The organism is Fictibacillus sp. BK138 (assembly GCF_004216955.1).
Taxonomy (GTDB): domain Bacteria; phylum Bacillota; class Bacilli; order Bacillales; family Fictibacillaceae; genus Fictibacillus.
This window is the reverse complement of the sequence record NZ_SGXL01000001.1, coordinates 1,635,084-1,692,305: the sequence shown is the minus strand read 5'-3', so window position 1 is coordinate 1,692,305 and position 57,222 is coordinate 1,635,084. Positions and strand designations below refer to the sequence as shown.

General features: G+C 39.3%; 64 protein-coding genes and 1 other RNA gene (1 of these 65 cut by a window edge). 9 read left to right on the top strand and 56 right to left on the bottom strand.

Annotated elements, in window-relative coordinates:
* Positions 1–71: 71 nt before the first annotated feature.
* From EV282_RS08430 to EV282_RS08400, 7 genes are all read right to left on the bottom strand, one after another.
* The gene (locus tag EV282_RS08430; protein WP_130295354.1) at positions 72–251 is read right to left on the bottom strand and encodes a hypothetical protein; all 180 of its coding nucleotides are present in this window, start codon (positions 249–251) and stop codon (positions 72–74) included.
* A gap of 469 nt (positions 252–720) precedes the next feature.
* Complete coding sequence (locus EV282_RS08425) at positions 721–1,866, bottom strand: THUMP domain-containing class I SAM-dependent RNA methyltransferase (protein WP_130295352.1); 1,146 nt, start codon at positions 1,864–1,866, stop codon at positions 721–723.
* A 125-nt stretch (positions 1,867–1,991) separates the two neighbouring features.
* Positions 1,992–2,398: RNase P RNA component class B (gene rnpB, locus EV282_RS08420), an RNA gene on the bottom strand.
* Between the two features lie 76 nt (positions 2,399–2,474).
* Positions 2,475–2,786 (bottom strand): cell division regulator GpsB, encoded by a 312-nt coding sequence (gene gpsB / locus EV282_RS08415; RefSeq protein ID WP_130295350.1) that lies wholly within the window; start codon positions 2,784–2,786, stop codon positions 2,475–2,477.
* 80 nt (positions 2,787–2,866) lie between these two features.
* On the bottom strand, positions 2,867–3,427 hold the full coding sequence (locus tag EV282_RS08410; RefSeq protein WP_130295348.1) for a DUF1273 domain-containing protein: 561 nt from the start codon (positions 3,425–3,427) through the stop codon (positions 2,867–2,869).
* A 409-nt stretch (positions 3,428–3,836) separates the two neighbouring features.
* Positions 3,837–5,105 carry a ribonuclease H-like domain-containing protein gene (locus tag EV282_RS08405; RefSeq protein WP_130295346.1) on the bottom strand — a complete coding sequence of 423 codons (1,269 nt, stop codon included), beginning with the start codon at positions 5,103–5,105 and terminating at the stop codon, positions 3,837–3,839.
* Positions 5,089–7,371, bottom strand: coding sequence for a DEAD/DEAH box helicase (locus EV282_RS08400; RefSeq protein WP_130295344.1), 2,283 nt, complete (start codon positions 7,369–7,371; stop codon positions 5,089–5,091). The genes EV282_RS08405 and EV282_RS08400 overlap by 17 nt, the downstream gene beginning before the upstream one ends.
* Positions 7,372–7,564: 193 nt before the next feature.
* Between EV282_RS08400 and EV282_RS08395 the strand changes: the two genes are divergently transcribed.
* Entirely contained in the window at positions 7,565–7,990 is a 426-nt protein-coding gene (locus EV282_RS08395; protein ID WP_130295342.1) for a VOC family protein, read from the top strand.
* 52 nt (positions 7,991–8,042) lie between these two features.
* On the opposite strand, the gene EV282_RS08390 is transcribed toward EV282_RS08395, so the two are convergent.
* The 4 genes from EV282_RS08390 to kynA form a co-directional block, all read right to left on the bottom strand.
* Positions 8,043–8,831 (bottom strand): ABC transporter permease, encoded by a 789-nt coding sequence (locus EV282_RS08390; protein WP_130295340.1) that lies wholly within the window; start codon positions 8,829–8,831, stop codon positions 8,043–8,045.
* A complete protein-coding gene (locus tag EV282_RS08385) occupies positions 8,815–9,468 on the bottom strand; it encodes an ABC transporter ATP-binding protein (protein WP_207224285.1) in 654 nt (217 codons plus the stop codon). The genes EV282_RS08390 and EV282_RS08385 overlap by 17 nt, the downstream gene beginning before the upstream one ends.
* A gap of 67 nt (positions 9,469–9,535) precedes the next feature.
* On the bottom strand, positions 9,536–10,339 hold the full coding sequence (gene mutM, locus EV282_RS08380) for a DNA-formamidopyrimidine glycosylase (protein WP_130295336.1): 804 nt from the start codon (positions 10,337–10,339) through the stop codon (positions 9,536–9,538).
* A gap of 97 nt (positions 10,340–10,436) precedes the next feature.
* A complete protein-coding gene (gene kynA / locus EV282_RS08375) occupies positions 10,437–11,285 on the bottom strand; it encodes a tryptophan 2,3-dioxygenase (RefSeq protein ID WP_077364127.1) in 849 nt (282 codons plus the stop codon).
* Between the two features lie 185 nt (positions 11,286–11,470).
* Between kynA and EV282_RS08370 the strand changes: the two genes are divergently transcribed.
* Positions 11,471–12,751, top strand: a complete 1,281-nt coding sequence (locus tag EV282_RS08370; protein ID WP_130295334.1) for an aminotransferase class I/II-fold pyridoxal phosphate-dependent enzyme — start codon at positions 11,471–11,473, stop codon at positions 12,749–12,751.
* A 25-nt stretch (positions 12,752–12,776) separates the two neighbouring features.
* On the opposite strand, the gene EV282_RS08365 is transcribed toward EV282_RS08370, so the two are convergent.
* The 6 genes from EV282_RS08365 to EV282_RS08340 all read right to left on the bottom strand — a co-directional run bounded on the left by EV282_RS08365 (position 12,777) and on the right by EV282_RS08340 (position 16,590).
* Positions 12,777–13,220, bottom strand: a complete 444-nt coding sequence (locus tag EV282_RS08365) for an SRPBCC family protein (protein WP_130295332.1) — start codon at positions 13,218–13,220, stop codon at positions 12,777–12,779.
* A gap of 9 nt (positions 13,221–13,229) precedes the next feature.
* A complete protein-coding gene (locus EV282_RS08360; protein WP_130295330.1) occupies positions 13,230–14,012 on the bottom strand; it encodes a metalloregulator ArsR/SmtB family transcription factor in 783 nt (260 codons plus the stop codon).
* A 156-nt stretch (positions 14,013–14,168) separates the two neighbouring features.
* The gene (locus EV282_RS08355; protein WP_066290324.1) at positions 14,169–14,357 is read right to left on the bottom strand and encodes an alpha/beta-type small acid-soluble spore protein; all 189 of its coding nucleotides are present in this window, start codon (positions 14,355–14,357) and stop codon (positions 14,169–14,171) included.
* Between the two features lie 131 nt (positions 14,358–14,488).
* Positions 14,489–14,677, bottom strand: a complete 189-nt coding sequence (locus EV282_RS08350; protein WP_130295328.1) for a hypothetical protein — start codon at positions 14,675–14,677, stop codon at positions 14,489–14,491.
* A 63-nt stretch (positions 14,678–14,740) separates the two neighbouring features.
* Positions 14,741–15,373, bottom strand: coding sequence for a phosphatase PAP2 family protein (locus EV282_RS08345; protein ID WP_165389402.1), 633 nt, complete (start codon positions 15,371–15,373; stop codon positions 14,741–14,743).
* A gap of 287 nt (positions 15,374–15,660) precedes the next feature.
* Positions 15,661–16,590: a rhodanese-related sulfurtransferase gene (locus EV282_RS08340; RefSeq protein WP_130295324.1), complete on the bottom strand. Its 930-nt coding sequence runs from the start codon at positions 16,588–16,590 to the stop codon at positions 15,661–15,663.
* Between the two features lie 208 nt (positions 16,591–16,798).
* Between EV282_RS08340 and EV282_RS08335 the strand changes: the two genes are divergently transcribed.
* On the top strand, positions 16,799–17,569 hold the full coding sequence (locus EV282_RS08335; RefSeq protein WP_130295322.1) for a CAP domain-containing protein: 771 nt from the start codon (positions 16,799–16,801) through the stop codon (positions 17,567–17,569).
* A gap of 54 nt (positions 17,570–17,623) precedes the next feature.
* On the opposite strand, the gene EV282_RS08330 is transcribed toward EV282_RS08335, so the two are convergent.
* The 5 genes from EV282_RS08330 to EV282_RS08310 form a co-directional block, all read right to left on the bottom strand.
* Positions 17,624–17,920 (bottom strand): YciI family protein, encoded by a 297-nt coding sequence (locus EV282_RS08330; RefSeq protein ID WP_130295320.1) that lies wholly within the window; start codon positions 17,918–17,920, stop codon positions 17,624–17,626.
* 77 nt (positions 17,921–17,997) lie between these two features.
* Positions 17,998–19,206, bottom strand: a complete 1,209-nt coding sequence (locus EV282_RS08325) for a DEAD/DEAH box helicase (RefSeq protein WP_413466115.1) — start codon at positions 19,204–19,206, stop codon at positions 17,998–18,000.
* 5 nt (positions 19,207–19,211) lie between these two features.
* Positions 19,212–19,883: a hypothetical protein gene (locus EV282_RS08320; protein WP_130295317.1), complete on the bottom strand. Its 672-nt coding sequence runs from the start codon at positions 19,881–19,883 to the stop codon at positions 19,212–19,214.
* Positions 19,884–20,033: 150 nt separating this feature from the next.
* Positions 20,034–20,399, bottom strand: coding sequence for a DUF1798 family protein (locus EV282_RS08315; protein WP_165389401.1), 366 nt, complete (start codon positions 20,397–20,399; stop codon positions 20,034–20,036).
* A 65-nt stretch (positions 20,400–20,464) separates the two neighbouring features.
* Entirely contained in the window at positions 20,465–20,974 is a 510-nt protein-coding gene (locus EV282_RS08310) for a MerR family transcriptional regulator (protein ID WP_130295313.1), read from the bottom strand.
* 215 nt (positions 20,975–21,189) lie between these two features.
* Between EV282_RS08310 and EV282_RS20565 the strand changes: the two genes are divergently transcribed.
* On the top strand, positions 21,190–21,324 hold the full coding sequence (locus EV282_RS20565) for a hypothetical protein (RefSeq protein WP_264191104.1): 135 nt from the start codon (positions 21,190–21,192) through the stop codon (positions 21,322–21,324).
* 38 nt (positions 21,325–21,362) lie between these two features.
* On the opposite strand, the gene EV282_RS08305 is transcribed toward EV282_RS20565, so the two are convergent.
* On the bottom strand, positions 21,363–22,319 hold the full coding sequence (locus EV282_RS08305) for a DUF2515 family protein (RefSeq protein WP_242611843.1): 957 nt from the start codon (positions 22,317–22,319) through the stop codon (positions 21,363–21,365).
* Positions 22,320–22,448: 129 nt separating this feature from the next.
* Between EV282_RS08305 and EV282_RS08300 the strand changes: the two genes are divergently transcribed.
* The 3 genes from EV282_RS08300 (at position 22,449) to EV282_RS08290 (ending at position 26,056) form a co-directional block, all read left to right on the top strand.
* On the top strand, positions 22,449–22,694 hold the full coding sequence (locus EV282_RS08300; RefSeq protein WP_130295311.1) for a glutaredoxin family protein: 246 nt from the start codon (positions 22,449–22,451) through the stop codon (positions 22,692–22,694).
* Between the two features lie 73 nt (positions 22,695–22,767).
* Entirely contained in the window at positions 22,768–23,391 is a 624-nt protein-coding gene (recU, locus tag EV282_RS08295; RefSeq protein WP_130295309.1) for a Holliday junction resolvase RecU, read from the top strand.
* 76 nt (positions 23,392–23,467) lie between these two features.
* Positions 23,468–26,056 (top strand): transglycosylase domain-containing protein, encoded by a 2,589-nt coding sequence (locus EV282_RS08290; RefSeq protein ID WP_130295307.1) that lies wholly within the window; start codon positions 23,468–23,470, stop codon positions 26,054–26,056.
* A 50-nt stretch (positions 26,057–26,106) separates the two neighbouring features.
* Here EV282_RS08290 and EV282_RS08285 read toward each other — a convergent pair whose 3' ends face one another.
* The 8 genes from EV282_RS08285 to EV282_RS08250 all read right to left on the bottom strand — a co-directional run bounded on the left by EV282_RS08285 (position 26,107) and on the right by EV282_RS08250 (position 32,771).
* Positions 26,107–27,369, bottom strand: a complete 1,263-nt coding sequence (locus tag EV282_RS08285; RefSeq protein ID WP_130295305.1) for a glycosyl hydrolase family 18 protein — start codon at positions 27,367–27,369, stop codon at positions 26,107–26,109.
* Positions 27,370–27,424: 55 nt separating this feature from the next.
* Positions 27,425–27,781, bottom strand: coding sequence for a YpoC family protein (locus EV282_RS08280; RefSeq protein WP_130295303.1), 357 nt, complete (start codon positions 27,779–27,781; stop codon positions 27,425–27,427).
* 212 nt (positions 27,782–27,993) lie between these two features.
* The gene (nth, locus tag EV282_RS08275) at positions 27,994–28,653 is read right to left on the bottom strand and encodes an endonuclease III (protein WP_130295301.1); all 660 of its coding nucleotides are present in this window, start codon (positions 28,651–28,653) and stop codon (positions 27,994–27,996) included.
* 63 nt (positions 28,654–28,716) lie between these two features.
* Positions 28,717–29,490: a DnaD domain-containing protein gene (locus EV282_RS08270; RefSeq protein ID WP_319005287.1), complete on the bottom strand. Its 774-nt coding sequence runs from the start codon at positions 29,488–29,490 to the stop codon at positions 28,717–28,719.
* Between the two features lie 40 nt (positions 29,491–29,530).
* Complete coding sequence (gene asnS, locus EV282_RS08265) at positions 29,531–30,823, bottom strand: asparagine--tRNA ligase (protein WP_130295299.1); 1,293 nt, start codon at positions 30,821–30,823, stop codon at positions 29,531–29,533.
* A gap of 68 nt (positions 30,824–30,891) precedes the next feature.
* On the bottom strand, positions 30,892–32,082 hold the full coding sequence (locus tag EV282_RS08260) for a pyridoxal phosphate-dependent aminotransferase (protein WP_130295297.1): 1,191 nt from the start codon (positions 32,080–32,082) through the stop codon (positions 30,892–30,894).
* Between the two features lie 20 nt (positions 32,083–32,102).
* Positions 32,103–32,588: a DUF5590 domain-containing protein gene (locus EV282_RS08255; RefSeq protein WP_130295295.1), complete on the bottom strand. Its 486-nt coding sequence runs from the start codon at positions 32,586–32,588 to the stop codon at positions 32,103–32,105.
* A 12-nt stretch (positions 32,589–32,600) separates the two neighbouring features.
* Positions 32,601–32,771: a YpmA family protein gene (locus tag EV282_RS08250; RefSeq protein ID WP_077364085.1), complete on the bottom strand. Its 171-nt coding sequence runs from the start codon at positions 32,769–32,771 to the stop codon at positions 32,601–32,603.
* 252 nt (positions 32,772–33,023) lie between these two features.
* Between EV282_RS08250 and EV282_RS20190 the strand changes: the two genes are divergently transcribed.
* A complete protein-coding gene (locus tag EV282_RS20190; protein ID WP_165389400.1) occupies positions 33,024–33,182 on the top strand; it encodes a hypothetical protein in 159 nt (52 codons plus the stop codon).
* Between the two features lie 92 nt (positions 33,183–33,274).
* Here EV282_RS20190 and dinG read toward each other — a convergent pair whose 3' ends face one another.
* The 11 genes from dinG to EV282_RS08195 form a co-directional block, all read right to left on the bottom strand.
* Complete coding sequence (dinG, locus tag EV282_RS08245) at positions 33,275–36,085, bottom strand: ATP-dependent DNA helicase DinG (protein ID WP_130295293.1); 2,811 nt, start codon at positions 36,083–36,085, stop codon at positions 33,275–33,277.
* 49 nt (positions 36,086–36,134) lie between these two features.
* Complete coding sequence (panD, locus tag EV282_RS08240) at positions 36,135–36,518, bottom strand: aspartate 1-decarboxylase (protein ID WP_130295292.1); 384 nt, start codon at positions 36,516–36,518, stop codon at positions 36,135–36,137.
* Positions 36,503–37,387, bottom strand: coding sequence for a pantoate--beta-alanine ligase (panC, locus tag EV282_RS08235; protein WP_130295291.1), 885 nt, complete (start codon positions 37,385–37,387; stop codon positions 36,503–36,505). The genes panD and panC overlap by 16 nt, the downstream gene beginning before the upstream one ends.
* Positions 37,384–38,223, bottom strand: a complete 840-nt coding sequence (gene panB / locus EV282_RS08230) for a 3-methyl-2-oxobutanoate hydroxymethyltransferase (RefSeq protein WP_130295290.1) — start codon at positions 38,221–38,223, stop codon at positions 37,384–37,386. Before panB ends, panC begins: the two co-directional genes overlap by 4 nt.
* Before the next feature lie 229 nt (positions 38,224–38,452).
* Complete coding sequence (locus EV282_RS08225; protein WP_425590191.1) at positions 38,453–39,427, bottom strand: biotin--[acetyl-CoA-carboxylase] ligase; 975 nt, start codon at positions 39,425–39,427, stop codon at positions 38,453–38,455.
* Positions 39,424–40,608 (bottom strand): CCA tRNA nucleotidyltransferase, encoded by a 1,185-nt coding sequence (locus EV282_RS08220; protein WP_130295288.1) that lies wholly within the window; start codon positions 40,606–40,608, stop codon positions 39,424–39,426. The genes EV282_RS08225 and EV282_RS08220 overlap by 4 nt, the downstream gene beginning before the upstream one ends.
* A 7-nt stretch (positions 40,609–40,615) precedes the next feature.
* Positions 40,616–41,746, bottom strand: coding sequence for an N-acetyl-alpha-D-glucosaminyl L-malate synthase BshA (bshA, locus tag EV282_RS08215; RefSeq protein ID WP_130295287.1), 1,131 nt, complete (start codon positions 41,744–41,746; stop codon positions 40,616–40,618).
* A 10-nt stretch (positions 41,747–41,756) separates the two neighbouring features.
* Positions 41,757–42,449, bottom strand: a complete 693-nt coding sequence (gene bshB1, locus EV282_RS08210) for a bacillithiol biosynthesis deacetylase BshB1 (RefSeq protein WP_130295286.1) — start codon at positions 42,447–42,449, stop codon at positions 41,757–41,759.
* Positions 42,446–42,862 carry a methylglyoxal synthase gene (mgsA, locus tag EV282_RS08205; RefSeq protein WP_130295285.1) on the bottom strand — a complete coding sequence of 139 codons (417 nt, stop codon included), beginning with the start codon at positions 42,860–42,862 and terminating at the stop codon, positions 42,446–42,448. Before mgsA ends, bshB1 begins: the two co-directional genes overlap by 4 nt.
* Positions 42,863–42,873: 11 nt before the next feature.
* Entirely contained in the window at positions 42,874–43,677 is an 804-nt protein-coding gene (gene dapB, locus EV282_RS08200) for a 4-hydroxy-tetrahydrodipicolinate reductase (RefSeq protein WP_130295284.1), read from the bottom strand.
* Entirely contained in the window at positions 43,670–44,017 is a 348-nt protein-coding gene (locus EV282_RS08195; RefSeq protein WP_130295283.1) for a nucleotide pyrophosphohydrolase, read from the bottom strand. Before EV282_RS08195 ends, dapB begins: the two co-directional genes overlap by 8 nt.
* 380 nt (positions 44,018–44,397) lie before the next feature.
* Here EV282_RS08195 and EV282_RS08185 point away from each other — a divergent pair, with 380 nt between their 5' ends.
* A complete protein-coding gene (locus EV282_RS08185) occupies positions 44,398–45,270 on the top strand; it encodes a YitT family protein (protein WP_130295281.1) in 873 nt (290 codons plus the stop codon).
* 33 nt (positions 45,271–45,303) lie between these two features.
* On the opposite strand, the gene EV282_RS08180 is transcribed toward EV282_RS08185, so the two are convergent.
* The 14 genes from EV282_RS08180 to EV282_RS08115 all read right to left on the bottom strand — a co-directional run.
* Positions 45,304–45,984 (bottom strand): zinc metallopeptidase, encoded by a 681-nt coding sequence (locus EV282_RS08180; protein WP_130295279.1) that lies wholly within the window; start codon positions 45,982–45,984, stop codon positions 45,304–45,306.
* An 86-nt stretch (positions 45,985–46,070) separates the two neighbouring features.
* Complete coding sequence (locus tag EV282_RS08175; RefSeq protein ID WP_130295277.1) at positions 46,071–46,865, bottom strand: sporulation protein YpjB; 795 nt, start codon at positions 46,863–46,865, stop codon at positions 46,071–46,073.
* Positions 46,866–46,944: 79 nt separating this feature from the next.
* Positions 46,945–47,511, bottom strand: a complete 567-nt coding sequence (locus EV282_RS08170) for a DUF1405 domain-containing protein (protein WP_130295276.1) — start codon at positions 47,509–47,511, stop codon at positions 46,945–46,947.
* Positions 47,512–47,569: 58 nt separating this feature from the next.
* Entirely contained in the window at positions 47,570–48,337 is a 768-nt protein-coding gene (locus tag EV282_RS08165; RefSeq protein WP_130295274.1) for a menaquinol-cytochrome c reductase cytochrome b/c subunit, read from the bottom strand.
* Between the two features lie 48 nt (positions 48,338–48,385).
* Positions 48,386–49,057 carry a menaquinol-cytochrome c reductase cytochrome b subunit gene (qcrB, locus tag EV282_RS08160; RefSeq protein WP_066241815.1) on the bottom strand — a complete coding sequence of 224 codons (672 nt, stop codon included), beginning with the start codon at positions 49,055–49,057 and terminating at the stop codon, positions 48,386–48,388.
* A gap of 3 nt (positions 49,058–49,060) precedes the next feature.
* Positions 49,061–49,564 (bottom strand): ubiquinol-cytochrome c reductase iron-sulfur subunit, encoded by a 504-nt coding sequence (locus EV282_RS08155; protein WP_066290429.1) that lies wholly within the window; start codon positions 49,562–49,564, stop codon positions 49,061–49,063.
* Positions 49,565–49,684: 120 nt separating this feature from the next.
* Positions 49,685–50,149, bottom strand: coding sequence for a YpiF family protein (locus tag EV282_RS08150; RefSeq protein ID WP_130295273.1), 465 nt, complete (start codon positions 50,147–50,149; stop codon positions 49,685–49,687).
* 325 nt (positions 50,150–50,474) lie between these two features.
* The gene (locus tag EV282_RS08145) at positions 50,475–51,026 is read right to left on the bottom strand and encodes a ReoY family proteolytic degradation factor (protein WP_066290437.1); all 552 of its coding nucleotides are present in this window, start codon (positions 51,024–51,026) and stop codon (positions 50,475–50,477) included.
* Positions 51,027–51,116: 90 nt separating this feature from the next.
* Positions 51,117–52,370 (bottom strand): tetratricopeptide repeat protein, encoded by a 1,254-nt coding sequence (locus EV282_RS08140; protein WP_130295272.1) that lies wholly within the window; start codon positions 52,368–52,370, stop codon positions 51,117–51,119.
* A gap of 38 nt (positions 52,371–52,408) precedes the next feature.
* A complete protein-coding gene (locus EV282_RS08135) occupies positions 52,409–53,281 on the bottom strand; it encodes a hypothetical protein (RefSeq protein WP_130295270.1) in 873 nt (290 codons plus the stop codon).
* Between the two features lie 755 nt (positions 53,282–54,036).
* Positions 54,037–55,140 (bottom strand): histidinol-phosphate transaminase, encoded by a 1,104-nt coding sequence (hisC, locus tag EV282_RS08130; RefSeq protein WP_130295269.1) that lies wholly within the window; start codon positions 55,138–55,140, stop codon positions 54,037–54,039.
* Positions 55,141–55,154: 14 nt separating this feature from the next.
* A complete protein-coding gene (trpA, locus tag EV282_RS08125; protein ID WP_130295267.1) occupies positions 55,155–55,961 on the bottom strand; it encodes a tryptophan synthase subunit alpha in 807 nt (268 codons plus the stop codon).
* Complete coding sequence (gene trpB / locus EV282_RS08120; protein WP_130295266.1) at positions 55,954–57,162, bottom strand: tryptophan synthase subunit beta; 1,209 nt, start codon at positions 57,160–57,162, stop codon at positions 55,954–55,956. Before trpB ends, trpA begins: the two co-directional genes overlap by 8 nt.
* Positions 57,140–57,222, bottom strand: partial view of a phosphoribosylanthranilate isomerase gene (locus EV282_RS08115; RefSeq protein WP_165389399.1) — the end only. The gene runs 562 nt beyond the window's last position; the window shows 83 of its 645 coding nt (coding positions 563–645); its start codon lies beyond the right edge, outside the window — the gene reads right to left on this strand; the stop codon is at positions 57,140–57,142. Before EV282_RS08115 ends, trpB begins: the two co-directional genes overlap by 23 nt.

Here is a 57,222-nt window from a genome sequence, read left to right as displayed (position 1 = left end):
TTATAAAAAACATACCGCTATAGGAATTCGTGACGCAATAAAAAAGTCCTGCTGGTCAGTTTTATTTTTTATTAAAAATCTTCTTTAAACATTTCTGCATATGGAGCAAAAGCAGGATCAATATTATTCACGTGGCCGATCGATTGATGAAGCAGCTGGTGGATCTCTTCTTTATGATTATTACCTAGATGGGGATATAGGTTTTGATAAGCCTTCTTGATACTTGATAAATGGCTGAATTGATCGTACATACTTAAAACCTGCCTTAATTGTATTTTAAGCATAGTATGTACAGAGGCGAAATGAATTTAAACCACTTATATAGCATTTATGTTTAAATTGTGAGAGTACATCTCGTAAAGAAATCAGCATATTCGATTATCATTTATGAAAACCACCCATTAGAATCTCACATCGACCGAAAAATGCATAGTAAGATGTGATTTTTTGTGTAATTCAATAAAAAATTTAAAAAACATGTACGGTACGTGAAATTATATTCAATCATATTAAGAAACTCCTTAGTATCCAAAAAAAAGGCTAGCTTATGCTAAGCTAGCCTTACGTGATTAATCTTTTTACAAAGGAATCGAAAAGTTTGCAGGATGAATCCAAAAATTTCAGGCTTCAATCCACGAGTTTTGATCCTTAATCCACGAATTATAGTCGATTATCCACGAGATTTCATTTCCCGACAGGATTCGACTCCACCACACCGTATTAAGATGGCTGTCTCGGCGGTCTTTTCCCGAAGAACTGATAATAATCCGTCTTCAGATCGCCGTTATATAGTTTACGTTTCTTAGTCGCACTTCTGCCGTAATACTCTTCAAACTTTTCATTAGAAGTGATAACATACACACTCCACGTATCGTAAGGTCTCATAGCACACCCTAGATCCCGGTACATCTGTGCCACTTCTTCTCTCTCACCTAAACGTTCACCGTACGGAGGGTTGGTAACGAGACAACCGTAATCTTTTCTTGTCGTAAAGTCGCGTACCTGCATCTGCTTAAACGTGATAAACCCTTCAAACCCAGCCTCATTCGCATTGTTCTTCGACAGTTCAATCATCTTATGATCAATGTCTGAGCCTTGGATATCGAGCGGCAGATCATACTTTGCTACATCCTGAGCTTCTCCGACTGCTTCGTACCATACTTTTTTATCGATCCAATCCCATTTTTCAGAAGCAAATTCACGATTCAGGCCAGGAGCAATATTTTGTCCGATCATAGCTGCTTCAATTGGTAGCGTACCTGAACCACAGAACGGATCTGCAAATGGTTTATCAGGTGTCCAGTTTGTTAGCATGATAAGAGCAGCGGCCATAGTTTCTTTAATCGGAGCACCTGAGTGCAATTCGCGATAGCCGCGCTTATGAAGACCTGTTCCGCTCGTATCAATCGTCAGTGTTGCAATATCTTTATGAATGGCTACCTCGATACGATACAAAGCTCCGTCTTCGGGGAACCACGTTTTACGGTTGTATTCCGTTTTCAAATTATCAACTACTGCTTTTTTCACAATGGCCTGGCAGTCAGAAACTGAAAAGAGCTTTGATTTTACCGATCGGCCGATAACAGGAAATTCTCCATCTTCCGGAATATAATCCGACCATGGAAGAGCTTTTGTTTTTTCAAATAGTTCATCAAACGTTTCTGCTTTGAATTCTCCAACCACTAGCTTTACGCGGTCAGCCGTTCTTAACCATAGATTAGCTTTTACAAGTGCTTTTTCGTCGCCATCAAAATAGACTTTTCCGTTTTCTACTTGTACATTTTCAAAACCTAGTGCCCGTACTTCATTCGCTACGAGGGCTTCAAGTCCCATTGCAGCCGTTGCAATCAGTCTTAATCTAGTCATATTTGTAACTCCCTTATCCTTGCGTTTAATTGTCTATTATAAGTATACCCTGTTCTTTTTTATGTAAATAGAAAAAGCCCCGTAAGCGGGGCCCTCATTCAGCTTTAATTTAGGTACCAATAACGTTCTGTAAGCCATGTTCTGTTCCTTAGTACTGCAAGCGGCTATTCGCCTCGTACACCGGTGGTAATCATCTATCTACAAAAAGCCTTAGCTTCTTGTTCTCCCATTCGTTCAATTCCGAAATGGGAAACTCCCCTACCATAATTTGGGTTTCTCGCTCGTGGGGTTTACCGCGTTCCACTCCCGCAGTTTCCATTGGGACTACGTCACTGTGGCACTTTCAAGGTATTAACACCATATCCAAAGGACTTAGGTGCGTTCCCTGCCGTTAACCCAGTATGCTCATAGAGCAAACCAAGCTACCCTGGCTTATTTTTTGGCCAGGCACGATCATTACGGTCATCTCAGATCCGTGCGAGCATGGACTTTCCTCTAAACCAGAAATCTGGTCCAGCGATTACCCGAACGTTATTGATTTAGTTTTTTAAAAGCAAGATTCATTATAGCATGCTGAATTGATAAAAACAAATGGATAAAAACTGGAATCAATCGTATAATTTGCTGCCAAAAACATGTTTTTCCAAGTTAGACAAACGCTGAAGAATATCTGAGTTTGTTGTACTTGAAGATACTGCAGGCATTCTGCGAGTCGGCTGATCAGAAGAATTTTGAGCTTCGCGACGCAATCGGTTGTTTTCTTGAACGACTGCATCGTACTCTTTTTGAAAGTTCTCGTAGTCTTTAATGATTAGATCTAAGAACTTATCCACTTCATCCTGATCGTAGCCACGAAAGCCTTGTTTAAAGTCTTTTTCTAATATTTCTTTTGCTGTTAAATGAAAACGCTGTTCACTCATGTGAATCACCTCACACAAAGATTCTAAAATTATTTTTTCACTACATGACGTAAATGTCAATTTCTTTCTCTTTTAACTCTTTACTCGTTACGATTCCATTGTTCTTCCTGGACAAGCACATCCAAATCATAAGGTGTAATATAAAATATTTCGTATGAATTGTCCATTTCCTGCTTTTGCTTGGCGGCATCCAAATAATACTTCGGTGAGCCATCCTTTTCTTCGTCGTAAAGAAGTAAAATTGCATCGCTTTTTTGGACGAGAAACTGATTTTTCACCCTCAATTGTTGCGGACTCTCATAAGGTTTACGACTGACAGAATCCACAAAATCTGCATTCAATAAAATTTCTTGATATTTTTCTTGCACATTTTCTTTCCAGCGAGTCTCCTGTTCTAAAAAAGGAGTAAGGACTGCTAATTTTAGATCAGGGTATTCCAGCTGCAGATCAAAAACAACTTCGGCGGCCCACATCTCTACACCAGGCTGACCGCTGATTATTACCCATTCCAGCCCCTCATCGATTAAGGATGTCATTCTTTGCTGCAGTGCTTTCTTTATGTAGTATACCCCTTCGTGATTGTCACTAAAAATTCCAAGCTCATGGGCTTTATAACCACTGACCAGCAGCGTTTGAAGCATCTGAAAACCCCCTGTAATGAAAACACCCGGCTGTTTCTATAGCCGGGCTTTCCCATTAAAAGTTTTGTGTAGTGTGACTGATTTGATTGCCAATCATGACTGTTAACCCGACGATTACAAAAAATAGAACAACAATCCACTGCTTCACGTACCATCTCTCCATGCCTAAAATATATCATTTCCCTCTTCTATTTCCGGTTATTTTGCGAAAACAATCGAAACGTACAGATTATTGACGAAAAACATGATGAAATTTCAGGTATTGTGGCGTTTTTTGCGCTTACCCGGGGAATAAAAAAGAGGGGAAATTTATTTTTCCAAAAACATTTTCATGTCCTCTCTTATTCTACAAAAAACATACGGAGTTGAGAAGAGATATTTTGAATAAATTCATAAATTTGACGAATTTTTACGAATATTGGTTGATACGTTGCTCTAATCGTTCGATTCTTTTTGCAAACGCCAGTCTTTCCTGTTCTTCTTTTCTTTTAACAAGCCTTTTTTTACCCTTCCAGATCGTAAAACCCTGAACAGCAAAATCTAATGCTTTTTCATAATCTTTTTGTGCATGTTCATAATACTTAGAAAGTTCAATAGCGGGTTCTTCATCAAGATGATTTTCTTGTATCAATTCCTGCCAATACCGAACAGAAACATCTATTTTATTTTGTTTTTTATATAAAGAAGCAAGTGATTTCTTTGATTGGTGTTGAAGTGATGTGCCAGTAGCCAGCACTTCATTATAAAAAGCAATCGCTCGATCATGCTCGTTCAAAGCCTCGAACCACCTTGCAGCTTCGAATGTTTCTCTTTCCGTTGCAATTCCCTTTCCTTGAACGAGGGTGGACATATGAGTATAAAGCGTGATTAAAGATAGAACATCCCACTCATTATGCTGAAAGACTCCTTCCAGCAAAGATGGATCTCCCTCATTGCAATATTGAAAATATAGCATAGGAGCCAAGTATCCTGGGGTATCATGAATTCTGTTGACACCAAGGATTTCTTTTTCCACAACAGATAACTTCACAGCAGGCAATGATTCTTTCCATAGTCTTCTTGCTCCGTGCAAAAGATCAAAATGGCCAAACTCCGGTAAAGAAGGAACATAATCACGAATTAATGTATGCCTCGTTTTCACTTGTGGCCAATCAAACGATTTTCCGTTATATGTCACTAAGTTACGAAGCTCTTTAACATGATTTAAAAAGTAATGATAAAGTGCCACTTCAGAACCTGGACCAGGGAGAAAAAATTGATTGACAAGCACATGATCCTCTTTTATCTGACTCATGCCGAGCATAAAGATTGTATTACCTGCTCCACCGCTCAAGCCCGTAGTTTCCGTATCAAAGAAAAGAAGCTGAGATGCATCCAAGTCTTTAGCGTTCAGCGGATGAGCGGCCATGGTATCCTGCCACCTTCTCACAGCTTCCTTTACATCAGAGAAACGGTATCTTCTTCCCCACATATGATCAAGTGGGTATTCTACTTTTCGTATGATGCAATAATCATCCTCAAAAAAGTATGGCGTTGCACCAAACTTATCCCAATATTCAGAATGATCAATTATTTTGTCGTTTCCCTTTTCAATTGCAGACTGATGAGAAAGGACCTCTGTCGAAACAGGACCAGCCATATGCTTTTTTAGCCGCTTCAATTTATTTTGAATCGACATGATGAGGCACTCCTTTGATTTGAGCGATTAATTTTACAGCTAACGCTTTACTGTTACTGCCTTCTTCCAGTGTTCCAGTACATGATGGACATCCCTTTTCACACGGACATTTTTCAATCATAGACAGAGCTTGATCTAAAACGTTATCCCAAGATCCATACACTTTTTCACTTAAACCAATCCCGCCCGGATAACGATCATAAATAAAAATAGTGGGCTGCTGGTTATGGACGGCTTTAACCTGAGGAACAACATGCAAGTCATTTGCATCACACATAACGAAAAGAGGTGCAACGTGACGCAGCACATGTGCGATACCCAAAAGACCGGCTTCTAATTTTTCCTCAGAAAGATTTTCATTATGAAAAGTAAGCCATGTTGCTGATGTATGAAGTTCTTCTTCAGGCAGATGAATCGGACCTGAACCGATGTTATCGTGTGTTTCAAATTTGATTTTTTTGAAAATCGTCGCTTTTGCAACAACCATGACATCTCCGTACGCTTTTGCGTTTTGCTCATTTTTTGTTTCTTTATCGACCTCTAAAACATTCAGCGTAACAGCCAGGTTTGCATCAGTAAAATAATCGACATCAACCTCGCGAACATAAGCTTTCTTTTCTTCATAATCGAGCTTTTCAACTTGATATTGAGTACCTTGATGAAGATAAATGGCTTCTTCATGTAAAAGTGTCATAGAACTAAAACGGTCCATCTCACCAATTACTTTTACATCAGCCACATTTGATTGATCAATAATAATAACGTTTTCTTGTGATGCTGAACGCAAGCTGATGTTGTGTGCGGGAAATGAATCGTTCATCCAGTAAAAATGCTTTCCTCTTTTATGAAGCACTTGCTCATCAACCAAAAACTCAAGTACATCTTCTATCTCTTGATCACCGAACTTTTCGTTTTCTTGAAAAGGCAGTTCATATGCTGCGCATTTCAAGTGATCCACCAAAATGATTAAATTATCTGGATTCATACGTGCAGATTCAGGTGAACGCTCGAAAAAATAATCAGGATTCTGTATGACATATTGATCAAGCGGCGAGGAAGATGCAACCAGGATGACAACACTTTCATCCTGCCTTCTGCCAGCTCGTCCCGCCTGCTGCCAAGCGCTTGCGATAGAGCCTGGATAGCCTGTTAGAATACAGGCATGAAGCTGTCCGATATCTACACCAAGTTCAAGAGCATTTGTTGAAACAACTCCCATTACATCTCCGTTTCGAAGACCTTTTTCAATAGCACGTCGCTGTTTAGGGAGATAGCCACCACGATACCCTTGAATGGATTTAGTTCCAAATTCTTTTTTTACCAATTCCTGCAGATAAGTAAGCAATATTTCAACTCTTACCCGGCTTCTCGCAAATACGATTGTCTGAATGTGATTCTCTAAAAAGAGCTTTGCCAGATTACGGGCTTCAAGTGTAGCACTTCTCCTCACATTAAGCGGTTTGTTAACAACTGGCGGATTGTAGAATAAAAAATGTTTTCTCCCTGCTGGCGCACCATTATTGTTAATTAAGGTCATAGGATTTCCGGTAAGCTGTTCAGCCAGCTCTTTTGGATTAGCGATTGTCGCTGACGTACAAATAAAAATAGGGTCACTTCCGTAAAAATTACAGATCCGTTTTAAACGTCGGATAACATTCGCTACATGACTTCCAAAAACGCCACGGTATGTATGAAGTTCATCAATTACCACATACTTTAAGTTCTCAAATAAGGCTACCCATTTTGTATGATGAGGCAGAACAGCAGCATGAAGCATATCTGGATTCGTCATAACAATGTTCCCTGCTTTCCTTACGACCTGACGGATATTAGCAGGAGTATCTCCGTCATAAGTATAGCTTTTAATTTCTAATCCCATCTCATCAATCAGTTCATTGATCTCTGACTTCTGATCTTGAGCAAGTGCTTTTGTCGGAAAAAGATATAAGGCTCTTGCTTCTGGATTGTTTGCGACCTCTTGTAAGACAGGAAGGTTATAGCAAAGCGTTTTACCAGAAGCTGTCGGAGTAACTGCAACAAAGCTTTCTTGACGGAGCGCTATCTCATATGCTGACAGCTGGTGTATATACAATGAAGAAATCCCTCTTTTTTTAAGAGCTGATTGAATATTTGAATGCAAACTTTCCGGAATAGGAACAGATACCGCTTCACGTGGTTCTATCGTCTTCCAATGCACGATTTGTTTCGACATGTCAGGTTCACGCAAAACATCCATAACTTGTTGAATGGATTTTTTTTGAAACATGGCTCTCACCTCACTACCTATTTTAACGAATATTTGTTCGTAATGAAACAGAGACTTACTATGGAATGTTCATTTCCTGCCATGGACTTCCCTTTGTATAATTGCATTACAATCGACTTATAGAAATTTGGTTCTTTTCAATGATAAAATATAATGGATCAACCGTAAAAAAATGTAAATGGGAGTGAAAGAAATGTCAGTTGATGTTTACCTTAATTTCAATGGGAATTGCCGTGATGCTGTAGAATTTTACGCAGAAGTATTTAAGACAGAAAGACCGCAGATTATGACGTTTGGAGAGGCACCTCCAAACCCAAATTACGAACTACCAGAAGAGGCTAAAAATTTGGTAATGCATACCCGTTTAAATATTGATGGCAGCAATGTCATGTTTTCAGACACATTTCCAGGCATGCCTTTTGTAGAAGGAAACAATGTAACACTTGCCATTGTAAATAAAGACATTGACCAAATAAAATCAATGTATGAAGGATTAAAAGAAGGCGGAGAAGTTGTGATGGAACTGCAAGAAACGTTCTGGAGCAAACTTTATGGACAGGTTACAGATAAGTTCGGCATTCATTGGCAGTTAAATTATAATAATGGAGAAAGTTTCTAAACAAACAGACGTAATGGAATAAATGAGGAGCCCTTGAACGTGAGGGCTCCTTTTACTCGTGTTCATTTATCAATTGGCTTCTTTCGTTAAAAAACTGTTTATACCCTAAATGTAAAAATAGGATTACAGAGAGTGAAACGCTTCCTACGATTCCTAATATGACGGCTATTTGATATTCTATTGCAACAACAGGTGAAGTTCCTGATAATATTTGACCCGTCATCAAGCCTGGCAAGAAAACAATTCCCATACCAACCATCGAATTTATTGTAGGAATCATAGCTGCATCAAACGCTTGATTGGTAACCTTTTTTGAAGCCGCTTTTGGAGTTGCTCCGAGCATTAATGCCCCTTCTACCTCCTCCCGATGTGATTTCATACCAGTAATCAGGTTATTCACACCTAATGTGATACCTGTCATCGAATTCCCGATGATCATACCAGCGATTGGTATAAAATACCGAGGTTCATACCATGGAGATACATTTATTACGATAAAAATAAAATAGAAGAGACTGAAAAATATACCTAGCGTCATAGACAGCGCAATTATTTTTTTCATTTGAAAATTAATCCTAGTGTTCGATCGCTTATAAACATTGTAGATAGCAAACACTTGCATAATACAAATAGAAAAAAGAGTTAATATCGGATGTGTATTTTCAAAAAGATATACTAATATATAACCCGCTAAAATAAGCTGAAACGTCATCCTGACAGTAGCTAATAATATTTCTCTTTCTCTTGGAATTCTTTTGACCTTAACAATCAATATTAAGATCAAAACAAATATGTACGCGGCAAGGAGCTGCCAAAATGAAAGATCAATGATTTCTTTCATGAGTTGTCATCTCCTTTTTTAAACTATATTTCATAAGGTCTATCGTATGATCTGCCACTTGAGCTGCTAATTCCTTATTATGTGTAACAAAAATGAGTGAAAGGCCTTTATTTTCTACGTACTCCAAGATTTTATGTACCACTACCTCAGCTGTTTCCTCATCCAAAGCAGAAGTAGGTTCATCGAGCATCAGCACCTCTGGATTCATTAGAAGCGCTCTCGCTATCGCTAACCGCTGTTTTTCTCCTCCAGAGAGATTGGATGCATTGTCATTAAGCTTCTTATTTAATTGAAACTCCTCCAAGATACCAGTGAGTTGCTCTATACTTGGCGGCTCTTCCTCTGAGAATTTAGAACCTATCGCTAAATTTTCTTTAATCGTACCGTCAAATATTACCGGGGTTTGAGGAACCATAACGGATTTTCTTCTTAAATGAATAGGATCTAAATCAGATATGGGTTGTTTTTTGTAGGTTACCTGTCCTTCATCTGGTGTGATCATGTTATTTAATAATTTCATCAAGGTTGATTTCCCGCTGCCGCTGGGACCTAGAATACAAGTTACAGACTGTTCGGGAATAGTAAGATTGTCGATCTTCATCAGTTCGTTTATTTTAATATTTGTTAAGGTGTACAAACGAAACTCTCCTGTCATCTATAAAGAATCAATCTTTTACTTTCTCTCTTACAAGCAATCCCTAACATTATCTTTGGCATTTTGGACAAAAGAATGATTTAATTGCCGAGCTTTCTACCCTTTCAATCTTCGTTCCGCAGCGAAAGCAATTTTGTCCTTCCCTTTCGTAAACAAGACGATTATCATTGTATCCTCCTGTTTTCTTATCACCTTCGTACATCGGGTTGTCCATATAGCCTCCCAGTTCAATTGCACTCTTTAAAACAGGGGTGAACGCACCGTAGAGTGATTTGATTTGTTCCTCTGTAAGATCTTTCGCTTTGTGAAAGGGATTAAGTTTTGCTTTATAACAAATTTCATCTGAATAACAGTTACCTATTCCTGCGATAAATTTTTGATCAACTAGTATTGGCTTTAATCGTCCTTTTTTCTTGCTTATCCTCTTATCAAAATCTTCACCACTCAGTTCAAAGGGTTCAGGTCCGAGATCAGCGAGCTTCTCTTCTAATTCCACGTTTGATAAAAGATGAAGATACCCTAGCCTCAATCCGATGAAATAAAGCTTAAGATCACCAAAAGATAAAATTACTTGTTTCGTCCTATCAGGAGCATTTCTGTCATTCCCTATGAACATCCATCCTCCAAGCATTAAATGCAATAAAAGGTTCTGTCCTGAGCTCAACTCAAAAATAAGATGCTTTGCTCTTCTTTTTACTCTGGTTATTGTTTTCCCTCGAACATGTGAAATGAAATCTTTAACGTCTTTATTAATTGATTTTTCTCTATTGATCTCCACATCTGTTATGGATTTATTGAGGATATTGTGACTTAACAGAATTCGATATGTTTCCATCTCTGGCAGTTCTGGCATTTTTTTAGCTCCTTAAAGTTCCTTTCATTATTATTGGGCAGGGTATTCATTTTATGTACATAAAAAGGACGGCCGATTCAGCCATCCTTCCATAATCTTATATGCTTGTTCTTAAATCCCAAAGCTCAGGGAAAAAACGCTGATCTAATACTTTTTTCAAGTAATTTACACCAGATGATCCGCCAGTTCCTACTTTAAACCCAATAATTCGTTCAACTGTTTTCATATGACGGAATCGCCACTGTTGAAGCCAGTCTTCAATGTCTACCAGCTTTTCTGCAAGTTCATATAGGTCCCAATACTTTTCAACATTTTTATAGACCTCAAGCCATGCTGCCTCGACAGAACGATTGTACTCATAACGTTTTGTTACATCACGGTTTAACACTTCTTCATCTATATGAAGCCCTGCCTTTGCAAGCGCCTGAATGGATACATCATATAGACTAGGTGTATGAAGGGCAGCTGTTAGTTGTTCATGCAGGTCCGCATCTTTCTTATAGATTTCTAAAATATGAGGCGTTTTATATCCTAACGCAAATTCAATCATGCGGTATTGGTAAGATTGAAAACCAGATGCTTGTCCAAGTTTGTCACGGAATTCCATATATTCTGCTGGAGTTAGTGTTGATAGAACATCCCACGATTCAATGATCTGAGACTGAATCTTTGATACGCGTGCAAGCATTTTAAATGCTGAATGAAGATTACCGTTTTCTATTGATGAAATAGCTGACCTTGTTTCATGTAAGATTAATTTCATCCAAAGTTCACTCACTTGGTGAATAATAATAAACAGCATTTCGTCATGGTGGCCAGAAAGTCTTTTTTGGCTCGATAAGATTTGATCTAGCTGCAGATATTCTCCATAAGTCATCTGATTAATAAAGTCCGTGTAAATCCCTTTTTCCGTTTCTTTGCTGTCCAATTTTTTCTGTTCTGTCATTTGATCCACTCCCCATAGGACATAAAAACTTTGTTAACGCTTTCATTATACATCAAAAAAGGGATTTCTTTTAGCCTTTCTTAAAAAGGATAAACCTTAAAAATTTTTATATCGAAAATTGAAGGTAATTGTAAAATTTTACCGAAATAGACAATCATTCGAATATTACCAACAGGAGGTTTCATATGACACAAATTCAAACGAAGCACATTGATATCTTTGATAAATGTAAAACGAATGAAGGATACTTCGGGGACTTCAGGGTTTCAGATGATCAGTATTTTGTATCCCCAATTTTAGATTCTGTTCCTGGAACAGTGATGTCATTTAATGGACAAAACAAAATCATGTGGGCTACTAACAACTATCTTGGATTGGCAGAAAACGAAGATATAAAGAAAATCGCAGTGGAAACAGCCGAAGAATGGGGTGTGAGCGGTCCGATGGGCTGCCGCATGGTCAGCGGAAACACGCAGGAGCATGTTCTGCTTGAAGAGGAACTCGCTTCTTTCGCTGAAAAAGAGTCTTCTATTCTTTTTAACTTTGGTTATTTAGGCATTATTGGTACGATTGCTTCGCTTGTGGGCAAAGATGATATCGTAATCATGGATAAACTATGTCATGCTTCCATCATAGATGCAGCAAAACTTGCGGTCAGCGACCCGAGGAACCTTCGTGTTTTCCGGCATAACGATATGAACAGTCTTGAAAAATTATTAAGGTCGGTTAATAAGAACCGTAAAGGCGGTGTACTGATTCTAACTGAAGGTGTATATGGAATGACTGGTGACATCGCAAAGCTAGATGAGATTTGTGATCTGAAAGATAAATATGATGCACGCCTTTTTGTCGATGATGCACATGGGTTCGGAGTAATGGGACCTAACGGAAAAGGTGTTGGTGAGCATTTTGGAGTTCAAGACCGCGTTGATATATACTTATCTACTTTTGCAAAAGCCTTTACTGCTATCGGCGGCGTTTCAGCTGCAAGCAAGGAAGTTGTGGATTGGATCCACTACAATGCAAGAACACAAATATTCGCAAAAAGTTTACCGATGGTTTATGTGAAAAGTCTTCGTAAAACATTAGAACTTGTTGCGTCAGGTCATGACCGCCGACATAGACTTTTTCAAGTATCACAAAAGCTCTCAAACGGTTTAAGAGATATAGGTTATTTTGTAGCGGATACTCCTTCCCCTATTATTTCTGTTTATGTTCCTGGAGGCGATCTTCAAATGGGACTTCATTGGGTTAGATACTTACGGGATAACGGATTGTTTCTTCAAGCGGTTATGTATCCGGTGATCCCAAAAGGGTTGTTCATGTTCCGCATTATTCCTACCGCAAGCCATACAGAAGAACAAATAGAAACTACTCTTCAAATTTTTAAGAGATTACGCGATGAACAAGGTTTACAGCTAAATGTAAATTTAAGTGCAGTGGACAGAATATATGCTAACAATTAAACAGAAAAAAGCTTGAGTGCAGTTCTCAAGCTTTTTGTTTTTCCAGGATTTCTTTTATTTTAATTAAATCTTTTTTATTCGCTCTTTTCATCATTAAAGACATAAATGGAACAAACATCTTCGAAAAACCTGTTGGAACTCCTTTATTCTGTAAAGTCATTCGTGTTTGCTTCCCATTAATAGATGTCCACGTATAGGTCGTTTCCATCGGAAACGGTCCATCTACCGTTTTCATTACAAGTCTTTGCCCTGGAATAAAATCTGTAATTTCATATACATACTCTAATCTTCTTCCTAAAAACTCTGCTATAAATGCGATCTTAGAACCTGTTTGTAATGCTTTTTCAGTTTGCCATTCTGCAGATTTGATGTTCACATACCAATCTGGGGCATGATCGGGATTTGCAGCATATTGTGCTACTTTTCCCTTAGTTTCATTAATGATTATTTCTGTTAGGACATCTACCATATCTATACCTTATTTCTCTTCTATAAAATTCTTTAAATGAACAGCAAGAAGTTCATTCCAGCCATGCCTGTGAGCTTCTTCCCACTGCGGTTCGAGAATTCCTGCAGCATGATGTGTTAATTGAAGAACAGTCTTATTATCTTCCTCAAATAACTTATACGAATAAAAGCTGTTAACAGCACCATTCATACCTAACAATCCATTTAATCGAATTTCCTCATTTTCTTTATAATAAGTTACCGTTCCCCATAGGGCTCCTTCACCATTACCCCAGTCTTCGTAAAAGCGGCCTGTTAAGTGTGGCTCAAGGATTAATGTTGCGTTTTCATCACCTAGTCTAAACTTCCACCAGCTGTTTATATCTTCTGTCAATGCCTTGAATACAGTTTCTTTATTTGCTTGAATAACAATGTCCTGTTCAATCTGAAATGAGTCTATTTTTCTTTCTTTTGTTTGTTCCATTTTATCCTCTTCCCTTTCTTCCACTAAGTTTTTTAGGTGTATCAATCCCCTGGCATGTGGTGCTTCATATTTGCTTACCCACCTGTTATAAAGCTCTTGCAACGGGATCACATTTAAATAGTTGAGACGTACCCTTCCTTTACGTCTAATAAGTACGAGATTAGCATCTACAAGTACACTTAAATGTTTCATGATCGCATATCTCGAAACATCATACTTTTCACTTATCTCTCCTGTAGAAAGCGGCTGCTTCTTTAATTCGTCCAAAATAGCAATACGAATTGGATGTGACAATGCCTTAAAAACATCAACGAGATCTTGGTTAACCATCTCTGTTTATACCACCCTCTTTCCATATAAAAACATGTGCCAATTTGGTAACATAAATTATGTGACTAAATGGTAACATTATATAGATGAGTTGTCTACAAAAAAATAAAAACCCGGGACGAATCCCGAGTTTTTTCTTACAAGGAGGTTGCTGGATTAACGAAGTCCGCCTAACGCTTGTGCTACAAGACGCTTAGTGATTTCGCCACCAACAGATCCGTTTGCACGAGAAGTTGTGTCTGGTCCAAGATGTACTCCGAACTCAGCAGCGATCTCTTGCTTCATTGCATCAAGAGCTCCTTGTGCTCCAGGAACTACGATTTGGTTGCTTTGGTTACGTGCCATGCGATTTCCCTCCTTTGGGAGATAATATGTACGGAAAAGCTGAGATGTTTTTCCGTTAAAGGTAGTATGGGTTAATTTTGAAAACCTATTCATAGAAATATAATTTTTTTCAAAAAAAAAACAAGAACTTGTTAGAAGTCCTTGTTTTGCTGCTCTTTACTTAGTAAATCTTCTTCTAGTAACTGAGCTCTTTTTAATTCTTTTGCAGAATGTTTTTTAAAAAACACAACTGTTCGCCAAGCGAAAATTGTAAAGATGGCTAGTGTTATAAAAGCTGGGATATATTCAAGTTTGTTTTCCGGAAACACAATCGGCAGCATATCTTTGCACCCTCTCGTAAACATTACGCTTTATTATATCAAATTAAGAGAGCAATTGAAAATCTATAAATAGGTATGTTTATTGTTTTGCATCTCTGCAGAATTAGAATCTAATGTTTTGTATATTACTGCTAAACAAACACAAAAAGCCAATCCGATACTAAATCCTGCAAGTATATCAGATGGATAGTGCACTCCAACATAAACGCGGCTTATGCCCAAGAAGAATGGAAGAATTGTACCGATCCAAAGAATCCATGGCTTTTGATATCTTTGATAGAGCAAGAAAGCTGAAAATAAATAGAAGGATGTTCCGACCATCGCGTTTCCGCTTGGGAAACTAAACCCATCTTCTTCTAGTAAACGATTTCCTAATGGACGTTCCCTTTCAAATGCATTCTTTAATACAAGATTCAAACCATAGGATAATCCTATACTTGCGAGCAGAAGAATACCACTCAGCCATTTTCTAACAAGAAATAAGCCTATAACGCTAATTATGCAGAGTACGCCTAATACTTTTGCATCTCCAACATATGTAAAGGCGATAACTAGTTCATTAAATGATTCCTCTCTAAAACTTAGAATGATGTCTCTTGCTGCATCATCGAATGCACGTACGATTCGAGTGTCATAAAATACAAGTAATATAAAACTCACCGAACAGACACTTAGCAAAATGTTGTACTTTTTCATATCCTTCATTCCCCCCTAAAACTTATTTTACGTTAAATAACAAAAAATAGGAGAAAAAAAGCGCTCCTAGTTGGAAGGAACTGAAAAAGTCTTAAATAAATTGATGATGCGTGGATCTCCGCTCCAGGGTACATGCTTTCCGCGGGGCGGGCGGTGAGCCCCTGCCGCTACGCACCTTTAGGGGTCTCACCTGTCCCACTCGTCACGCCGGAGTCAGTACCCTTCCGCTACAATCCTTACATGTTTGTATGCAAAAAAAGAAAAACCGGTGTAATTCAACCAGTTTTTCAGTAGCCCTCCTTGTTTGGAGAGCTTTCTTTTTCCTGTTCTTTAATATATCGATTAAAAGGATGCTCAAGACATTCCTTGCTGCATGAACGTTTGTGTTCCTTCTCGCAGTCCTCACACATTAATAAGTGTGCATTGCATTCGGGGTTTCCACATTTCACATAGCGTTCTTCAGGATTTCCGCAATGATAGCATCTGCCGACAACCGTTTCTTCACCGCTTCGATTTATTGGAACTGAGATGCGTTCATCAAAGACATAGCATTTCCCGTCCCAATGTTTCCCTTTTGCCTCTTGGTGGTAACCATAACTGATTATACCTCCTTCTAGCTGAGAAACATCCTTGAATCCCTCTTTTAATAGAAAACCAGAGAACTTCTCGCAGCGGATTCCACCTGTACAATAGGTTAGTACTTTCTTATCTTTAAACTGACTAAAGTTTTCCCTAACCCATTGTGGAAGTTCTCTAAATGTTTCCACATCAGGTCTTATCGCGTTTTTGAAATGTCCAAGATCGTATTCATACGTATTGCGTGCATCCAAAATCACCACGTCTTCTTGCTCCATAGCTGCCAGCCATTCTTTTGGCGAAAGATGCTTACCAGTAGTTTCATTTGGATTCACATCATCCTCAAGACTTAGATGCACCAGCTCAGGTCTCACTCTGACTTTCATCTTTTTAAATGCATGAGATTCTGAAGATTCTATTTTGAAAACCGTATCCGTAAATCGAAGATCATTCTTCATATCTTCCATATATTTTTTTGTCTGTTCGATCGTTCCGGATACCGTTCCATTTATTCCTTCACGAGCAACCAGGATCCGTCCTTTTAAACCAAGTCCCTTACAATAGGCAAGATGCTCTTCTTTAAAAGATTCGGGATCATCTATAGTTACATATTTGTAATACAACAAAACTTGATATTGCATAATTCCACCTACTTCTGCTTCTTAAAAACTCCTTTCTTATAATAACAAATTATTTAAAAAAGAAAAATACACGCTACTACATCTGTCTGCAGCAACCATACAATTATTTACAGATATTCTCTCCCATTCCCAGTTGTTTCAGCGCTTTCATTGTGTGAATATTTAATTAGTGGGATTCGTTGGAGGAACTGGGATATCGGGGGATATTATGCGTTTAAAAATTGCTTCTTTAAGTATTTCAGCTTTTCTTTTGATGGGGTCTGCAACATATGCAGCAACACCTTATACTGTTCAGCAAAACGATACTCTTTGGACAATTACTCAAGATAAAAATGTTAGTTTGAGTAAGGTAATCGGAATGAACCGATTAAACAGTTCAACGATTTATGCTGGGCAAACTCTTTATGTTCCAACGTCTTCAAAACAATATACAGTAAAATCTGGAGACACATTATATAAAATCGCTTCGGCGTCAAATGTTAGTCTATGGGCAATTCAACAGGCAAACCCGCAAGTACGACAAATCAACTGGGTTTATCCTGGACAAGTGCTAGATCTGCCAGCTAATGCTGCAAAACAACCTGCTGCACCTGCTCCAGCACAATCTTCTGTTGGTGCATACGCAACTCAAGTTTCACAATTGGTGAATCAAGAGCGCCAAAAAGCAGGCCTTGCCCCATTAACACTTGATGCTGAATTAAGCAATGTTGCTATGGCAAAAGCCAAAGACATGATTGCTAATCATTATTTCGATCACAATTCACCAACTTACGGTTCACCTTTTGACATGATGCGCAGCTTTGGCATCCATTACACAGCAGCAGGCGAAAACATTGCCAAAGGTCAGACTTCACCACAAGCTGTTATGAACGATTGGATGAATAGTCCAGGGCACAGACAAAACATTTTAAGCACAAATTATGATTCTATCGGAGTTGCTTATTATCAAGGAGCTTGGGTACAGCTTTTCAAAAAATAAAGATCTTCCAAACGAAATCCACGAAAAAAGCATGCGGCTTGAAGCTGCATGCTTTTATTTTTTCAGAAGGGATATTCGAAACGGAAATAGTTTTCCTGTCATAATTTCATCAACGATAGCAGGATCATTATTCATGATATGAGTAGCTTCTTCATTATCTACATCCTGTAAAATCACTATCCCAAATGATGCATCAAGACAAGGTCCTGCCAGTACAAGTTTACCCTCTTGCAAGAGATTTTGCAGGTAGAAAAAATGAGACTCCAAGGTGTTTTTTTCTTCTGCAGACTGATTTTCCATGAAGTCTGGTCGCAACGGTTTAATCTGATATAAAAATTCTCTAGTTTCCAAAACAATCTCCCCTTTATAGGGAAAGATTCTCTCTTTAAACACTAAACCCTTTTTAGATGGTCAAAACTAGAGGTATTTTAATCTCTTTTCTTTTTTCCTGTAGCAGGCTTTTTATTGGCTGGTTTCCCGCTTTTTTGTGGAGTTTGTTTCTTAGAAGTATATTTTTGAATATCTTCTATAACTACATTGCCTCTTTCGAGTAGCTGCTTTTGCAGTGGAACATTTATATTTGTTGTCCATTTCTTAACGGAAGACAATTCTGCTTTTGTTACGAGTGATACAACGATTCCTTCTTTCCCCATTCTTCCGGTTCTTCCTGAGCGGTGAACATATTGCTTAACATCTTCAGGAAGCTCCAGATGTACAACGTGTGTCACATCTGGTATGTCCAGACCGCGTGTCGCAACATCCGTAGTTAAAAGTACAGGGATTTTACCTCGTTTAAAATCATTTATTACGTTTTGTCTATCTTGTTTTGTAGAGTTACCAGCAAGAACACCAAGTTTAATCTTTTTGTATTCAAGTTTTGATGCGAATTCATCCATTTTCATAGAACTGTTTATAAAAACAATCGCTTTGATTCCAGGTGTATGGCGGATTAACTTACGAAGGTTATCCACCTTATCACGGTACTCAGATACCATGAACGTGTGTGTCACTTGGTTTGCAGTTTCTTGTTTATCGACTTTGATTATTGAAGGTTCGACTGCTAATTTACTTGACCAATCTTCTGTCTTTTTATTAATGGTTGCCGAAACAAAGACGAGCTGGCGGTCTTTTAAGGTTGCACTTATTACATGTTCGACATCTCCGTTAAAACCAGCTTCAATAATATGATCCGCTTCATCAATGACAATCGTTTTAACTTCATGCACCTTCAGTTTTTTGTTCTGTATTAATTCTTTTACTCGGCCTGGTGTCCCGACGATATATTGAGGTTTTTTCTTTAACTTATCAAGCTGTCTCTGCATGTTTGCTCCACCAATGAGAGAAGCTCCGCTGAGCCCGCTGTTTTCGGTGAACTTTTGGCAAACTTCATAGATCTGCATAGCAAGTTCTCTAGTTGGTGCAAGAAATATAACTTGTGCATTTTTCACTTCTGGATCTAACTTTGCAAGTGCAGGCAAGGCATATGCAAGAGTTTTTCCAGTTCCGGTCGGTGATTCAATAACGATGTCTTTATTCTCTAACAAGCTTGGAATGGCGCGCTCCTGAATATCAGTTAGTGATGTAAAGCCGCTTTTATTCCACGCGTTTTGGATAAATTCCGGAAAACTATGTATCAGTTGTGTCATTTTTTATACCCCTTAAAATATTCATTCATTTCTTTCATTGATGCGATTACTTGTTCAAGTACCAGTGAAAAACGTTCAGGTTCTTCTTCAGAAAACGGCTTTTGTAAATGGATGGAGATCGTATTGCTGAATACACTTCTTGAATCTCCATATATATAGGTAAGTTTTTGCTGAATATCTCCTTTTAAATCATCTTCTGACCATTTTTTCAAGATGGATTGAAGCTGTTTGCAATCTGTTTCAATTTCATAGACCGGTGTTTCTATATATATGGAAACCTTGCTGCCAGCTCCTTCAGGATTATCTTTTAGTTTTTCAGTTGCATAATTTTCAAGATTTGTATTTAGAGTAAGATTTCCTTTAAAAGACTGACTGATTCCTGAGACGAAAAAATCAATTGAGTAACTTCTGCCGATAACGGCAAGATCCACTAAATCTTTTCGATCTACAATTTCTATCGCGCCAGCAAAATCTAAATCATATACGGCACCTTCAAGCACAACCTTTAGATTATCATAAACCGATGGATGATACATCTTGCTCGCTCCTTTATTTAAAAATAAAATTGTTTTCGTAATCTTTGTTGCTCTTTGATAGTTGTTGATTTCCGCTTCAGGTTGCTCGCTTTCCATGGGGTGTGCGGTGAGCCTTCTGCCGCTCTGCGCCATTAGGAGTCTCCACCTGACCGCTCGTCCCATAGGAGTCTCGCACCTTACGCTTCAATCAACTTGCATAAGAAGAAAAAAAGAAAATACCCAAAATGCATCAATGATTTCGAGAAAGGTCAAAAATTAATTGATCATACGGTACGTGAAATTTTATTCTTCTTGTGAGCTCAATTGTTCTTTCATCTGGTTTAAAACATACAATACCGATTTCACCATTTCAGTGATACGTTTATCTTTCATATTCTTTTGAAAGACATAAATACCCAGGTAACCAATGTTTTCAGCTGCGGTCTTGATCTGAATTGGATATAAGTATTTAGGTTTATTCATGATTACCCATTCCCGTGCGAGCGGCTCCCACTCTTGTACCCTAAAATGGATGCGGTCTGCAAACGGCTTAACTTCACTATAAAAATCTGCTTCCGTCTCTCTTGCCTTCGTTTCTGTTTTATAAATATGAAACGCTTCATTAATATCAGCGATTAATTCTGTCGTTTTGTTGTACAAATTGCTCATAAAAAAAGTCCCTCCATTCTTTATATCGTACCAAAGAATGAAGAGACTTACACTTTTCATTTCATTTATAATGTAAACAGACTCACAAACCAGTTCTTTTTTGGTTTTTCTTTTACATAAAGCTTTTCTTCTGGATAGTTGTTTTTCAATAAAGCTACCTCAAGGTCCTGAAGACGCGCCTCCATGTTTTCCATCTTTTTTATAAGTTCTTCAAGTTCGGAAGCATGCTGCAACATTTGATAGGAAACAACAGCATCCGCTTTCTCTTCAACCTTTTTTTCTAATGCTTTAATGGCACGATTAAGGCGGTCAAACTTCTCATCAAAATGGGTTGGCAGTTCTACGGGTTTCTCAGATGTTTGAAAGGACTGGATCTGAATATCACTCATCAATAATCCATTATCGAGCTGAGCTTTAATCTCCCTTAATTGCTCGATGTCTTCTTGCTTAAACAAATAATGGCCATGTTCGTTCTTATCACATTGAATGTTAAAATGTCTGACCCAGCGCTGAACCGTTGTCGGATTCACCCCGAGTTCCTCAGAGACAGTTTTGGTCTTCAACACCATTTCCATTATGAATCCCTCCCCGTTTTCTTGTAGGAACTAATTTCGTCCTGCATCCTCTTATCCCCTTCACACGTGACAAAACTAGTTTTTATTCGGCAAAGAAAGTGTAAATATCCTTTTTCAACTTTAATTCGACAGCTATTTGTTGATTGTTTGTATATTCAGTCGCTTCAACCGTAAAACTAATATGAGTTCACGTTTTATTAAAGGAGGTGCAAAAAATGAATCAAGACAGCAAACAGCAAAGAAAACAAGATCAGTATTCACAACAGGAAGGTACTGAAAAAACAGAACAAAAGCAAAACACAGGTTATGGTGATAAAAAACTGAATGGCCCTGATATACCGAGCACGTAACATAAGAAAGACGGCGTTTCCTCTGCCGTCTTTTTTATTTATCGATTTTGTATCCATTCTTTTAATAGGATACCTATTTTAATCTGCCTCTGTTTTTGTTTATACCAACTTGTTAGACATGGTTGCTGTATACTCTTTGCGGGGTGATAGAAGACCTCCATATCCATCCCCTTTCTATACCAGTCTTTCATTGGTTTTCTATGATGGGGGACAATTGGATAGACCATCCTGAGCAGCGGTGTCTCCCTCATTTTTTTCGGATATACATACTTTTCAAAATCATGCCGCGAACCAGTATGAATAACTGCATTAGAAAAACGGATAATGTCTTCACTCCATCTCGATTCAAATAAAATGGAGTAAAGCATCTTCCCCGTTTCTATTCTGTTTTTTACAGATTTAAATCCATGAACTGAAATCCCGTATACATCCCCAGAAAGAACGGGAAATAGTACTGTACTGAAATGCATATAGTCTTGAAGCAGAAATGGCATACCTGAAAATATCCTTTTCTTATAAAATGACTGCTTAATCACAGGCTTACCAATCACATGCTGTTCATTGATGATTAATGATGTACATATTCTCTTTAAATCTCTTTCGATCCAAAAACGGCGCCATTCTTCTTTCATGAATGCTGAAACATAAAAATTATCAAGAAGATCAAATAATGGGATTCCATTCTCTTTGGAATATTCATAAAGCAGCAGCTGTGGATAAGCATCCTGGAAAATCAGCCAGTTTGCCCGTTCATATGTATGAAATAAATGTTTTCTGGTATCTTCAGATAAGAATCTTGGTAGCCATTCTCCTTTTAGATCACACATGCTGTATCCAGCGTTCCGTGACACAAGACTTGCTAGCATCGCCCATCTTATCTCAGGATTTCTTTTAAAAAAAGAGGCATAGCTTACGGTACGTGAAATATTATCACGATTTTGTGAATTCGTCTTATTCAAGATTGTCATTGTTATATCCTGATACCGCTCTTCCACGCTGTGCCTCCTAAGTTTTGTCCTACGTTTATCGTTCACATCAGCACTATAAAATATTTGTATCGTATAAGAAAAAGGAGTAAACTAAACTTTATGAAAGATGCAAAATGGAAAAAGGAGGCATAAAAATTGGAGAAAAAAGTAATCATCTATACACAGGAAACGTGCCCTCCATGTTTCGCAGAAAAAGAGTGGCTGAAAGCAAACAATATTGAATTTGAAGAACGCGACATACGAAAAAACCAAAGCTATATGAAGGAAGTCTTGGATCTGGGTGCTTCTGCTACTCCTGTAACCGTGATCGAGTCAGAAGAGAGCAAAAAGGTTGTAATGGGCTTTAAAGAAGATGAACTTTCTGTACTATTAGAAAAGTAAACTATACGAGGCTATGTGTATCTATTTTCGTAATAATGCGCATAGCCATCTTTCATTAAAAAGGAGATGAATCATGGGAACCTTTCATTATCCAAATGGTAAGAAAGTGACTTCTGTAATCAAAACACGATCGTCTTCCCCATCTTCTGTTAAAAAAGAAGTGTCTTACAGCAACAGAGGAATGTCGCTCGAAGACGATATCAATCAAAGCAATCAATTCTATCTCTTAACGAATAAAGCGATCATTCACAAAAAACCGACTCCTGTACAAATCGTGAATGTTGAGTACCCGAAACGATCTGCAGCCGTCATTCGTGAAGCATACTTCAAACTCGCTTCAACTACCGATTATAACGGTGTGTATAAAGGAAGGTATATAGACTTTGAAGCAAAAGAAACAAAGAACAAGACGAGTTTTCCGCTCAAGAATTTTCATGAGCATCAGATCACACATATGCAGCAGATTTTAGATCATGGAGGAATCTCTTTTATCATTCTTCGATTCTCCTCTACCGATGACAGCTATCTGCTCGACAGCTCTTATCTTGTTCACTATTGGAAGGAACAAAACATGGGGAGAAAATCAATTCCGAAGGGTGAAATCGAAGAAAAAGGACATTCTATAACTAATGGGTATCAACCTAGGCTGAATTACTTAGAAACTGTAGATCGTGTCTATTTCTCTCGTTCTCTTTGATTGTTCATAAACTAAGAATTTGCCACGAATATTGATAATGTTAGTTTTTTTATGAAGTTGAAAGGTTGGTAAAACTATGTCAAAAGATTACCGAAGCCGGGTAGAAAGAAGACAATCGTCTAATGGTTCCACACCGGCGAAGAAAACGAAAAAGCCAAGACGCAATTGGAAGAAGACTCTCCTATTGCTTGCAGTTATTTTAGGATTATTAGGACTTTTAACAGTAGGTGTAATCGCCGCTACTTCTCCAAAGCTTGATCCGAAGAAACTAGAAACACCTGTATCTTCTAAAATCATGGATATGAATGATAAAGAAGTTTCCCTTGTTTCTGGACAAGAAAAAAGGATCAGAGTAAAGATAAATGAAATTCCTGAACCTGTTCAAAATGCGTTTATCGCAACGGAAGATGTGCGTTTCCGTAAACATAGCGGTGTTGACGTACGACGGTTATTCGGTGCTGCATTCGCAAACGTAACCGAAGGATTTGGTGCTGAAGGTGCAAGTACGATCTCTCAGCAGGTTATAAAAAACACGATTTTAACAAATGAAAAATCACTTACAAGAAAGATCCGTGAAGCCTATCTATCTGTTCAGTTAGAGCAAAAGTATTCGAAGGATCAGATTCTAGAAATGTATTTAAATAAGATTTATTTTGGTAAAGGTGCATATGGGATTGCAACAGCTGCAAAAGTGTACTTTAACAAAGATGTAAATGAGCTCGAACTGCATGAAGCAGCCCTATTAGCCGGATTGCCTAAAGCTCCGAGCTATTACGATCCGACTGTCAACCCAAAGGAAGCTGAGCATAGACGAAACGTAGTCCTTAATCTAATGGCTCAGCATAAATTTGTTTCTAAGGAAGATGCAGAAAAAGCGAAAAGTATTTCTGTAAAAGATAGTCTTGTAGAAGGTAAAGTCAAGACTGAAACACGCCCATACGATGCGTATATCAAACAAGTAATGGATGATGTAAAAGATATCGAAGGGCTTGAAGAAACTGATATATTCTCTTCCGGACTCAAGATTTACACGAACCTTGATACAAAAGCTCAACAAGTTACAGAAGATGTATTAAAAGCTAAGTTAGAACCAGAGCATGAGCTGTTACAGTCAGGTGTAGCAATCGTTGATACGAAAACGGGTGCGATACGTGCGGTCGGCAGCGGACGAGGAAACGAATTGAGTAACCAATTCTCAACGCGAATCACGCGCCAGCCAGGATCAACAATCAAACCGATCCTAGATTATGGTCCGGCCATTGAAAACAAAAAATGGAGCACTGCTCACATGCTTAACGATGAACCTGTAAAAATCGGTGATGTAACAATAAATAACTTCAATAAGAAAAATGTTGGAGAGATCACGATGCGCCAGGCTCTCGTTGAATCGAAAAATACTACGGCTGTTAAGACTTTCCAAGAAGTAGGTCCTGAAGAAGCTACCGACTTTGCTAATAAGCTTGGATTTGACTTAGATCCAGATACCACTTACCCGTCTTATGCAATCGGAGGCTTTGAACAGGGAGTATCGCCGCTTACAATGGCAGGTGCATATCAAGCATTCGGAAATGGCGGTGTTTATACGAAGCCGACAACGATCCGTAAAATTGAATTCCCTGATGGCAGAGTGATTGAAGTCGAGCCGGAACCGAAAGCAGCTATGAAAGATTATACGGCTTACATGATCACAGATATGTTAAAAGATGTTATGAAACGTGGTACAGGTACTCAAGCCAATGTGAGCGGATTAAAATTAGCTGGGAAAACAGGTACGACAAATTTTCCTAAAGACCTTCGGGATAAGTACGGCATGCCAAGTAATGCAACAAAAGATGCGTGGATGGCTGGATACACAACAACCTACACCGCAGCAGTCTGGACTGGGTATGATCAATACCAAGATAAAAATGGTGATGCACTATACCTTGACAATGCTAAAGATGACTATTCCAAACAGATCTTTAAAGACATCATGAGTCAGCTCAAGCACAAGAACACTGACTTTAAGAAACCGAAATCGGTGACAGAAGTTCCGATGGAAAAAGGAACTGGAAAACGTGCAAGTGAGTTTACGCCAGATTCAGAAAAAATTATCGAACTGTTCGTTAAAGGATCTAAGCTTCCAGATGTAAGCGACAAGTTTGAGAAACCAACTGGCATTGAAGGACTTGAAGCGAAGTTCGATGAAAAGAAAAATGAGATCGAAGTTAAATGGAAGTACGAGAAAAAAGAAGGTGTTACCTTTAAGGTCCTTGCAAGCTACAACGATGGACCGATGCAGGAACGAGCGACGATCAATGATACGAAATTTGTTGTTCCATCCCCTGCTCCTGGTAAATACACGTTCCAAGTAATAGCAGTCGACAGTGAAAACAACACTGAAAGCGAACCTGCTGAAACATCAATCACGATTGAAGGACCAGAGGGAGAACAACCGCCGCAGCCGCCTGGTGAAGGTGAACCAGGCACTCCTCCTGGTCAAGGCGAACCAGGTACCCCTCCTGGTCAAGGTGAACCGGGAACACCACCGCCTCCTTCTGGAGGAGAACCTGGTACAGAACCACCTCCTGGTCAAGAACCTGGAACTCCTCCTCCTGGTCAAGGCGGAGGAAATGAAGAAGAGGAAGGCGGCGGGGGCTTGCAGTTCCCTCCTTTCAATCAATAACAAACACAAAAATCCGCCAGATGATCATTGTGATCCATCTGGCGGATTTTTTATTTAATGTCATAACGGTCTACTAAGTAGTTCCAAAACACAGGATAGCCAAAAGATAAATTCCAGAAACTTACGCCAGCGAAACCGTATTGATCGACAACATCGAATTTCGCTTTCATGCTTCTTAAATCCTCAAACCATACGATATGTTCTTTTTTATTTTTATCCCAGTATCTGAAATATGGAGCTTCATCTTTTCTGCTGTACTTAATAGCTGCCTGTCTTTTTCCGGCTAGCTGAGTTGCCTGAACTGGGTTCAATGCTTTAGCAAATTCTCCTCCTGGTTTGTATGGCAGCGTCCAGTCATAGCCGTATAGATTTATTCCCATTAATATTTTATTAGGATCTATCTCGCTAACAGCATAATCCAAAACCTTTTTTACCGAAGCGATCGGACTAACAGCCATCGGTGGTCCACCGCTATAACCCCATTCATATGTCATCAAAATAACGTAATCTACGATCTGACCATGAGCTTTATAATCATGTGATTCGTACCATTCGCCAATCTGTGTTGCACTGATCTTCGGTGCTACTGCAGTCATCACGATATAGTTCTGCTGATGCATCTTTCCAGTCAGTGTCCTTAAAAACTGATTATAGGCTTCTTTATTTTTCTTTCCTAAAAACTCAAAATCAACAGATATACCTTGGTATCCTTTTTGCTTCATCATAGCTAAAGAATTATCAATTACTTTGTTCGTGATCTCTTTGTTTGTCAGTATCGCTGTACCTACCTCTTCACTGAACTCCCCATCTTTAATATTTGTAATAGACATGAGCGGTTTTACATTTTTATTCTTGACGTCTTTCAAAAATTCAGTATCATCAAGTGGCTTCAGTTCACCTTTTTCATTTACTTCATAACTGAACATTGTAAGATACGATAATCCCTTTGCTGCTGCATCAAAGTTTTCTTTTGCTTTTGGAACGGGTTCAGCAAATGCATTTGTCGTAATATCCTTTTTCGTTCGTTCTGGAACATTTAACTGCTTACCGGCCACTAAATTCACATCCGTAACACCCGGATTAGCCTGCTGCAGCTGTGCAACAGAAACGCCGATCAGATCCCCGATCTCTTTTAGAGTATCTCCTGGCCGGACTGTATAAGTAAAAGGTGTAGGGATAAATAGTGTCTGGCCAACAGAAAGTATATCTTTTGCTGTCAGCCTGTTTACCGCAGCGAGTTCTTGCCATGGGAGTCTATAGTACTGTGAAAGCTTCCATAAGGAATCTCCTTTTTTCACCACATGAATCTGCATGATACCCCTCCTTGATACATCTCATGCTTTCATCATATGTCCAAGTGCCTTGTCCTTATGTTTTCCGCTTAAAAAGTATGACACTTTTCTTTTCCCATTCCGAAAATAATTCACTTAACTGAATAAAAGATTGATAATGATCCGGCTGTTCTTCAATAAATGAAAGGCGCTCTATAGCATTAACTGGCAGTCCATTTAGTTTCTTTACGTTCTCTTTCCATTTTAGAAACACCTGTTCATCGACCATTTTTCTGTTACCGAAAAATAACGCCTTCAAAAACTGGTGAAAAAAATAGATCATCGGTTCTTTTGCTTTATTTCGATCACGTTTTTTAAAACACTCCGCTATAAACGGACTTTTTTCTTTCCATTCTTTAAATATCTCTGTCAATTGTTCTATATATTGTTCCAAAATGAACTCCCTCCTTTTATTAAAAGGTAAAAATCAGTCATGATCACATAAAAACATGATCTCATCACATAGAATATGCAAGCAATCACATAAAAATCGCTCTACATCACATATTTTAACAAATTGTACCAAAATCAAATAAAATGAATTAAAAAACTGACTCTAGAGGTAGAATTCGCTCATTTGAGTCAGTCTATGGTTATTTTTGCTAGTCATTTCTTCTTCTCTTTTTGATTCATCCGCTTTTTGCCTTCACGACATATAGATAGCAAAGGACACTCAGGACAATTAGGATTTTGGGCCTTACAATGATACCTTCCAAAAAAAATAAGACGGTGGTGTGTAGCACCCCATAGTTCTTTAGGAATCTTTTTCATTAGTGTTTCTTCCACTTGCAAGACAGAATCTTTCCATCGGCAGATTCCTAGTCTTTTTGAAACGCGTTCAACATGTGTATCAACTGCGATAGCAGGGACATCATAAGCAACGGAAACAACTACGTTCGCTGTTTTTCTACCTACACCTGGAAGCTTTGTCAGCTCATCACGGTCTTTTGGAATTTCTCCACCGTATTCGTTAAGGACGAGCTCACTTAATTTTTGAATGTTTTTCGCCTTGTTGCGATAAAGCCCTATCGATCTGATGTCATCTTGAAGTTCTTCAAGAGAAACCTCCAAGTAATCTTGAGGGTTTTTATATTTTTCAAAAAGCTTTGGTGTTACTTTATTAACAAGTGCATCCGTACATTGTGCAGATAACAGGACAGCTATCGTCAACTCGAACGGATTTGAGTGATGCAGCTCACAATGAGCATCTGGAAACATATCCTCGATCTGTTCCAGGCAAAATTGAATCTGAGCTTTGTTTAACACGTTTACATTCCTCCTGTAATGAAAAAGAAGACCCAGTTTTATATGGGTCTGTTTGTTTTGCATTTATGATTCTAGCCAATTATAAACGGGCCTCTTTAGTTCACTGTCTTTTCTTGGTTTATCGGATTGGCCAGATTTCTGCAGCTGTCTGACACGGAATTTCTCTCCATACTGCTTTGCAGATTCTGGAGTCATTATTCCGTTTTTCTTCCATTCAAAAAGAATGCGATCGATATATCTGAAGTTGAGTTTGCCCGACAAAACGGATTCCTTTAATGCCGTTAGTATGAGTTCTGGAGATTGTCGGTCTTCATCCATCCATATTTTTAATGTTTCAAGTTCCATCGGAGAAAGCGGCCGGCCGAATTCTTTTTCGAATAATACAAATACATTCTTCTCAAGCTGTTCTCTATTTGTCTCTTTCTGTATTTGTTCTTCTTCTTTTAAACTATCCATCAGCCTGTTCCATAACGGCTGCAAGGTATACGCTTCAAAATAAACGCCTTTTTCTTTATCCTCGTATTGGTCCATCCCAAGGAGCCCTCTTCCAACTAATGAACGAAGCATGGAAGACATCTCATGGGATGAAGCCGTCATCCGTTCAGCCAGTTCTATCGGAGTAGGAAAATAGTTTCCAGATTCAATAAAGACATGAAGCTGTATGAACAGCATACATTCGGTATCTGAAAGTCCGATTTTTTTATAAGATTTCAAAAGCATATTTGGTATGCTGACCGATCCTTCTGTCATCCATTTTTCAAATAACATTCCGTTCACTTGCAACACCTCTTGTACCATTATAGCATAAGAACTAGCTCTATCTTTTGATAAAGCCAAGAAAAAAACCTCCCTGCACCAGGGAGATTTTTCATATTTATTAAGGATATAAACGGTTTAATAGACGAGGGAACGGGATCGTTTCACGAACGTGTTCAGCTCCAGAAATCCAAGCAACTGTACGTTCTAAGCCAAGACCAAATCCAGAATGAGGAACGCTTCCGTATTTTCTGAGCTCTAGATACCACTTATAAGCATCATCTGTTAATCCGTGTTCTTCATAACGCTGCTCCATTAGAGCAAGGTCGTCGATACGCTGGCTTCCTCCGATAATCTCTCCATACCCTTCAGGAGCGATCAAGTCTGCACATAATACAACATCTTCGCGGTCTGGATCCGGCTTCATATAGAACGCTTTTATGTCTTTAGGGTAGTTTGTGATAAATACCGGTTTATCAAAGCTCTCAGCAATCGCCGTTTCGTGAGGAGCACCAAAGTCATCACCCCACTCAATATCATCAAATCCTTTTTCTTTTAACATTTTAATCGCATCATCATAAGAAACACGCGGGAAAGGAGCTTTAACGTTCTCTAATTTCGAAATATCACGACCAAGTGTCTTCAGCTCGTTTTCACAGCGCTTGATCACAGATTGAACGATATGTGAGATGAACTGCTCCTGAATTTCAAGTGATTCTTCGTGTTCAACGAATGCCATCTCAGGCTCGATCATCCAAAACTCAATCAAGTGACGGCGGGTCTTAGACTTCTCAGCTCGGAAAGTCGGTCCGAAAGAATATACTTTTCCAAGTGCCATCGCTGCAGCTTCCATATAAAGCTGTCCGCTTTGAGAAAGATAAGCATCTTCTTCAAAGTATTTTGTATGAAACAAAGATGTTGTTCCTTCAGCAGAGCTTCCAGTAAGAATTGGAGGGTCTACTTTTATAAAATCATTGTTATAGAAGAACTCGTTTACAGCATGAATGATTTCGTTTCTGATCTTTAAAATGCTGTGCTGGCGCTTTGAGCGGATCCAAAGGTGACGGTGATCCATCAAAAATTCTGTTCCATGCTCTTTCGGTGTTATCGGGTAATCTACAGCTTGATGCAGTACTTCAACCTCAGTTACTTCAAGTTCCACACCAAGTGCCGAACGCTCGTCCTCTTTTACAGTACCTGTTACGTATAGACTGGATTCTTGAGTTAATCCTTTAGCTTTTGCAAAAATTTCTTCTCCAACTTCGCTTTTTACAACGACACCCTGAACAAATCCTGTTCCATCACGCAATTGCAAGAAAGCAATTTTACCTGAAGAGCGTTTATTTGAGAGCCATGCACCAATCGTTACAGACTCACCAACATGTTCGCGTAGCTTTTTAATAGTAGTTTTCACAAAATGTACCTCCACTGTTTCTAAAATCTGTCTCTATCAAAAAATTATGAATGACCGCTCACTAAAAATCAATCTTTCTTTGAATGGCGGACGATAAAACGTTCAATTCGATCAAGTGCTTCCATGATTGTGTCCAATGAAGTTGCATATGAAAGGCGAACGTTATCAGGAGCACCAAATCCTGAACCTGGAACAAGCGCAACTTTCTCTTCTTCTAAAATCGCTTCAACCCATTCGTCCACTGTATTAAAGCCTGTAATCTCAACAGCCTCTTTTGCATTCGGGAAAAGATAGAACGCACCATTGGGTTTAACACAACTGATGCCAGGCAATGTGATAAGACGCTCATAGACTTTGTTCATTCGCTCTTCAAAAGCTTGACGCATCTCTTCAACAGGCTCTTGTGTGCCATTGTAAGCAGCTAAAGCACCATGCTGAGAAATAGTAGTTGGATTGGATGTACTGTGGCTATCCAAATTTGTCATAGCCTTAATAATCTTAGCGTTTCCGGCTGCAAATCCGATTCTCCACCCTGTCATCGCATGTGACTTCGAAAGTCCATTAATGATGATCGTCTGCTCTTTCAGCTCTGGGGAAAGTTCAGCGATCGATGTGTGCCTAGCCCCGCCATAGATTAATTTTTCATAGATTTCATCAGAAACGATCAGCACATCTTCTTCAAGACAGACTTCACCGATCGCTTTCAGCTCGTCAGCTGTATAAAGTGAACCAGTCGGATTGCTAGGGGAATTTAAAACTAGCGCTTTCGTCTGTTTTGTGATCGATGTTTTCAAATCTTCTGCTGTAATCTTGAATTGATTCTCTTCTTTTCCTTCTACATAAACTGGGACTCCCCCTGCAAGTTTAACTTGTTCAGGATAACTTACCCAGTAAGGAATAGGGATGATTACTTCGTCACCTTCATCAATTATTGCTTGGAACAAGGAATAAAGTGAGTGCTTCGCTCCTGTACTCACGATGATCTGAGAAGTTTCATATGTTAGCCCTTGATCTTGTTTTAATTTGTTTGTGATCGCTTTTTTAAGCGAAAGTAGACCGCCCGAAGCTGTATACTTTGTATGTCCTTCTTTCATAGACTGATAAGCAGCTTCAATAATATGTATAGGAGTATTAAAATCCGGCTCTCCTGCACCAAGACCGATTACATTGTGCCCTTCTGCTTTAAGTGCGTTTGCCTTTGCTGTAATTGCCAATGTTGTCGAAGGTGTCAATGCCTCCACACGTTTTGCAAGCTTCATTATAATATCCCTCCACTTTTTTATTGTTCAGATTTTTTAAGACGGTAGATCTCATACCGTTTTCCTGTTTCAAAGTATCCATAATAATACGTATAGCGATCTTGATCATCGATATAGACTACCTCCCATAATGGGATCTCATCTTCCATGCCTATACGGCTGTCAATAATTTGTTCAGCATTATGGTTCTTTTTCACATAATCAATCATCTGTTTTTCTGATAAGCCTTTTTTAGCAATCTCTGAAAAAATCTTTTTATCTTTTCCTACCCAGACGATCATATCAGTCCCATGCTCGTTCTTACCTTCTACTACATAATAGGTTTCATTCTTGAAAAAGTGCTCTACATTTGTAACAGATGTAAGATTTTTTTCTTTTTTTGCAAGTTCAACAGCTTCAGCTTCTTTTTTCTGTGGTTTAGCTTGCACTCCGCTATAAAGGTAATATGCCTGCCAGCTTGCTAAAACCAAAATGCCCACAATAATAAGTATCCACTTTTTTCCCATATTTCAGCCTCTCTATGTGCGATAGATCGTAAAAATCATCTTTTCTTTATTCTCGTCATCTAACGCAAGCCCAAACATTAGATCCTGATGCTTCAATGTTTTGTTCAACTCTGAAACCACTTTGTACAAATCACTAGACTTGTCTACCTTAACCGTAGAAAGAACCTCGATTTTACTTTCCATTGTTCTTCCTCCTATACTTTGAAACTTATCCCTGTTTACTATAGCAGAAATTCTTTTAAAGTGGTACTTTAGAATGCCTAAAATCAGGGGATTATTCAACGTTAATAAAACATTTCACGGTACGTGATCTTTTATTTAGGGTCTTTTCTAAAAGAGTCTTGCTTACAATCCATTTTTTCACTTCATAGATAAGTTGAATGGAGTGCAAGGTGCGAGGTTCCTGCGGGACGAGCGGTCAGGTGGAGGCTCCTAATGGCACAGAGCGGCAGGAGGCTCACCGCACGCCCCGCGGAAAGCGAGCTACCTGGAACGGAATTCAACTACTTTCAAAAACAACAAAGTTTTGCGAAAACAGCATTTATTTATTACACTTTCAAGCTAAAATTTAAGAGTTCGCGCAATTTCGCTTAATCACGGCGAAACGCAGTAATCCATAACAAGCCTTTCAATAAACGAAAAGCCGACATCACAAGGATTTCCCTTTGTATGTCAGCTTCTTCGTTCTAATCCATCCAGTCCCGAAGTTCATCAACGAGATCGTCGACCGGCTTAATAGAAACCGGCAGTTTAGGCAGTGACTGAATAAACGATTTTCCATAACGTGTTTCGATCATTCGGCGGTCAAAAACGAAAACAGCCCCTTTATCTCTGCTGCTTCTTACCAATCGTCCAAAACCTTGTTTAAAGCGGATGATGGCTTGCGGAAGCGAAAGATCGTAGAAAGGATTACCGCCTTCTGTTTTCAGTTTCTCGCTTTTCGCTGCCATTACGGGCTGATCAGGAGGTGTAAAAGGAAGTCTGATAATCACTAGACAGGAAAGATCGTCTCCTGGAATATCGATCCCTTCCCAAAAACTGTTTGTTCCAAAAAGTATGGCGTTATCAAAACGCTGGAAATTTTTGGTCAGTCTTGCTCTACTACCGCTGTCAACACCTTGTGCGATCAGTACGAACTCTTCCTGATCCATCAACGATTTAAAAGCTGAATGAGTTTCTTTTAACATCTCATACGATGTAAACAGAACGAGCATTCGGCCCTTTGTAACTTTTGCTATCTCATATAAAGAGGTTGATATTTTAGCAACAAACGTTTTTTGATCCACCTCATTAATGAGTGGTATGTCAGTCGGCACCATCAGCTTTGCTTGTTCCTCATATTTAAAAGGTGATGGCAGCTGTGCGTTTAAAGGACCAAAGTCGAGGAGACCAAGCCGTTCGGATATATAACTGAACTTGTTTTTCACACTCATCGTTGCCGAAGTTAATACAACGCTGCTTTTTTTGCCAAAGAATTGATCTGCTAGAATCTGATCGATCTCAACCGGTTTCGCGTAAAGAGTAACTGCATGTCTAGGACCTTTTGATTCGGCTTCCATCCAATAAACTTCTTGAGATAATGGACATGAGAGAAGGTGATGAAGAACTGCTGCTTCATCCTGCAGATCATTTAGAAGCCCTTCAATGTCAACTAAGAATCCTTTTTGTTTAACAGTAAGATGTTCCTCAAATAGATCAAAGCTCTTTAAAAGACGTTTAACCGGTTTTACTAAATCTGATATATACTGCTTAGCTCTCTCTTCCATCTCAAGTACTGGTTCCCAAAGTGCCGATTCTATATCCTCATTCGTATAACGAAGTGTCTGCTTTGTTAACTCTGAAGATCGAGAAGACTTAGCTTTCGTTACACAAATCGTTTTAATCTGCTTAAATAGATCATCCAGCTCATTTTTAACATCTAGAAACAGACCGTCCCATTTTGCCAGATATGTTTCATACTTCGGAACTTCCAAAAGGTCAGATAGTTCTCTTAACGTATTCATCATGCCATCACTTTCTGTTGAGGAGAGCCTGTCCAGCAGTTTCAAAAATGTGAAATAATCGGTTTCCTTGCCGAAATGATCACTCACTACCTCTTCAATATGATGTGCTTCATCCAAAACTGCTTCTTTATAAGACGGAAGCAGCTGTGAGTCAGATTTTAAATCTGTAAACAATAAAGCATGATTCGTAATAACCAGATCGGATTCATGAGCAGCTCTTCTTTGCTTATGATAGTAGCATCTCGAGAACCATGGACATCGATGGTTCAAGCATGAATTCGCATCACTCTTCACTGTATTCCAAAACAGTTTTCCGCCAGATGCCATCGATAATTCTTCAACATCCCCCTGCTCTGTTTCAGTCAGCCATATTATCAATTGGGCTTTTGTAAAGTTCGTATCATAATTGTCTTCATGATGATCCTGAAGAGTATGTTCAAACTTTCTCAAACATAAATAATGGTTTCTGCCTTTTAAAAGTGTCGCAGTGAAATCGAAAGGCATGATTTTCTTTAATAAAGGCACATCACGTTCTAACAGCTGCTGCTGCAATTGAACGGTGTGTGTTGAAACCACAAGCGGACGATCCTTTTCTTTTGCAAAACGAACTCCAGGTATGAGATAGCCTAGTGATTTACCTACTCCAGTTCCTGCCTCGATGACTAGATGCTGATTCGTATGAAGCGCTTCATCTACAAGCTCTACCATTTTTTGCTGACTTTCACGGATCTCATAATGCGCCATGTGTTTTTGCAACTTTTGTTCTAAATCAGAAGCATCTACACTTTCAAGGTCATCATAATATTCTTCCGTGTTCTGTTTAGCTGTTTTCTTAAGTGCTAATTTACGGTAAAAATCATATGTTTCTTCGTCTGCTAAAAAGACAGATTTATCACTGATCATATCACTTACGATATTTTCTAGAGAGCTCTGCAGTTTTTTCACAAACGGAGATAGCCGTTCTAACGTCAATAATGGCAAGGCCTCAAGCTTTTCTAAAAGATGTATGAGCAGCATAGCCGTTACTTCTGCGTCACTATCGGCCTGATGCGGATTTTCATGTTCCAGCCCAAGGTATTCTGCAAGCATTCCGAGCTGATATCCATCTGCTCCTAAAAGAAGCAGTCTAGACAGCTCAACAGTATCAATAAGAGGCATGGAAAGCCGCGAGTATCCGCAGCGGTCCAGCTCACCTTGTAAGAATGAATAGTCGAACATTACGTTATGCGCAACAAAATAAGCTCCTTCAAGCATCTGAAGGAGCTTAGGCGCTACTTCTTCAAATAACGGAGCATCTTTGACCATGTCATCATTGATGCCCGTTAATTGTTCAATAAAAGGGGGGATGGGAACGCCTGGCTGGATGAACGTTGAATATCTGTCCGTTATCTGTCCTGCCTCAACGACGACCGCTCCAATCTGGATAATCCGGTCTCCTTTTGCTGCTGAATTTCCTGTTGTTTCAAAATCGATAACGACATATCGCCGTGTCATAGCCTCTTCACCTCATTCCCCTGCGGCTATCATGATAGGTTATTAATAATTAGTAGATGGTAGCCTCAGGTTCAACACCAAGCATTTCTTGTATCATATTATTCTTGTCCATGATCGCCACTTTTGGGTGATGAATTTTAGCTTCTGCCTCATCATACATGGCATAGGAAATTACAATAATCGTATCTCCTTCTTGAACGAGTCTCGCAGCTGCGCCATTTAGGCACATAACACCGCTTCCTCTTTTTCCAGGAATAATATAAGTCTCAAAACGAGCACCATTATTATTATTTACAATTTGAACTTTTTCGTTCGGAATCATATCAACTGCATCTAAAATATCTTCATCTATCGTGATGCTTCCCACATAGTTTAAATTAGATTCAGTTACAGTTGCACGGTGTATTTTAGCTTTCATTAATGTACGGAACATTTTTCTTCCCCACTTCCTTGTTTCTCTAGTATGTTGTCTATAATGACATTATCTATTAAACGAGCTTTGCTGAATCTTACACTTAATGCGATGATCAGCTTTTCGTCGTCTTTATTTGGAGGAAGAAGTTCAGGATATGACAGAACTTTGCAGTATTCAACAGTTCCATCAGTATGTTCCTCCAAGTATTTTATCATCTTTTCTTCTGTCTCACCACTATCGCAGTTTGATAACCAGCTCTTTGCTTTCTGTAAAGATTGATACAAGTGATGAGCTTCTTTTCTTTCTTCTTCCGTAAGATATACATTTCTTGAGCTCTTCGCCAGTCCATCAGATTCTCGTTTCGTTTCACACCCAACGATCTCTACAGGAAAATTAAAATCATCAACAAGACCTCGAACTACTGCCACCTGTTGGGCATCTTTCATGCCAAAAAACGCCTTATGTGGTGAAACGATGTGAAACAGTTTTGTAAGAACTGTTGCCACCCCGTCAAAATGTCCTATTCTGCTTTTCCCGCAAAGAGCATCGGTTCTTCTGTTAACAGCAACCGTAACAACAGGTCTATCTGGATACATTTCTTTTGTGTCAGGACAAAAAAGAACATCTGCACCAGCTTCTTCTGCAAGTTTTTTATCACGTTCAAAATCCCGCGGATATCGGTCAAAATCTTCGTTCGGTCCGAATTGCAGCGGATTGACAAAAATACTTACCACAACGATGTCAGACTCTTTCTTCGCACGTTCTATCAATGAAAGATGCCCTTCATGCAGATACCCCATAGTTGGTACGAATCCTACCGTTTTGTCTGCTTTTTTTTCTTGCAGCGTGTATTTCTGCATGTCTTGGATGCTTTTCAGGATAATCATGACTTAACTCCTCCATACAAACGGTCGATCGTTTCTGTTTTCATGTTAAAGCTGTGTTCTTCTTCAGGAAACTTCATCTGTTGTACATCTTCTTTATACTTCTCGAGTCCACTGATCATCATATCTTTAACATTTCCGTAAGACTTAACAAATTTTGGTATATGGTGAAAGCCGTATCCGATCATATCGTGATAGACCAAAACCTGGCCATCTGTATGTTTGCCTGCACCAATGCCTATCACAGGGATCGTCAGTTTCTTTGACGCTATTTCAGCAAGCTGCTGAGGTACGCATTCTAGAACAATCGCGAACGCTCCAGCTTTTTCAATTAATAGACATTCTTCTAGCAGTCTGTTTGCTGCTTCCTCTTCTTTCGCTTGTACGCTGTAACCGCCCAAGACTCCGACCATCTGCGGAGTCAGTCCAAGATGCCCCATCACTGGCACACCTGCGTGCGTCAATGTTTCTATTGTAGAGATTACTTGTTTTCCGCCTTCAAGCTTAACAGCGGATGCGCCGCTTTCCTGCATAATTCTTCTCGCATTGTTCAGCGTCATGTCTATTGAGCCATGATAGGTCATATACGGCATGTCTGTCACAATAAACGTGTCGGACGCCCCGCGCTTTACCGCTTTCGTATGATGGATCATATCTTCTAGCGTTACTGGAATGGTAGAATCATATCCTAAAACAACCATCCCTAGAGAATCTCCGACTAGTATGAGATCCATCCCAGCCTTTTCACAGATCACAGCTGATGGATAGTCATAAGCCGTTACCATTGAAATCTTTTCGCCTTCTTTTTTCATCTTGAGAAAGCTTTTTGTTGTTTTCATACTTTTAGCCTCCCTGTTTTTTAACAGGGCCAGAGTGCAAAAAAAACCTTCTTCCAAAGAGGAAGAAGGCATAGGAAACATCCCTAGACGTTTTGATTGTTTGCTCCCTCTGTCCCGGTCCTGATTTTGGATCTAGGCAGATATATGGTTAATGTTCAAAAACTCACTGTACTAGTGCAGTTCCGCTGTAAGGATACCGCCTATACGTTTATTTTATCACGTACATAACTTAGTGAGAAGGAAATTCGATGTCCGCTGAATAGATCGAATGGATCTCGCCGTTGTCATCCTCGAGCAACAGAACACCTTCATCTGTAATTCCTTTTGCGTAGCCAGTTATAGAACCTGTGACAGATCTTGCTGTAATTCGTTTTCCAAGACTGTAAGCACGCGCTTCCCAAAGAAGCTTTATTACCGCAAATCCTTTTTCGAGGTAACTTCTATACAGGTTTTCTATCTCTTGCAATACTTCACCGGCTATTTCAGCTCGTTTATAGGTTTTTCCGCCTTCGATCGCAAGGCTTGTCGCAATCTCTGAGATTTCTTCTGTAAAGTGCTTTTTCTCCTGATTGACATTCATTCCGATTCCAACAATAACAGAATGGATAGAGTCCGCTTCAGCTTGAAGCTCTGTTAGGATTCCCGCTACTTTTTTTCCTCTGATCAATAGGTCATTCGGCCACTTGATAGCAGCTTCAAGACCAGTGACTTTTTCAATGGCTCTTGATGCAGCTACAGCAATAAGCAATGTGAGCTGCGGAGCTTTTTGAAGGGGGATTTCAGGACGAAGGATGAGACTCATCCAGATACCAGTACCAGACGGAGACTGCCACGCTCTTCCAAGCCTTCCTCTTCCCCCGGTCTGTTCATCCGCAATTACTATACTCCCTTCAACAGCACCTTCTCTCGCTAAGCTGTGTGCGATTTCCTGGGTACTATTAACAGATGTTTTGTAAGTGACCTTTTTGCCGAATGTCCCTTCACCTGTATATAAAGAGACTTCCTCTGCGGTTACAAGATCAGGTGAAGTGAGCAGCCGGTAGCCTCTTTTTTGTACGGCTTCGATCGAATAGCCTGATTTCCTAAGCTCTGATATATGTTTCCATATTGCTGTCCGTGAACAGTTCAAGCGCTCACTTATCTGCTGACCTGATACAAATTCACCTTCATTTTCAGCCAGCATGTGCAATAATGCTTCTCTCATTGTTTTCCCCACCTTCTAACCCAATCCCTGATCTCTCTTTCAGAAAGAGGGAGTTTACCTTCAACGATTTCTTTTTCTAACTCTTGAAAAAGTTGTCCTACCCAAACACCTGGAGATTCTTGTTTTATCTGTAATATATCCTCGCCGTTTAAAGGAATTTCATCTCTAGATTGAATGATGATTTCATCTGCGAGGTGTTTCAGTTTTCTTTCTTGTTCTTCATAGGATTCATCCTGAATAAGGCATCTTAGCCTTAGTCCTGATAATACGGAAGTTAATCCTGTGGTGTACAAATCCATTTTTGTCCATCCAGTTTTTTTATATGAAGAAAGGATGGTCAAAACGGACTGGATTACCTTATTTGGAAGCTTCCATTGCTTTAAGAAATCTCTCTCATCATCCACTTTAGTCAGAACGATTACTGCAGCCCATCTTTGTTCTTCGCTCTCTAAGGAACTCCAGTCAAATGACAGGAAGCTGCCTTCGGAAATTTCCTCTAAAGGATAAGGCATGTATGGGAAGACGCCGCAATCCTGCATAAGCTGCAATGCTTTTCCGGCCATCTCGCCTTCCAGCATTTTTTTGAATTCCACCGTTATTCTTTCTGTAGATATTCGCTTTAGCAAAGGTGCGTTGTTCTTCAGTGCCAATTTTGTTTTTTCTTCAATACGCATGCCGTACACACTCATAAAACGAAATGCACGCATAATGCGAAGCGGATCTTCAGAGAATCGTTGTTCAGGTTTTCCTACAGTCCTGATCTGCTGCCTTTTTAGATCTTCTCTTCCATTGAATGGATCGATAAGCTCAAAATTCTTATTCATGGCCATTGCATTAAAAGTAAAATCTCTTCTAGACAGATCTTCTTCTAGATCCGTGACAAACCAAACTTTGGAAGGTCTGCGAAAATCTTCGTATTTGTCTTCTTTTCTGAAGGTTGTCACTTCATACGATACTTGATTATATCTAACGATGACCGTCCCATGTTCTATACCGACTGGAATCGTTTTTGGGAAGATTCTTTGAATTTCTTCAGGCTTTGCACTCGAAGCTATGTCTATGTCCTTTATCGGTCGATCTAAACAATAATCCCGAACACATCCTCCAACAAAATACGCCTCAAAGCCTCTTGATTCAATTTGATCGATTACCGATGCAGCTTCCTCAAACAACTTGTTCATATGAACATCAACCCTTTACTAAAGAGTTATAGATATCTTCATAGACACTCACTATTTTTTCAGATAAGAAGTTTTCCCTGACATGCAAAACAGAATTTTCTCTAAATCGGCTAAGTTTATCATCATCTTTTAATAAGGAGACGGCTTTGCTAGCTACAGCAGCCGTGTCGCCTACTTCCACCATGTATCCGGTCTCACCATCTACGACCACTTCAGGAATACCTCCTATGCGTGTGCCGATTACAGGTACCCCGCAAGCCATCGCTTCTAATAGAACGAGTCCGAAGCTTTCTTTTTCTGATAACAGCAGTTTCAGATCACAGATCGAAAAGAGTTCTCCAACATTCTCCTGTTTCCCTAAAAATAATACATCATCTTCTATGTTAAGTTCACGGACCAGTTCACATGCAACTGTTAATTCTGGTCCGTTTCCGATCAGTAATAACTTTGATGCCATCTCATTTCTGATCATCGAGAAAGCTTTGATCACATCCTGAATCCGCTTTACGGGTCTGAAGTTAGATATATGTACGATTACTTTTTCATCGTCTTTTATTCCATATGTTTGTTTAAGTTCTGAATTATTGTCACGTCTGTAATAAACTCGCTCATCAACAAAGTTATGTACAGGTATAATTTCTTTTCGAGTTTTCAGCAACTGCTCTGTATCCTCTTTTAACTGATGAGAAACCGCTGTTACAACATCAGATTTTTCGATGCCGAATTTTATCATCTCACTTAATGAAGGGTCGTAGCCTAATACTGTAATATCTGTTCCGTGAAGAGTTGTAACAATTTTTATATGGTCATCTAACATCTGTTTCGCGAGAACAGCGCATACTGCGTGTGGTACAGCATAATGTACATGCAAAAGGTCTAATTTCTCTCGCTTAGCTACCTCTGCCATCTTGCTTGCTAGGGCAAGGTCATATGGAGGATACTGAAAAACTGAATATTGATTTACTTCTACTTCATGAAAAAAAATGTTCGGATAAAATTTCCCGAGACGAAAGGGTATGCTGGACGTGATAAAGTGAATCTCATGACCTCTTTCTGCGAGCAATTTCCCTAGTTCAGTAGCAACCACCCCTGACCCACCGACTGTTGGATAACAGGTGATTCCGATTTTTAACTTCATAACGATCTCCTTATAAGTTGTTGGTCATATACGTATGTTCTGGAATAAAACCTTCTGCATAAGATGTACCTGCTTCAAGGCCAAACAGTCTGTCCCTTGCCTCAACGCGTTCAATATACCCGTTTGTGAGCGGTGTATCGACACTGTCTGCTGTCTTTACAAACTGCGAAGGATACGCTTGCAAAGCTTTTATTTTATATGAATATGAATCACTGACATTCAAAAACAGAGAAGGCCGTTCTGTACTGTTAATAAAATAATAGAAGATATTCTTTACTTTATGTGCATGGCGTCCATCCGGATCTTTAATATTTTTGATACCAGCTGAAAAAACAGCTTCTTTAACAAGTCTAGCGCAACTGCCATGGTCTGGATGACGGTCCACCCAATAAGGAGCAAAAACATACTCAGGCTTAAACTTTCGGATACATGAAACCATTTTTAAAATAAAATCTTCTTGTAAATATAAACCTCTGTCCGCAAGCTTAAGATTCACTCTATTCTTGACACCTAGAATACCAGCTGCGTCTTGAGCTTCTTTCTTTCTGATATCTACACTACCGTTTGAAGACAACTCAGCTTCAGTTAAGTCACAGATGATAACTTCACGGCCACTTTCTGTTTCCTTTTTAATCGCTGCTCCCATTCCGATTTCCACATCATCTGCATGTGCACCGAAAGCAAGCCAGTTTTGCAGGCTCATTTGTTATCTGACTCTCTTTCATCGATTATTCTGCGCCAGTCCAAGTCTCCACGTTCAAGTGACTTAATAAACAGTTCTGCCGAAGCTAAATTTGTTGCCAACGGAATTTGATAGACATCACAAAGACGCATTAACGCTGATACATCTGGTTCATGAGGCTGAGCTGTTAGAGGATCTCTGAAAAACAATACAAGATCCAGTTCATTTTCAGCAATCAGTGCACCAATCTGCTGATCACCGCCTAAAGGGCCAGACTGCAGCAAGTTTATAGAGAGATTTGTAGCTTCGTTTATTTTAGATCCTGTCGTTCCGGTAGCGTATAAAGCATGCTCTATTAAGATATCTTTATATGCAATTGTAAAATTAATCATATCGTTCTTCTTTTTATCGTGCGCAATAAGAGCTATTTTCATGATTACACCTCTTATTCCATAATATTTTCAAGACCATACACAAGGCCTTCGATATTCATTACACTTTCAACAGCCATCTTCACTCCAGGCATGAAAGACGCTCTGTTCATAGAATCATGGCGGATGGTCAGCAGCTGCCCTTCACCGCCAAACATAACTTCTTGGTGAGCTACTAGCCCTGGCAATCTCACACTATGAATCCGGATTCCATCAAGCTCTGCTCCTCTTGCACCTTGCAGATCTTCTTTTTCTTCTGGATGTCCTTGTCTTTTTTCATCGCGCACTTCTGTGATGAGCTGAGCGGTCTTGAGAGCAGTTCCTGATGGAGCATCAAGCTTTTGATCATGATGTTTCTCAATGATTTCAATATCAGGAAGATACTTTGCAGCCATCTGTGAAAATTTCATCATCAAGATCGCTCCAATCGCAAAGTTAGGTGCGATTATAGCACCAGTATTCTTTTCTTGTGCGAGCTGTGTCAGCCTCTTTAGATCTTCATTAGAAAAACCTGTCGTGCCGATCACCGTTCGCAGTCCGTGGTTAAGAGCAACTTCCAGGTGTTTTTTCCCGATATCAGGGCGAGTCAGGTCAACTAATACATCTGCTTCTACCGACTGTATGCATCGTTCAAGGTCATCGTAAACAGGTGCTTCCATTGAAGCAGGAGCTCCTTCTAGATCTTTCACTTGCAATCCGTCATTTTTGGAGTCCACTGCGGCTGCCAGTTCTAGATGAGATGCAGCTTCAATCATCTTTAATGCCTCTGTACCCATCTTTCCGCGAGGACCTGCTAAAATAATTTTAATTTTATCCATTGTTTCTCTCTCCTTCATCAATACGTGTCCATCTGTCTTTATCCCGTGTTTGAAATTTGTTCATTACTGTACTAAGTGCATCATCTAGATCTATATTTAGGGAATTTGCTAGGCATATTAAAACAAAGAACATATCTCCAAGTTCTTCTTCTACTGTTTTTGCATCTTCTGATGACTTTTTTGGTTTTTCGCCATAATGGTGATTCACTTCGCGAGCGAGTTCACCAAGCTCTTCGGTTAATCTGGCAAGCATTGCAAGAGGGCTGAAGTAACCTTCTTTAAACTGTGATATGTATTGATCAACAATGTCCTGACTTTCTTTTAAAGTACGGTTGGTCATGAGGGTGACCCTCCTTATCTTTTTAGTTCCACCTATATGTTATCGGTATTTTTTATGTTTGACAAATTTCATGAAATTTTGATTATAATAGGAAGGCGTGTTTTAAAGAAAAAGGCTGTTTTCGAATACATTGCTGTTATTGGAAGTAGTTGACTTCCATTCCAGGATGCTCGCTTTCCGCGGGGCGTGCGGTGAGCCTCATGCCGCTTTGCGCCATTAGGAGTCTCACCTGTCCCACTCGTCCCGCTGGAGTCTCGCACCTTGCATTCCAGTCAACTTTTCAATGAGGATTAAATATTTCAAAAGCAACAATCTATTAGATAATAGCCTTAATAAAAACTTAAAGAAACAACTCGATTTAGACAGAAAAGAGGCATTATATGATTTATCCTATCAAACTAAAAAATATTCTTTTCATTCTATTTGGCTCTGCTATTTTCTCTTTTGGAATTGTTCATTTTAATATGACGAACAATTTAGCAGAAGGCGGTTTTACCGGGATCACCCTTATTCTCTATTTTTTATTCTCAATTGATCCTTCGTATTCTAACCTTGCGTTGAATATCCCCTTATTCTTTGTAGGGTGGAAGCTGCTCGGCAGGAATTCATTCATTTATACAGTGATCGGGACTGTAGCAGTATCTGTCTTCTTGTTTATTTTTCAAAGATATTCCTCGATCATAATAGACCTGAAAGAAGATATGACCCTCGCGGCTCTCTTTGCAGGTGTATTTATCGGAGTCGGCCTTGGAATAATATTCCGTTATGGAGGAACGACTGGAGGAGTTGACATTATAGCACGGCTTGGGCATAAATTCTTAGGCTGGAGTATGGGTAAAACCATGTTTATTTTCGATTTTATGGTTATCGCCATTTCGCTTGTTTACTTGAATTATCGTGAAGCTATGTATACTCTAGTTGCCGTGTTTATTGGAGCACGTGTGATCGATTTTATGCAAGAAGGTGCCTACGCCGGGAAAGCAGTGATGGTTGTTTCAGAGAAAAACGCTGAAATTGCAGCGAACATTATGAAGGAACTTGACCGCGGTGCAACTTTATTGAATGGTAAAGGTACATTTACAGGTCAGCTTCGTGAAGTACTGTATTGTGTAATCGCGAAAAATGAAATTGTTCGTTTAAAGCAAGTTATTGAACGAATTGACCCGCATGCCTTTGTTACGGTAAATGATGTTCATGAGGTAATCGGAGAAGGTTTTACTCTAGATGCAGATAAGAACCCTATAGGAAGATAAAAAAAACTCCCGAGAAATCGGGAGTTTTGCCTTTTAATCGTCTTGGTTCATTCCTAAGAACATGAATATAAACCGGGCTAATTCAAGTAATGCAACTAGTGCGCCAGCAACGTATGTTAATGCTGCAGCGTTCAGTACTCTGCGGGCTCCGCGTTCTTCATTGTTGCGAATCATACCCGTTGATACGATTTGATCCATAGCACGAGAACTTGCATTAAACTCAACCGGTAATGTTACGAATTGGAACAATACTGCAGCTGACATAAAGATAATTCCCAGCAGGAATAGATTTGTTGCTTGAAAGAAAATTCCGCCTAATATCAATAAGAAGGAAAAGTTCGATCCGATGTTTGCAACAGGCACAAGGGCGTGTCTGAATCGAAGGAAAGCATAACCTTCAGCATCTTGGATAGCATGGCCAACTTCGTGGGCTGCGACTGCAGCACCTGCGATCGAATTTCCATAATAATTATCTTCAGATAAACGAACTACTTTGCTGCGAGGATCATAATGATCGGAAAGCATTCCTCTAACAGGTTCTACTTGAACATTATACAGACCATTTTCATCTAAAATCTGTCTCGCTACTTCTGCACCTGTTTTACCAGTGCTGTTAGCTACTTTTGAATATTTCTTGTACGTACTTTTCACTCTCATTTGTGCCCAAAGGGGAACAATGAGCAAAATAGCGAAGTAGATTAAAAATCCACCCATTTTTTGCATTCCTCCATATAAAAAGCTTTTGTTAGCCACATTTTACGTTTAATAACCATTGCTTGTCAAAGAATTCGCATTTAGCGTTATCTCTTACCGGGCACTCGAAGCTCCTCTTCTTTATCACCTTTATATTTTCTCCAACCAACATAAAATAATGTCGATGAAATAATTCCGCCTATTGAAAAGATCAGCCAGAACAGTGATGGCTCAGAATTATCATTTTTAGCGAAAAAAAGAGCTTCAAAGTCTGCAGCAGCTGCTTCAAGATGTTTTTGATGTTCAGCATCTGTCAAAATGTTATTTCTGTTGGCATCTACATAGGAAACATGTTCATCCAATTTTTCAATCTTCTCGGGACTTAAATCCACCATCAAAGCTGGTCTGACTGTTTCATACCTTTCTAATAGTAAATTCGCTGCTTGATGAAACGCTGTTGAATTTTGATCATCGACTTCTTTTTCCATTGTAATAAAAGGTTCGAGCATCATTAAACCTGTCTTTTTCCATAACGGTTCATAATTTGTTTGCAAGGCATCAACAAGGAGACGGACTTCAGTGAGTTTGTTGAGCTTTTTCTCTTTTGACCATTCTGGATTCTGCAGAGATGTTATGGCATCCGAGAATGTGTATTCTATAAGTCGCTTCTGATCAGGTCTTAACGATAGCACATCTTCTATGTGGGTAATATTTTCCGAGGTAAACTCTAGAACATCTGCCGCCTCATTATACCTTTCAATTTTACCTAGTTCCCATATTTCACTAGTAAGTTCATTAATCTCTGACCAATCTTTTATAGTTGTATGATTCGATGCATAAACAGGCATCGCAGCTATAGAAACGATACATAAGATCAGTACTGTCCACCCTACCCTTTTCATCCGTTGTCCCTCCTGTACCCTTATACTAAAAAGTATGAGAGCTGGGACAAGGTTAGACCTAATTTAAGGCATTAAAAAGCTAGGACTTTCTCATTCGCCAGACAAGCACCACTGATAGTACAGAAAGCCAAAAAGTAAAATAGCCGATCAAGTCTTGATAAGGAGCTAAAACTGGATATCTTGGCATCATATCAAATACATAATCTACAATCTCGTTATGAAAAAGCCATAACGCAGCTGCACTGATATGCCACATTTTAATTCTATAAAACGGGGCATACAAAAGACCTTGTAGAGCCATTCCGAAATGAGAGAATATAAGCATATAATTTATGATATCCAAAGGAGAACCAACAAAAGCTCCACCTATGTTCATCCCAACAGCCCATATTCCATATTTAAATAAAGATGCTGCTGCTAGTGCTTCAAGAAGACCATTTTGCTGGTTCCGTAAAAATCCTATAAGGACAAATACGAAGAACAGTGATGCTGTCGGGCTATCTGGAACGAACGGAAGAAAATACCACGGAGTTTCAATCAGCTGATAGTAGTACCAATAATAACCGTAGATCGTGCCCAGGATATTTACCAGCAGAAGAGTCATTAAAAACCAGCGTTCTTTGATGATTGTGAAAATCCACGACATTTTTATGCTCCTTTACGTTTAGAAAAAAAGCCGGCCCATACCGAGCCGGCTTTTCACATTATTTCTTTTCAAGTTTTGAGATGAATTCAGCTAGCTTTTTAAGCTCTTCATCCGAACCTTTAAACGCATTAGGTGGCATGCCAGGAGGCTTACCTTCCTTAGCGATTTTCATGATTTCTTCAGGTTTCAAACCAGTTCCGATCAATGATGGACCAGACGCACCACCAGATAAGGTGTTACCATGACAGCCCACACAGCTCTGTTTTTGGTAGATCTGATATCCAGGATCGTTTTCATCAAAGCTTACATCAACAATTTTACCTTGAGTCTTTGCTTTTTCCCAGTCATGGGTCACAACGGATTCCCATGTTAAATATGTAATGGAAATCAAACCTAATAACATTAAGCCAGTTGCAATCGGACGTTTAGAAGGACGTCTCTCCAATCCGGAATCTAGGAACGGCGCTAACATTAAAGCACCAAATGCTAGACCAGGAATAATTACAGTACCAATCAGAACATAATCCCCTGCCGCATACTTGTACTTCAAGAGCTGGTATAAAAATAAGAAGTACCAGTCTGGTAGAGGAATATATCCGGCATCGGTAGGATCAGCTTTCTTCTCCAAAGGAGATTCATGAACGATAGTCAATACTAGGTAACCGATTAAGAAAACGGCACCAACCATCCACTCTTTTAAAAGAAAGTTTGGCCAGAAGGCTTCTGTTTTTCCTGGGAACTCCGAATAGTCTTTCGGTATATTCGGTTTACGTTCAGCAGGGACACGAGAGTCTCCGACAAACTTCATTCCTTTACCGCGATGCATATATTTCCCTCCTTTGCTCTCATGAAACTTTTAAATCATTGCTGGTTTTTACAACGGTCCGGAAATACCTTGTTTACGGATCATTAAGAAATGGGCACCCATTAAGCCTAACAATGCTGCAGGAAGGAAGAATACGTGAATCGCAAAGAATCGCGTAAGCGTCTGCGCTCCGATAATCTCTCCGCCGGCAAGGAATGTTTTAGCGATCGGACCGACAACAGGAATCGTCATAGCAATCTCAATTCCTACTTTTGTCGCAAATAGCGCTTTCATATCCCAAGGCAATAGATATCCTGTAAAACCTAAACCTAACATAACAAAGAAAATAAGTACTCCGACAACCCAGTTTAATTCTCTCGGCTTTTTATAAGCTCCCTGGAAGAATACGCGCAATGTATGTAAGAACATCATTACGATAACAAGGCTTGCGCCCCAGTGGTGCATTCCGCGTACGATAACTCCAAATGCCACTTCATTTTGCAGGTAATAAACGGATTCCCAAGCATTCACGATATCAGGTACATAATACATCGTTAAGAACATACCTGAAAGAATTTGAATAACCGTGATAAAGAAAGTTAATCCGCCGAAACAGTAAACAAACGCAGAGAAATGATGTGCGGGGTTTACGTGTTCAGGTACCTCATGGTCTGCAACGTCTCTCCAAAGCGGCGTAATATCCAGGCGCTCATCTACCCAGTCATAAATCTTTTGTAGCATTCATTACGCCCCCTTTCTTGGTTTTGCCTTTCCTAAGTAAAGCTTTCCGTCTTTCACCTGGCTGTCATATACATCAAGCGGTGCAAGAGGTGCAGTACCCTTTACGTTTGTTCCATCCTTCGTATAGCGCCCTAAGTGGCAAGGACAGAAAAACTGATTAGGGTGTGATGGATCTGTGTTCCAGTCCACTGTACAGCCTAAGTGTTTACAGATTGGAGAAAGTGCGATAATATCACCGTTCTTCGCTTTATAAACCCAGGCAGATTGAGTGACATCAGACTCGTACCAGCCATCTTTTTGTTTGATTTTAAAGTCGAAACGCTTCGGTTCGTTCGATAGCTCTTCTATACTCGTAACCGCTACCAATTTTTGATCAGAACCCTCTTTTAAAATCGGATCAAGGGCGAAACGGACCATTGGCATAAGCATGCCGGCAGCCATAAATCCGCCAACGCCAGTTAATGTGTAGTTTAAGAACTGACGTCTTGAAATATCTTCCTTTGACATTGTTTTCCCCCCCTTATGCTGTAAATAACGGTCCCTCCGGACTTTTACACACATATTACTAGGACATAAACATGATAGCTTAAGTTGTCTTTTACTGTCAATATGAACATGAGTTAATTATCATGAATTTATGCCGCGCTGCCACTCATTAAAGATGAGCTGAAAAAGCGGTTTCACTTGTTCTTTAATAACTTCCAGCCTGTATTTTTCATCCATACTTTCAAGGGGCAGTGCCGGAACCCAGAAAAGCTGCCCTGTTATAGTATGTTCAAATTCCTTCCAATACACATCACTGGTCATTAAAAAGATGTGTTTAAAATGTCCGGAGGCTGCAGCATGATCTAGGAAACTTTTTAACTGCTCGATTGGTGAATGTTCTTTTATATATGTAAAATTAGGAGCTAAAAACATCCTTCCGTGCAGCTGCCGTTCCATTTCGCTGCAAAGCATCTCTGTATATTCACCCATCGTGACACTGCTCTTAAAATCTTGTTTGAAATCAATCGGGGTTAACGGGATTAACAGACTATCAACATATTCTCCAGACTTTAAAAATACATCTGCATCACTTGTCTTCCATCTCATAATTAAGTCTCCTTACACTATTCCTTATTCTGCTTTATATCGTACCACAACTCTTCTGGTTTTAACGTTATTCTATGTAAATATACATTAGGGTTGTCGGAATATGGCGACGAATGCCGCCTCGTGGACATTCGACAAAAACTTATGGATTAAGGCAGTAAACTTTTGGATTAAATGGCCAAACTCGTGGATTGAGGCTGCAAACTTTTGGATTCGGAAAGAAAGAAGGCATAAAGAACTGCATTTGTTCCAAATCTGCTCCTTATTTTTGGACATCGATAAACACATAAAAAGGATGACTCAACTTTTGAGTCATCCTTTCCAATTAAGAAGGCTGTTTTTCAAGGTTCTTAAGTTCTGTCGTCCACTTGGTAAAACTATCATAATCTTTTTGATCTAATGCTTCGTCGATCTTAGCCATAATATCGTTTTTACGATAAGTTTCAATAGATTTTTCGAGGATCATCTCAGCCCATATGCCGTATTTTTTGTCCATTGACATATTTTGAGGCAGGTGCGGATTCTCTTCCAGTACTGAGGCATATTCAGGCGTAAGTCTTGAAGCATTAAAGTTGAGCTCCAAATAAATTTCTTCTTCCTGATTTAAACGTATATCATGGAAAGACTTTTCTGCATCCGTTGTTAAAACATTTTGTTTGTAAAAACGGAATGGAACTCCATCTGTACATTGAGTAGACATGATAATTGCTTTAGGACAATATTCTGCCTTTTCAACAAAATGAACTTTTTCCATCAGCTGGTCATCACTGACTAAATAATTTAAAAGCCAAACACATTCGCGCTTCTTTAACTGATAATGATTAAGGAACCATTTGATAAAATCCTTCTTTTCAAGGACCGAAACGGTGCTGCTCATTGCAATCCCCCCATCATTCAAAAACACGTCTTATTTATAATATTTATATTCTCTCATTGCTTCTAAAATCCTTCTTTGCTTCAGAAAGTTTTAAAATTCTTCCAATCTGTTCAATACTTCCTCAATATCTGCTCTTTCTGGGTTCATTGTAAGCATAACCTTCATGACTTTTTTTGCTTCTTCCTGTTTGCCTTCTTCTAATAAAAAATAAGCATATTCTTCTAAAAACACGGGATCATCTTTAAAAAGAAGTGCAGCTTTTTCATACCATTTTAATGCTTCTTTAAAATCTTCTGTCTCCTTATTAGCAGTTGCAAGGTGCCAATACATAAGAGGAATCTCTTCTTTCGTTTCTGTAAGAGGCTTGTAAAGGCTAATGATATCTCCAAATCTTTCTTCGCGTAAATATTGATCACCTAAACGCAGCAGGGGCTCAATAAGGGCAGGATTTAATTCAAGTGCTTTCTTTACCCATTCTTCACCTTGTTCTGGGTAATGCATCTTATAAGCGAGTCTCGCAGCCTGTAAGTATATATTTTCATTATGCTCATCTCTTTTCAAGCCATCTTGGATTACTTGGTACGCTTCATCCAAAGCTCCTTCTTCCTCGTAAGATTCAGAAAGGACACTATATAGCGTCGTATAATCCGGATCCATATCCTTCAACTCTTCTAGAGCAGAAATGGCTTCTTTGAATTCACCTGCTTTAAATGCAGTAACTCCATGCCCGAACAAGCTATAAAGATCTTTATGATGGTCAAGTCCTTTTCTGTATAACGGAAGTGCCTCTTCAAATTTCCCTGCACGGCTCAAGGCTTCTGCATATCTTAATGGAAGATCTTCAATCTCAGCATTTTTATCGATGGCTTTTTGGAAAAGCGGCAAACTCGAATCAAATTTTCCTTGTCTTAAATAAAAATCGCCCAATGCATAAGAAAGTATAGGGTGATCAGTATCTCTATCATGTGCATCCTTTAATTTTCGTTCTGCAACTTCAGTTAAACCCATTCCTTCATAAAGGTCTGCCTGGAGGATTAATGCCCTTAAATATTCTTCGTCATTCTTATCTACCTGCTCTAAATAACTGATTGCTTCTTCATCCATACCTTCATCCAAACAGCATTCAGCAATGGATACGAGAAGCTCTCCTTCTCCAGGATATTTCTTCAGCAAGTTATTCAGCATGTCCATAGCTTTTGAAGTGTGTCCCCAATCCAGATATACCTCAGCAATCTCAAATTGTTCGGCATCGTTTGCATTTTGTGCTAATTGTTCTAATAGAGACATACCTTTTTCTACATCTCCATGTTCTACGAGTCTAATCGCATCTTGGATTGTATTCAATACTTAAAACCCCTTTATCCCTCGTTTTCTTGTGCCTATTATACATGAGAAACAGGAGATTCTCCAAAACGACGGGGCTGAGGTATCATAATTTCTTTTCCGTAGCCTTTCTTATAATCTAAAATGTTAGCAGAATGGACGACAGTACCTCTTACAATTACTGACATCACCTTCTCTTCCATGCCTTCTTTTGAGAGCAGACAATAATCTGCGTCACTGCCAGAGAACAGTCCGCCTTTTTGAGGATATATTCCCAGCATTTTCAAAAAAGGAAGCGGGAGCGGTTCATCTTCGTTCAATTCCCTATATAGAGTAGGAATCTGCATATTTGCTGAAAGTTCGTTCCATTTTTTTTGCCATATTTTTTTCTTCTTATCTTCTATATCAAAAGGAAATTTCGGAAAGATGACAGTACCATACGGAAAATTAGCTTCTCTGATCCTTTCCCATACTACCCGTGTCAGCTGACTGAAATCATCACAGATCAACTCAATAAAAGGAATCTTTTTCTGCTTGCAATACCGGACGATATTTGGAGTGATTTTTTCTGGTGATAGAGAGAGGCCGATACAATAATCGATTGAACTTGATATAAGCTGGTGCCGGGTTCTTTTTAATTCGTGATCAGCTTCATGGAGAAAGTCGATCCTGGCTGAAGTTAAAATTGTGGTTGTGCCGCGCTGTGTTTTCTCATCTACCTGTCTCCTTACATCTTCTACGGTCATTTTATTGATAGACATCAGTGGTGTAATATGACCAGGTATCATCTTAAATCCATGCATCGACATTTTCATAACATTCATTCTAAGAGGCCCTTGAGATACATATGATATTTTTTGAGAATCTACAAGATAAGAAAGTACCGTGTTTGTACCAAGCGATTCTAAAGGGCGCTCAATAATATACCGCATAGCTCGCCTCCTTTTATCTCTTTAAGACAAGCTATGATTCTATTATCGAATATATGATAAAAGAAGGCTTATTTCTAGTGTTGTTTCCGAAACTTTGTTGCACTTGTAAGTAGTTGATTTCCGCTTCAGGTTGCTTCGCTTTCCGCGGGGCGTGCGGTGAGCCCCTTGCTGCTTTGCAGCCTTAAGGGTCTCACCTGACCGCTCGTCCGCAGGACAAGGAAGGCTACGACAGCGATGCATCGCACGAAGAAAATTGATTTTCATTTTCGAGGAGTCTCGCACCTTCCACTCCAATCAATTTTTCAAAGAAGGGGAAGAAAAATAACAACCACAACCTTTTAGAACCTTTCTAAAAGATAGTTGCTTTGAATATTATTTGTTGAGTATACTTCTCTGACTTGTTGATTGAGTGCAAGATGTGTGCCAACTACAGTAGATTCATCTCGCGAGTCTTGCCACGAGAAAAGCCCTCTTCAATAGGATTTTCTAGCAGACGCAGGAGCACTGCTTTCTTGAATAGGTAACCCCTCAGGCTATCAACATCTACAAAAGCAAAATTGTTAATGAAAACAGTCTAAAAGAAAAATAAACAAAAAAAAGTCCTGACATGTAAGCGTTGTCAGGAAAGAATAATATGGATAGGAGTGGAGAGAAACCATATTAACTACATTATAAATAGAGTATTCTGAAAATGCAATACTTTTTTGAAAATTATGAAAATAGCCCGAGTATCTGATTGATACCGGGCTAAAAAATCAGTTCACACTTTCTACAAGGGATTCAATATACGTTTCGAGATGTCCAATAATCTCTCTGTTATGTTCTTCTTCACCGATCGTGATACGAATCATCGTTGGAAAGCCGAGCGCACTACCTGAACGGACGATGTAGCCTTTCTTCAATAGATAATTAAATGCTGAATCTGCATCAGATTTTACATCGATTAAGATAAAGTTAGCTTCTGATGGGTAGTAAAGAAGGTCTTTTCTTACACAGAAAGAATAGAAGAGTTCGAGTCCCTCTCTGTTCTTTTGTTTACACTCAGTAATAAAGCCCTCATCCTCCAGTGCCCCTATTGCAGCTGCTTGAGCTAGTCTTGATGTATTAAAAGGTTCTCGTGCTGGCACGATGCCTTTAATAATAGTGCTATCGGCTATACCGTAACCTATACGCAGCGCAGCTAGTCCATGTGCTTTAGAAAAGGTACGCAGAATTACTAGATTCGGATAATTCTTTAAATGATTAATGGTATTCGGATAGTCATTTGCTGAAACATATTCAAAATATGCTTCATCACTTACCACAATAACATCAGAAGGAACCTTTTTCATAAATTGAACAAAATCATTTTCAGGTATATAGTTCCCAGTAGGATTATTCGGATTACAAAGCCAGACGATCTTTGTCTGGTGATCAATTTCAGTAAGCATAGATTCTAAATCATGGTTACCGTTAATCAACGGCACCTCTCTAATTTCTGCCCCTTCAATAACAGCATTGTGGCGATATTGAGGAAAAGTGGGAGCAGCCATTACGGTGTTCGTTTCAGGAGATAAATAGGCCCTGCAAAGTATTTGAACGACTTCATCTGAACCATTTCCAAAAATAAGCTGTTCTTGTTTAACACCTAGATAACCAGATAATTTTTCTCTGATCTCTGCTGCATATCCATCCGGATAAACTTGAAGATTTGAGAGTTCTTCTGTGATCTTATCTTTGGCTAATTTAGAACATCCATATGGATTCTCATTTGAAGCAAGTTTGACTATTTTTTCTAATCCTAACTCACGCTTTACTTCTTCAACGGGTTTACCAGGTTTGTAGGGCTGTAAAGATAACAACTGTTCTTTCGGCTGCATTTTCCCACTCCTTTTTAACGGCTATAAACAGGGAGTAACGATTCTATATACTGTTTAAACTCTACAATCGCTTCTTCTCTGTTATTAATCAATTCTTTCTCCAGCGATTCAATCTTCTTAACGATAGCACTCCCTATGATAAATCCATCACTTGTTCCTTCAAATTGTTCGATTTGATTTCTTTTGGACAATCCAAATCCTACCAAAACAGGAACAGCTGAATGTTCTTTTGCAGCTCTTAAGAAATCGTTCAATCCATCACGGAATTCACTTCTGACTCCAGTCACTCCAAGTGAAGAGATACAGTATAGAAACCCTTCTGCTTCTCTTGATAGTTTATTAAGCTTTTCGTTATGTGTAGTTGGAGCTACTAATGAGATCAAAGCGAGGTGATGAGCTGAGCACATTTCTTTAAGGTAAGAGCTTTCTTCATAAGGAAGATCTGGCACCAAGATGCCGTCAACGCCATTCTCTTCTGCAAGTGTCATGAAACGATTTTCTCCTAATTGTAACAAAAGATTATAATAAGTAAAGATGATTACTGGAATCTTCAATCCTCTTCCCCTCAGCTTTGAGACGAGTTTAATCGTTTTCTCCAAGTTCATCTTTTGCCTTAATCCCCTCATGCCCGCTCGCTGTATAACCGGTCCGTCAGCCAGAGGATCTGAATAGGGTACACCAAGTTCTAGGGCTGCTGCACCGCAATCTTCTAACGCTAAAGAAAGTTCTATTGTAGCCTCTTCACACGGGTCTCCTGCCATAATATAAGGTACGAATCGATAATCAGCAGAATTTTGAAAAGCCGCCCATCTCTTATTCATACTGATTTCCTCCTTCGACTTTTTCCATAAGTGTATGAACATCCTTATCACCTCTGCCGGATAGGCAGACGACAATTGCTTCATCTTTGTTCATATTCTTTGCAAGTTTAAGGCTGTATGCTACTGCATGGGCACTCTCTAGCGCACATAGGATACCTTCGTTTAAGCATAGAGACTTTAATGCATCTAAAGATTCTTGATCGGTTACAGCTTCATATTTTACTCTCTCGGTTTCATGAAGATAAGCATGTTCAGGTCCGATTCCAGGGTAGTCCAGTCCTGCAGAAATCGAATAAGGTTCTGTAATCTGACCTTCTTCTGTTTGCAAAAGTTTTGTAAGGGATCCATGTATCACGCCGTTTGTACCCTTTGATAGAGTAGCTGCATGCGCATTCGTTTCAATTCCTTTGCCGGCAGCTTCTACACCAAAAAGGGGTACATCTTTTTCGATAAAGGGCGCAAACATTCCGATCGCATTGCTTCCTCCGCCGACACACGCAACAACTGCATCGGGCAAGCTCCCTTCATTTTCCCGAATAAACTGATCTATCGTTTCAAATCCGATAACCTGCTGAAAATTCTTCACCATTTTAGGATAAGGATGCGGACCGACGGCTGAACCGATAAGATAAAACGTATCTTCAACAGAAGCCACCCATTCCCTGATCGCCTCATTTGTAGCATCTTTTAGTGTTTGACTGCCACTTGTTACCTCGATTACTTCTGCACCTAGAAGCTTCATACGAAAAACATTCAACGCCTGTCTTCGTATATCCTCTTTTCCCATATATACTTTGCAGGAAAGGCCGTATTTAGCGGCTACTGTCGCTGCAGCTACTCCGTGCTGTCCCGCTCCGGTTTCAGCGATGATTTTTTTCTTGCCCATCCTGACAGCTAAGAGTGCTTGTCCGATCGCATTATTTATTTTATGTGCCCCTGTGTGATTAAGATCTTCACGTTTCAAATATATCTTGGCACCTCCGTTAGCCTCACTCAATCGTTCTGCGAAGGTTAAAGGAGTCGGTCTTCCCGAATACACCGCAAGTTCATTTTGAAATTGTTTCTGAAACTCTTTGTCATTCAAAGCTTCTTCAAATGATTTTTCAAGTTCTTCTAAGGCGAACATTATGGTTTCAGGAACATATTTTCCGCCAAAGTTACCATATCTTCCTCGATGATCAGGTACGATTGCTGCTGACATGTAAAATCATCCTTTCCAGTTTTTCTATACGATTACTGCATTTTCTTCCCTCGTACTCTA

Bases quoted from the DNA above. Each gene is read 5' to 3' on its own strand.
- EV282_RS08320 (WP_130295317.1), bottom strand. From the start codon at position 19,883: ATGGCGCAGAGCGGCAGAAGGCTCACCGCACACCCCATGGAAAGCGAG.
- mgsA (WP_130295285.1), bottom strand. From the start codon at position 42,862: ATGAAAATAGCTCTTATTGCGCACGATAAAAAGAAGAACGATATGATT.
- gpsB (WP_130295350.1), bottom strand. From the start codon at position 2,786: ATGAGTGAACAGCGTTTTCATTTAACAGCAAAAGAAATATTAGAAAAA.
- EV282_RS08290 (WP_130295307.1), top strand. From the start codon at position 23,468: ATGTCAAAAGATTACCGAAGCCGGGTAGAAAGAAGACAATCGTCTAAT.
- EV282_RS08150 (WP_130295273.1), bottom strand. From the start codon at position 50,149: ATGAGATGGAAGACAAGTGATGCAGATGTATTTTTAAAGTCTGGAGAA.
- EV282_RS08335 (WP_130295322.1), top strand. From the start codon at position 16,799: ATGCGTTTAAAAATTGCTTCTTTAAGTATTTCAGCTTTTCTTTTGATG.
- EV282_RS08360 (WP_130295330.1), bottom strand. From the start codon at position 14,012: ATGGTTAACCAAGATCTCGTTGATGTTTTTAAGGCATTGTCACATCCA.
- EV282_RS08170 (WP_130295276.1), bottom strand. From the start codon at position 47,511: ATGTCGTGGATTTTCACAATCATCAAAGAACGCTGGTTTTTAATGACT.
- EV282_RS08350 (WP_130295328.1), bottom strand. From the start codon at position 14,677: ATGCTGCCGATTGTGTTTCCGGAAAACAAACTTGAATATATCCCAGCT.
- panC (WP_130295291.1), bottom strand. From the start codon at position 37,387: ATGATTATCCTGAAAAGCATCCAAGACATGCAGAAATACACGCTGCAA.
- EV282_RS08145 (WP_066290437.1), bottom strand. From the start codon at position 51,026: ATGAGCAGCACCGTTTCGGTCCTTGAAAAGAAGGATTTTATCAAATGG.
- EV282_RS08260 (WP_130295297.1), bottom strand. From the start codon at position 32,082: ATGAAGCTTGCAAAACGTGTGGAGGCATTGACACCTTCGACAACATTG.
- EV282_RS08355 (WP_066290324.1), bottom strand. From the start codon at position 14,357: ATGGCACGTAACCAAAGCAACCAAATCGTAGTTCCTGGAGCACAAGGA.
- bshB1 (WP_130295286.1), bottom strand. From the start codon at position 42,449: ATGAGCCTGCAAAACTGGCTTGCTTTCGGTGCACATGCAGATGATGTG.
- EV282_RS08395 (WP_130295342.1), top strand. From the start codon at position 7,565: ATGTCAGTTGATGTTTACCTTAATTTCAATGGGAATTGCCGTGATGCT.
- kynA (WP_077364127.1), bottom strand. From the start codon at position 11,285: ATGACAGAACAGAAAAAATTGGACAGCAAAGAAACGGAAAAAGGGATT.
- dapB (WP_130295284.1), bottom strand. From the start codon at position 43,677: ATGGATAAAATTAAAATTATTTTAGCAGGTCCTCGCGGAAAGATGGGT.
- EV282_RS08400 (WP_130295344.1), bottom strand. From the start codon at position 7,371: ATGTTTCAAAAAAAATCCATTCAACAAGTTATGGATGTTTTGCGTGAA.
- EV282_RS08165 (WP_130295274.1), bottom strand. From the start codon at position 48,337: ATGCATCGCGGTAAAGGAATGAAGTTTGTCGGAGACTCTCGTGTCCCT.
- EV282_RS08220 (WP_130295288.1), bottom strand. From the start codon at position 40,608: ATGAACAAGTTGTTTGAGGAAGCTGCATCGGTAATCGATCAAATTGAA.
- EV282_RS08425 (WP_130295352.1), bottom strand. From the start codon at position 1,866: ATGACTAGATTAAGACTGATTGCAACGGCTGCAATGGGACTTGAAGCC.
- EV282_RS08285 (WP_130295305.1), bottom strand. From the start codon at position 27,369: ATGCAGATTCATGTGGTGAAAAAAGGAGATTCCTTATGGAAGCTTTCA.
- panB (WP_130295290.1), bottom strand. From the start codon at position 38,223: ATGAAAACAACAAAAAGCTTTCTCAAGATGAAAAAAGAAGGCGAAAAG.
- EV282_RS08185 (WP_130295281.1), top strand. From the start codon at position 44,398: ATGATTTATCCTATCAAACTAAAAAATATTCTTTTCATTCTATTTGGC.
- EV282_RS08175 (WP_130295277.1), bottom strand. From the start codon at position 46,865: ATGAAAAGGGTAGGGTGGACAGTACTGATCTTATGTATCGTTTCTATA.
- EV282_RS20565 (WP_264191104.1), top strand. From the start codon at position 21,190: ATGAATCAAGACAGCAAACAGCAAAGAAAACAAGATCAGTATTCACAA.
- trpB (WP_130295266.1), bottom strand. From the start codon at position 57,162: ATGTCAGCAGCAATCGTACCTGATCATCGAGGAAGATATGGTAACTTT.
- EV282_RS08345 (WP_165389402.1), bottom strand. From the start codon at position 15,373: ATGAAAAAGTACAACATTTTGCTAAGTGTCTGTTCGGTGAGTTTTATA.
- EV282_RS08390 (WP_130295340.1), bottom strand. From the start codon at position 8,831: ATGAAAGAAATCATTGATCTTTCATTTTGGCAGCTCCTTGCCGCGTAC.
- EV282_RS08155 (WP_066290429.1), bottom strand. From the start codon at position 49,564: ATGTCAAAGGAAGATATTTCAAGACGTCAGTTCTTAAACTACACATTA.
- EV282_RS08310 (WP_130295313.1), bottom strand. From the start codon at position 20,974: ATGGAAATGGTGTTGAAGACCAAAACTGTCTCTGAGGAACTCGGGGTG.
- panD (WP_130295292.1), bottom strand. From the start codon at position 36,518: ATGTTCCGTACATTAATGAAAGCTAAAATACACCGTGCAACTGTAACT.
- bshA (WP_130295287.1), bottom strand. From the start codon at position 41,746: ATGAAGTTAAAAATCGGAATCACCTGTTATCCAACAGTCGGTGGGTCA.
- EV282_RS08430 (WP_130295354.1), bottom strand. From the start codon at position 251: ATGTACGATCAATTCAGCCATTTATCAAGTATCAAGAAGGCTTATCAA.
- EV282_RS08225 (WP_425590191.1), bottom strand. From the start codon at position 39,427: ATGAGAGAAGCATTATTGCACATGCTGGCTGAAAATGAAGGTGAATTT.
- EV282_RS08370 (WP_130295334.1), top strand. From the start codon at position 11,471: ATGACACAAATTCAAACGAAGCACATTGATATCTTTGATAAATGTAAA.
- EV282_RS08135 (WP_130295270.1), bottom strand. From the start codon at position 53,281: ATGCGGTATATTATTGAGCGCCCTTTAGAATCGCTTGGTACAAACACG.
- EV282_RS08405 (WP_130295346.1), bottom strand. From the start codon at position 5,105: ATGTCGATTCAAAATAAATTGAAGCGGCTAAAAAAGCATATGGCTGGT.
- EV282_RS08195 (WP_130295283.1), bottom strand. From the start codon at position 44,017: ATGACCAACCGTACTTTAAAAGAAAGTCAGGACATTGTTGATCAATAC.
- hisC (WP_130295269.1), bottom strand. From the start codon at position 55,140: ATGCAGCCGAAAGAACAGTTGTTATCTTTACAGCCCTACAAACCTGGT.
- EV282_RS08255 (WP_130295295.1), bottom strand. From the start codon at position 32,588: ATGGGAAAAAAGTGGATACTTATTATTGTGGGCATTTTGGTTTTAGCA.
- EV282_RS08340 (WP_130295324.1), bottom strand. From the start codon at position 16,590: ATGCAATATCAAGTTTTGTTGTATTACAAATATGTAACTATAGATGAT.
- recU (WP_130295309.1), top strand. From the start codon at position 22,768: ATGGGAACCTTTCATTATCCAAATGGTAAGAAAGTGACTTCTGTAATC.
- EV282_RS08180 (WP_130295279.1), bottom strand. From the start codon at position 45,984: ATGGGTGGATTTTTAATCTACTTCGCTATTTTGCTCATTGTTCCCCTT.
- EV282_RS20190 (WP_165389400.1), top strand. From the start codon at position 33,024: ATGGCACAGAGCGGCAGGAGGCTCACCGCACGCCCCGCGGAAAGCGAG.
- EV282_RS08410 (WP_130295348.1), bottom strand. From the start codon at position 3,427: ATGCTTCAAACGCTGCTGGTCAGTGGTTATAAAGCCCATGAGCTTGGA.
- trpA (WP_130295267.1), bottom strand. From the start codon at position 55,961: ATGAATAAGAGATGGGCGGCTTTTCAAAATTCTGCTGATTATCGATTC.
- EV282_RS08365 (WP_130295332.1), bottom strand. From the start codon at position 13,220: ATGGTAGATGTCCTAACAGAAATAATCATTAATGAAACTAAGGGAAAA.
- qcrB (WP_066241815.1), bottom strand. From the start codon at position 49,057: ATGCTACAAAAGATTTATGACTGGGTAGATGAGCGCCTGGATATTACG.
- EV282_RS08250 (WP_077364085.1), bottom strand. From the start codon at position 32,771: ATGGAAAGTAAAATCGAGGTTCTTTCTACGGTTAAGGTAGACAAGTCT.
- mutM (WP_130295336.1), bottom strand. From the start codon at position 10,339: ATGCCAGAACTGCCAGAGATGGAAACATATCGAATTCTGTTAAGTCAC.
- dinG (WP_130295293.1), bottom strand. From the start codon at position 36,085: ATGACACGGCGATATGTCGTTATCGATTTTGAAACAACAGGAAATTCA.
- EV282_RS08315 (WP_165389401.1), bottom strand. From the start codon at position 20,399: ATGAGCAATTTGTACAACAAAACGACAGAATTAATCGCTGATATTAAT.